Source organism: Azonexus sp., assembly GCF_047638095.1.
Lineage (GTDB): Bacteria > Pseudomonadota > Gammaproteobacteria > Burkholderiales > Rhodocyclaceae > Azonexus.
In genome coordinates this window covers 1-55,543 of the sequence record NZ_JBLJBW010000009.1, presented here as the reverse complement: position 1 = coordinate 55,543, position 55,543 = coordinate 1, and the positions used below count along the sequence as shown (strand labels likewise).

Here is a 55,543-nt window from a genome sequence, read left to right as displayed (position 1 = left end):
CCCGATATAGCTTTGATTTCACCGAACAAAGCAATCAAGGATTGTCGAGCACACTCAACCGTGCAATTACGCGCGCACGCGGGAGCCTGATCGCCCCCTTTGGTTCGGATGACGTGATGCTGCCTGAGCGCATCAGCCTGCAAGTTGCCTACATGCAGGACAAGCCGGAAGTGGGCATCTGCGCCGGCAACATCCAGCTCATCGACAGCCGCGGAGAGGCCATCGGAAAACCTGAGGCCAAACGAGCCCAGTTGTGCCGCTTCGATTTTTCCGACATTTTTCTCGATCGGGTCCCCTTACCCCCAGCCGCAACCATGCTGTTCAGAAAATCCGCTCTGCAGGCGGCGGGTGGATTTAATTCAGAAATTCGACTGGAAGACCTGCAGATCTGGTTAAAAATCACCCATGCGGGTTACACCATTGACAGCCTGCCGCAGGTGCTCGCGCAGTACCGTGTACACCCTACGAACACCTTCAAGAACCACCGCTTCATGATCGACAACGTGCTGCAAAGCTATGCGTTGTTTGCCGAGCATCCTTTGTACGAAGAAGCGCGACAGCACTTTCTCAATGGCATGTTTCTTAAATGCGCCCGCACTGACAAAACACTTGCACGCGAGTTGCTCAAACAGATTCCGTACTCGGCCTGGACGCGCAAAACCCTGCGCGGACTGCTGCGTTTATGGCTGCCGGGAAAACCCTGAACCATGAAACTCCTTTGGTTGAAACGCTACCTCGACCGACGTGAACGTCGCAAAATCAGCAAGCTGCCCAAACTGCAACGCGACCGCGCCAAGTTTTTGCGCCGCTATCCCAATTACCAGATGGGCAGCGGCACTTATGGAATGCCCGTGGTACACGACTGGGATGAGGGTAGCACCCTGAGTATTGGTGCCTACTGCTCAATTGCCACTGGCGTAGAGATTTTTCTGGGCGGCCAGCACCGCAGCGACTGGGTGAGCACCTTTCCCTTCCCGGCAAGAATCGTCGAAGCCAGCCACATCACCGATTACGGCGGCAGCCGAGGCAACGTACAAATCGGTAGCGATGTCTGGATCTGCAGCAATGTGATGATTCTTTCCGGCGTCACTATTGGCCATGGTGCGGTGGTTGCTGCCGGAGCCGTCGTCACCCGCGACGTCCCCGCCTATTGCATTGTCGGTGGCAACCCGGCCAGAACCATCGGTTGGCGCTTTGATGCCGAAACCCGCACCGCGCTCCTTGGCACATCCTGGTGGGATTGGCCGGAAGATGAAATACGCTCAATCAGCCCACTGCTGTGCAGCCCCGACATTGAAAACTTCCTGACATACGCCAGGGAACGAAAATCCGCACAAAAATAACCTCCCTCCGATTCGATCGATGACGCAAAACAATCTATCTTCCGCCGCAGGAGACACCGCTTTCCGCCCCGATCTCAATGGCCTGCGCGCTTGGGCGGTGGCCGCGGTCGTTCTTTATCATTTCGGCATTCCGGGATTTTCCGGCGGGTTTGCCGGAGTTGATGTGTTTTTTGTCATCTCTGGTTTTCTTATGGCCGGCATTGTGGTGGGCGGCCTAGAAAAGGGGCGTTTCACGCTCGTCGGCTTTTATCTGGCGCGAGCGCGGCGCATTGTCCCGGCGCTGTTATTGGTCGTACTCGTCGTACTCGTCGTCGGCGCGCTGATTTTGATGCCTGCCGATTACAAACAAATGGGGCGTCACGCGCGGGACAGCTTGTTCTTCATGTCCAACCTGCGCTACCTGAAGGAATCTGGGTATTTCGATGCAGCCTCGCATGAAAAATGGCTGCTGCATACCTGGTCGTTGGCGGTGGAATGGCAGTTTTATTTACTCTATCCGCTCCTGCTCGCCCTGGTGCACCGTTTCTTTCCGAAACCGCGCCTTCTGCTGCTGCTACACATTTTGGCCCTGCTACTTTCCTTCGGGCTCGCCGTATATTGGGTAAATATCAAACCCGAGCGCGCTTTTTATCTTTTATCGGCACGCGCCTGGGAATTGCTTCTCGGCGGCCTGGTTTTTTTTGCCGGCCGCCTGGCATGGAGCCCCGCGCAACAACGCGCGGCAGAATGGCTGGGACTGGGACTGATTCTGGCCAGCATCACACTCATCAACGCCCAGCACTCCTGGCCCGGCGCGCTCGCCTTACCGGCAACACTGGGTGCGGCCCTGGTCTTGCTGGCCCGGCGCACACAATCTTTAAGCACGGGTAACCCGCTCGCGCAATGGCTGGGTTTACGCTCCTATTCCATTTACCTGTGGCACTGGCCAATCTTCGTGGCGCTGGTGTACTTCGACACACAAAAAGACATGCTCTGGGTGGGCGCGGCGCTGGCGCTGTCCTTATTGCTCAGCGAACTGTCCTATCGCGCTGTGGAAAACCCCGCCCGGCGATGGCTGAACGCGCGCGGCAACCTGCAGGCGCTGGCCTGGCTTCTCCTGGCCATCATCATTCTGAGTGTCTTTGCGCAAGCCGCACGTCGTAATGGCTTACCCAAACGCCTGCCAGAAAAAGTCGCCGCCGTTGCTGCCGAGCGTGACAACACCAACCCGCGTCAGGACGAATGCCTGAACAGCCAGGCCCGCTGCATTTTCGGCGGTCAGGAGATACGCGCCATCGTTGCCGGAGACAGCCACGCCGACTCCATCGTCACCGCTGTGCAAGATAGTTTGCCGGCCCCTGAACGCGATGGGCTGGCGTTTCACGCCGCCGGCGGCTGCCTGTTGATAGAAGGTGCCACATGGGCACAGGGCAAACGTGAGGATTGCCAAGAACTCAACACCGCCATTTTTACTGAGCTGGACAAAACCCGTCCAGGCACCCCGCTGATTCTGATCAATCGCCTGAGCGCCTACCCCCTCGGAGATTCCGCCAGCCACACCCCGGCCCAACCCGGAACGCCCTTGCTGTATTTCTCGAAAAAACCGCAACGCGTCGATGCCGCCTATCTCGAGGAATTCCGCCAACACTATCTGGCCAGCACCTGCAAGCTTGCCCAGACCCGCAAGGTTTACGCCTTGATGCCGGTACCCGAAATGCCTGCCGACGTTCCCAAGGCCATAGGTAAGGCGCTCATGCGTAAGTTGCCGGCAGAATTATCAATTTCGCTGACCGATTACCATACGCGCCATGCTTTCGTGCGCGAGGTCATGGCCGAGGCTGCACAGCGCTGCGGCATCACGCTACTCGACCCGCTCCCCTACCTTTGCGATAACGAGCGCTGTTACGGTGCCCGTGACGGCGTGCCGCTCTATGTCGACGACGACCACCTGAGCATGCGCGGCAATCGTCTGTTGATCCCCTTGTTTGCCCCGATTTTTCAAGCCACTGCGGCGGGTGCCGGAGAAAACCCATGATCTGGTTACGTAACCTGCTCTACAAAAACCGTTTTCAGATTAGCTCCGGCAACCGGCTGCAGCTCCCTTCCTCCAGTGCGCGTTTGCTGAAGAAGGTAAAAATCAAGCTGCGAGGGAAAAACAATCAGCTCCTGATTGGCGAAAACGTTACCCTGACCCACTGCGAAATTCGCCTCTACGGTGACAACAACTGCATTGAAATCGGTGATGATGCACGTTTTTCCAGCGGCAAAATTTATCTCTTTGATACCAGCGGGCAACACATCCGCATCGGCGCACAAACCACGGTGCAAGGGGCTTTTCTGCTCATCGACGAAGCCGCCAGCATCGATATCGGGCGTGACTGCATGTTGTCTACCGACATCATGATCCGCACCGGCGACAAGCATTCCATTCTCGACCTGGAGAGCGGCGCGCGCCTCAACCCCTCAGAAGATATCCGAATCGCCGACCGGGTATGGATAGGACGCAGCGCAACCCTGCTCAAAGGCACGGTGTTGCAGCCAGAAACCATCGTCGCCACGCGCGCCCTGGTCAGCCGGGCGTTTACCGAAGGAAATTGCGTCATTGCCGGTGTCCCGGGGAAAATCGTCAAACGCGGGGTGCGCTGGGACCGCGCTTTACTCTGATCTGCCTTTTTGCAGCGCACAGAGCGGCGCAGGTTTGCGCACCCAAAACAGCTCATGGCGGCGCACTGCTTTGCGTTGAAACTCATCTTCCCCCGCGAGTGGCCAGCGGCGGCGCAATAAAACCCCTTGCAGAACCCGGCGCAAGCGTTTTTTGAAGGGCAGAGGGGTTTGCAAATCGTGCTGCATGCGTAAGGCCATGGCTTTGTCGAGCTGTTGCGCGCGATCCAGAACGTGGCAATACAGGGCATCGGCGGGCAGGTCGATCAGGGCGGGCGGCAGGGCGATACCGGTGCCGGTGGCACCCATGGGCCAGCGGTCATTGTCGGACAGGTGGTTGGCGTAGAGGAAACATTCCTCGGGTTGCCAGCCGTCGGCGCGTGCCAGATGGTGTAGCGCCTCGTTCAGCGCCTGGTCGGTGGCGATGTGATCGGGGTGCGGGTCGAGTTCGGGGTGGGGCAGGAGGATGCGTTGCGGGCGGTAGTGGGTCAGGCAGACAAGCAGATCGGCGACCAGATTGTGCCAGGTGGGCTGACCGTCGGCGTCGCCCGGCAAGCTCAGGGGGTTGCTGCGGCGCACCGGGCGGGTGTCGCTGTCGCCGGATTCGCGTGAGGCAAAGGACGTGGCGGGTGCCGCCTGCATTTCCTTGAGGCGCAGGCAATAATAGCCAAGTTGCACACAGTGCGTGGCCGGCACGCCGCCCCAGAGCGGAATGGCCCGGCTGTCCCAGGCGCGCAGACGGCCTTTGAGGCGCGCCGCCTGCGCCGTATCCAAAGCAAAATCGCGCCCTAAACGGCGAAAATGCTCTGCTTCGATTTCGCCTTGCGTCAAGGTGACGATGCTGACTTCGCTGGTTTGCGCGGCGCTGCTGTACCAACCGAAAGCCGCAAGTTCGGCATCGTCGGCATGCGGGGCGAGGATCATGGTGCGCTCGGGCAGCGGGCGCGCCGGGAAAACATGGAGTTCGGCATGTTCCGGCAGGCGGCAGTAACGTCCGACGATACGCAAATTGCCCGCCTGGAGTGCCTCTCCCTGCCCGCTCAGATTCAGGTAGCGCCAGCCTCGCAGGCCGCGCTCGAAGCTCTGTTCGTCGTCGCCAACGATCACGGCGGGATCGAACCAGCGGCCGAGCAGGCGGCCCTGCAGGCGGATTTTCAGAATGAGCGTGGCCTGGGCGATGTCCGGCACATCGACCCCGGCCGGCAGCAGCAAATGAGCCCCCGTTATCGCACAGGTGAAGCGAGGCGTATCTTCCGGGAAGCGGTAACGGTAATCTTCCTGCGGCGCATAAAAAAGATGGTCGGCAAATGCGGCTTCATGGATGACCCAGGCGAGCAGCACGCCCAGCGGCAGCAGCCACCAGGAAAGCCAGGCAGTGAGGGCCAGCAATCCTGCCAGCACGGCCAACATGCCCAGCCGCTTGTTGCGCCGATAGCGTTTGAGCAGCGTTTGTTTGCGGGAAAGTTCCATCATGCCGACAGCCTCATCCGCTCTCGAAAACCGCCACGCTGCGGCACCAGCGCGCCTTGTAGTCGCGGTCGGCGCGGCCGAAGGAGTAGCGTAGATCCTTGCCCAGCGCCCGCGCTTCCGCCCACGCGCTTTGGGTATTGACGAAGGTCAGCACGCTGCCGGGGCTCAGCGCGTTGAACGCCGGATCGACGCCGCCATTGATGTATTCCGCGCTCAGCCAATGGGGCGCTTCGACGCGATAAACGATCTGGATGGCCGCCGGCTGCCCGCCAATACGGATGAAATGCCCGATCATGAACGGGCGCAATGCCGTAAAAACGCGTGCCAGATAGGCCTTGCCCGGCACCGCAAAACCCCAGCGTTTTTCAAAGAGATTTTCGTAAAGCGCAGCGATTTCCTCGGCTGGAAGATGCTGAACCGGCACGATTTCCCCGCCGCTTTCTTCCAGCAAACGCCGCTCGCGGCGCTGGTTGTAGAGAAATTTTTTGCCGTATTCCTCGGGTGGACGCGCCCGCATCAACTGCTCGCCTTGCGCGCGCAAGCCATTGACCTGGCCTGCGTGGATATCGCCCAGATAGCTCGCCCGATGACGCAGCGTCACCCCCTGGCTTTGCGGCGCAAGGGGCAGCAGGATTTCGGCATTGCCCAGATCGAAAACGCCGCGCTTGCCGGCTTTTTTCAGCACCTGCCGCGATAGCGCGAGATGCCGCCCCCAGGTGGGAATGGCGGCCTGCAATGTGTCGCCCGCAAACCAGCCCCGATAGCTAACCGGGATTTCCGCCAGTGCCGACAAGGAACTGACCACCTCCGGATGCGTGGCCACGCTGCCGCCCCAACGCATCCAGGCGGCGCGATAGTCTTCGGCGGAAATGGCCGTCCATCCGCGTTCGCGCAAGGCGCGTAGGCGATTGCCGCAAAAACCCGTCAATGAAAATGAGGAAAGCCGCACGTCACGCCCTCTTGTTCATCATTCAGGCCGCAGACGCTTTGAAGACGATGGCCGTATCCAGCCATTCGCCTTCCGTTGCCAGCATTTTGCGGATGCCGCGCGCCCGCCGGCGCTGTCCGAGCGAGGCACGATAAAAACGCATGTCGGAAAAGTCGATCAACCCCATTTGCCCTTCCGGCATCACGATCACATTGCCCGTGTGCAGGGAGCGGAAAATCATGCCATGGTCAAACAGATGCGCAACGAGCTGGCTCAACTGGGTACGCCAGGCCTGTTTGCGCTCAGCGGATAAATCCTCGCCCAGCATTGTGCGTAGCGAGTTACCCGGCAACGGCGTATACAACACCGCGTCGCGCTCGATGCTTGGAATGCGCCAGACTTTTTCCACCGCCGGCACCGGCACGCCAATGGCGGCGAGTTTCCGGGCATTGTCGGCAAAGCGCTGGGCGTAGGGATAATAAAGCGCCGAGCTGAAAAAACGTTTGCGCCGAAAGAGCTTGAGAATGCGGCCATCGGCAAGCAGCAGGACTTTTTCGCCAAAGCCGTCTTGCTCCAGCACCTCTGCCCCCGCCCGTAAACGCTGGTAATCCGCTTCGCTCAACTTCTCCAACCGGCGCTCCCATCGACTGCCCAGAAAGGCGGCAGTTTAACGCATTCGCCACGGGCTACCGGCGCGGGAAAATCCGCCGCTGCGGCGCGTGGTAGACTCGGCAATCGCTGAAAACCTTGCGCCACATGCCCAAAACCCAAGCCGCTTCGGCCTCCTCCCTGAAAATCTACCTGCGCCTTTTGGGCTATGTGCGCCCTTACATCGGCTATTTCGCGGTGAGTTTGCTGGGTTATGTGATTTTTGCCTCCTCCGAACCGATGCTGGCGGGCGTATTGAAATATTTCGTCGATGGCATCAATACGCCGGGCCAGGATGCCGTGCACTATCTGCCGCTGTTGGGCGAAGTGCCGCTCATCTGGGGCGTGCCCATCCTCATGGTGATGATCGTCGCCTGGCGCAGCCTGGGCTCTTACCTGGGCAATTACTATCTCGCCAAAGTCTCGCTGGGCCTGGTCAATGATTTGCGCCAGGCGCTGTTCAACAGCCTGTTGCGCCTACCTAACCGCTATTTCGACGAAAACAACTCCGGCCACCTGATTTCGCGCATCACCTATAACGTCACCATGGTTACCGGTGCCGCCACTGACGCGATCAAGGTGGTGGTGCGCGAAGGGCTGACCATCGTTTTTCTCTTCGGCTATCTGCTGTGGATGAACTGGAAGCTGACCCTGGTGATGCTTGCCATTCTGCCCGTCATCGGCGTGCTGGTCGGCAGCGCCAGCCGCAAGTTCAGGAAACAGAGCAAGAAGATTCAGGCATCGATGGGCGAACTGACCCATGTCTCTTCGGAAACCATCCAGAACTACCGCGCCGTGCGCAGTTTTGGCGGCGAAGCCTACGAAACCGAACGCTTCAAGCAGGCCAGCGAAGACAACACCCACAAACAACTGCGCATGGTGCGCACCGGCGCGCTCTTTACGCCGGCCTTGCAGATGGTGTCTTTCTCGGCCATGGCGGTGGTGCTTTTTCTCGTACTTTATCTGCGCGGCGAGGCCACGGCGGGCGATCTGGTGGCCTACATCACCGCCGCCGGCATGCTGCCCAAACCGATCCGCCAACTTTCCGAGGTGAGTTCGACCATACAAAAGGGGCTGGCCGGGGCGGAAAGCATTTTCGCCCAGCTCGACGAAATACCGGAAACCGACCACGGCAGCTATAGCGCCGAACAGATCAACGGCCACCTGGAAGTGCGCTCGCTCAATTTCACCTATCCTGGTGCCGAACAACCGGTGTTGCAGGACATCGAATTCAGCGCCCGGGCGGGGCAGATGATTGCCTTGGTCGGGCGCTCCGGCAGCGGCAAATCGACGCTCGCCAACCTCATCCCACGCTTTTATCCGCACAGCGAAGGCGACATCCTGCTCGACGGGGTGGATGTGCGCGATTACACCCTGAAGAATCTGCGCCAGCACATCGCTCTGGTCAGCCAGCAGATTTCGCTTTTCAACGACAGCATCGCCAACAACATCGCCTACGGCGATCTCGCCGGCACCCCGCGCGAGGCCGTGATTGCTGCGGCCAAAGCCGCCTACGCCGACGAATTCATCAGCCGCCTGCCGCAAGGCTACGACACCCTGGTCGGCGAAAATGGCGTGCTGCTTTCCGGCGGCCAACGGCAACGGCTGGCGATTGCCCGCGCCATCCTGAAAAACGCGCCACTCCTGATTCTCGACGAAGCCACCTCGGCGCTCGACACCGAATCCGAGCGCCACATCCAGGCTGCCCTGGAAACCGCCACCGCCCACCGCACCACGCTGGTCATCGCGCACCGGCTGTCCACCATCGAAAAAGCCGACCTCATTTTGGTCATGGAGGAAGGGCGCATCATTGAACGCGGCACGCACGAAGAGCTGCTCCAACACAACGCTGCCTACGCTCGCCTACACACCCTGCAGTTCAGCGAAAACTGATTTTTTGCCTGCACCAGAGCGCGTTTTGCATAAAGCGATGGACATGCAAATGCAATCATGGTGCAATGCGTACTGCATTGAAGCAGCCGCATCACCTGTGTCAACGGAGCGACCATGGGCATTCTCGACCAACTAAAAAGCCTCTTCGGCAACACGCCGAATCTTCCCCTACAGCCGACCACCACTCAGCCCGACACCCCCGCCAAAGCCGCCGAACGCCGCCATGGCGAGCGTGTTGATGCCTGCATGGGCACCCGTGCCATCATCATTGATGACTCAAAAACCATTTGCACCGTGCTGCGCAAATTTCTGCGTTCGGCCGGTTACGAAACCATCGAATGCCTCGATGCGGAACACGGCCTGCACGCCTTGCAGCAGCACGGTGCCGACGTGGTTTTTCTCGACATCATGCTGCCCGGCATGAACGGTTTTGCCGCCCTGCGCGCCATCCGCCGCGACGTGGCGACGCGCAATATTCCGGTCATCATGATGAGCGGCAACGAGCAGGCTATCGAACAGTTTTTCGGCACCCGCATCGGGGCCGACGATTTCATGAAAAAGCCCTTCTCGCGGCAAGAAGTTTTTTTCCGCATGACCCGCCTGCTCGATGCCACCGGCGTACCGCGCCGGACACTCCTCGCCGCCAATGCGGCATCCGGCACCACCGCCAGCAGCAACGCCGCCCCCCGCCTGATGCGCGCTTCCTGAGTGCCGAGCAAAAACTCAAGCGCTATCCGCTAGCTGCGTCAGCGCAGTTTTTGCCGCGACCCACTGGCGGCGGCTGATCGGCAGCTTTTCCGGCAAACCGCGCAGAAGCGCCCAGCCGTAGGCTTCACTATCGTCCCCGCTGGCTTTTTCCACACCTGCTAACGCCGTGCGCGCCACCAGTACGGCCCGGTGCAGGCGCAAGAAGCGTTCGGCAAACTCTTCCTCCAGCTGCGCCAAACTGTCATCAAGCAAATATTCCCGCGCCAGACTGCGCGCCGCAACATATTTCAGATCGGCGCGCAAATACAACACTTCATCGATCGGCACCAAGAGCAAGCGCCCGCGTTCGTGGCAGGATAAATGGCTGCGCCCACCCGCGCGCAGCTGCTGCCCCAGCTGCGCCAGCTGCTGCGCGTCCAGGGCCGGCTGCGGACGTTTTTGCAAAGCCGCCAGCAAACGCTGCAGGCGCACCGGCTTCATCAGGTAATCCAGGGCGTTCAATTCAAAGGCTTGCACGGCAAAATTATCGTAAGCCGTGGTAAAAATCACCGCCGGGGGCTGCGGCAGGCGCGTCAAGTGCAAGGCCAACTCGATGCCATCCATGCCAGGCATGCGGATATCGCACAACACCACATCCACCGCCTGCTCGCGCAAAAATTCGAGCGCCGCCCGCCCATTGGCCGCCTCACCCACGACCTCGTGCGGGTAGAGCACCGCCAGATCACCCAGCAGCGCACGCAGGCGCTCACGCGCCAAGGGCTCGTCATCGACGATGAAAAGTTTTACGGGTGACGACATGGCAAGACGATGTGGGTGCGGTAATGCTGTTGATCTTCCTGGCTTTCCAGACGCGCTTCCAGGTCGTAGTAAAGGGCCAGGCGCTCGCGGATATTGCTCAAGGCGATGTGATGCCCGCCGCCAGAACCGGCGCACGGCGCCACGGGATTGAGGATTTCGATATGCAACTCGTCGCCACGGCGAAAAATACTGACCGTAATCTCGCCGCCCTCAGTCAGCATTTCGATGCCATGACGCACGGCGTTTTCCAGAAGGGGTTGCAACATCAAGGGCGGTATCGGCATGGCGAGCGGCACGGCGGCGATCTGCCAAACCACGCGCAAGCGCTCGCCCAGGCGCAAAGCTTCCAGCGCCAGATATTGCTGGGCCAATTCAATTTCATCGGCCAGGGAAATTTGCTCCGAGGGGTCGCGCATGGCGGCGCGAAACAAATCTGCCAGCGATTCCAGCGCCTCTTCCGCCACCTGCGGGCGGGAGCGAATCAAGGAAAGCACGGCATTCAAGGCATTAAACAAAAAATGTGGGCGAATGCGCGCATTGAGTGCCGCCAAGCGCGCTTCGCCCTGCGCCGGCGTCAGCGCACGGGCGCGCAGGGCAAAATAATGCAGCAACAACGCCGCCGCCCCCACCGCCAGCAGCATGCCGGCCCATACGCTACCGATCGCCAAACCACCGAAACCGCGTCCGTAAGACAACATCGCTGCCGCCAAAACCGCCACCAGAAGCAAGACCAAGGCCTGCCCTTGGCGCAAAGGCAAGCGCCACAACAGATCACGCAGCGCCGCCAAAACCCCCAGAGTGAGCAGCAACAAGGGTTCGACGAAAGAGGCAGCGGCCACAAAACGCAAACTCCAGTCCGCCAGGTCACGCGCATCGATCAGGCTCGCCAGCACGGCCAGCAAATTGACGCCGAGCAAAACGCGCAGAATGACGCCGAAATTACGCCAGTCGGGCAGGGGATGTGTGGCAGGAAAGTGCCGTATACTTGCCATTTTTGTGGCGGAATCACACCGAATCCGCTCTCTCCTTTCAGCGCATTGTAGACCTAAGTCATGACTTCCAACGCCAATCAATACACTTGGGCCGGCCGTTTCTCCGAGCCTGTCTCCGACCTCGTCAAACGTTACACCGCTTCTGTGGACTTCGATCAGCGCATGTGGCGTCAGGATATTCGCGGTTCTTTGGCGCACGCCAGGATGCTCGCACGGCAAAAAATCATCAGCGCACAAGACTTGGCCGACATCGAACGCGGCATGGCGCAGGTGGGCCAGGAAATCGAAGCCGGCGCGCTCGACTGGTCGATCGACCTGGAAGACGTACACCTCAACATCGAAAAACGCCTGACCGCTCTGATTGGCGATGCAGGTAAGCGCTTGCACACCGGCCGCTCGCGCAACGACCAGGTGGCCACCGACATCCGCCTTTATCTGCGCGATGCCATCGACGACATCCAGATGCTGCTCAAAACCTTCCGCAGCGCCCTGGTCGATCTGGCCGAGAAGGAAGCCGCCACCCCCATGCCCGGTTTCACCCATCTGCAGGTGGCGCAGCCGGTGACCTTTGGTCATCACATCATGGCCTACTTCGAAATGTTCGGGCGCGACAGCGAACGCTTTACCGACACCCGCAAACGCGTCAACCGCCTGCCGCTCGGCGCGGCAGCACTGGCCGGCACCACCTACCCGATCGATCGCGCTTTCGTCGCCGCCGAGCTCGGCTTTGAGGGCATTTGCGAAAACTCGCTGGATGCCGTTTCGGACCGCGATTTCGCCATCGAATTCACCTCTGCCTGCGCGCTTCTCATGATGCACATCAGCCGCCTGTCGGAAGAGTTGGTGCTGTGGATGAGCCCGCGCGTCGGCTTCATCCAGATCGCCGACCGTTTCTGCACCGGCTCCTCCATCATGCCGCAGAAGAAGAACCCCGACGTACCAGAACTGGCGCGCGGCAAAACCGGCCGCGTCTATGGCCAGTTGATGAGCCTGCTCACCCTGATGAAAAGCCAGCCCCTGGCCTACAACAAAGACAACCAGGAAGACAAAGAACCCCTGTTTGACGCCGTCGACACGGTGACCGACACCTTGCGCATTTTTGCCGACATGGCGGGCGGCATCACGGTACGCGCCGACAACCTGCGCACCGCGCTGACGCAAGGTTTTGCCACCGCCACCGACCTCGCCGATTACCTGGTGAAACAAGGCCTGCCCTTTCGCGATGCGCACGAAGCCGTCGGCCTGGCCGTCAAGGCGGCGGAAGCCAAAGGCGTCGACCTGCCGCAACTCACACTAGACGAACTGCGCGCCTTCTGCCCGCAGGTGGCGGACGACGTGTTCGCCGTGCTCACCGTGGAAGGTTCGCTCGCTGCCCGCGACCACATCGGCGGCACCGCCCCGCAACAGGTGCGCGCCGCAATCCAGCGCGCCCGAGAGGCTTTGCGGACGTAAGCCGGCATTTGTGCTTTGCAGCAAAGTTAGAAAAGGCTAATATCTCCGGTTGCTTATAACCTACCCAACGAGAAAACCATGTTCAAAACCGTCATCGATAACAGCCCACTCGTCACCGTCAACAGCGGCAAATTTGTCAGCACCTACGCCCTGGACGGCAGCCTGATGAACCCGCTGGAAGCCTTTTACGCCTGCCTGGCCGCCTGCGCCGGGGTGTTTGCCAAGAAAGCCTGCAAGGAATTGGGCCTGTCGCCAGAAGGCATCAGCATCGACTGCAAACCCTTCGCCGGCGCGGGCGGCCCGCTGACCCTATCGCGCTACCGTACCGAGGTGCACTTTCCGGCGCATTTCACGGCAGAACAGAAGCGAGTCATTATTAACAGCATCAATGCCTGTGCGGTGAAGGAAATCGTAAAAGATGGGCCCAACGTCGAGTTCATCGTCAGCGAAATGTGATTTTCTTTGACCGACAAAAAAACCCGCGGTAGCGCGGGTTTTTTTGTCAGTGCAAAACGGCGGACAGATCAGCGGCGGACAGATCAGGCCGCCAAATCTTTCAGCAAATCTTGCAACTCGCCGTTCTGGTACATCTCGCGCATGATGTCGCAGCCGCCGATGAACTCGCCCTTGACGTAAAGCTGCGGAATGGTCGGCCAGTTGGCGTATTCCTTGATGCCCTGGCGAATGGCTTCGTCGGCCAGCACGTTCACCGTGACGAAATTTTCCACGCCGCAGGCTTTCAGAATCTGCACGGCGGTGCCAGAAAAGCCGCATTGCGGGAAGCGGGCGTCGCCCTTCATGTAAAGCACCACCGGATTTTCAGTAACGGTGGCATGAATTTGCTGTTGCGTATCAGACATAGAAACTCCAGTTTCAAAGCTTGCCGCCGGACACGCGATCCGTGCCGGCGAGGTCGGGGTGGGTAAAAACGTCTTGGAAGCCGGCTGCCTGCAATAAGTTCCGACAGGCCAGACCTTGATCGTAACCATGCTCGAACAACAGCCAGCCGCCCGGCATCAAATGCGCACCAGCCCCGGCGACGATCTGGCGGATACAGGCCAGGCCATCGGCTTTATCGGTCAGCGCCATGGGCGGCTCGAAGGGCAAACCATCGCCGCAAAGATGCGGGTCGTCCGCGGCGATATACGGCGGATTGGCGACGATGAGATCAAAGCGCCGCCCGGCCAGCGGCGCATACCAATCCCCCTGAACCAATGCGACCGAGGCTTTGAGACGGCCCGCATTGTTGCGCGCGACATCGAGCGCGGCAGACGACAAATCGACCGCGCTGACCACACTCCCCGGGCTTTCCAGTGCCAAGGAAATGGCGACGATGCCGGAACCCGTACCCAGATCCAGAATCTGCGCCGACCTCCTCAGAGCGGCGCTTTTCTCCAGCGCCAGTTCGATCAACAACTCGGTTTCCGGGCGCGGCACCAAGACCGCCGGCGACACCTGAAATAGGCGCCCGCGAAACTCGGCTTCGCCCAGCAAATAGGCCAGCGGCTCACCCGCTGCCCGACGTTGCACCCATTCCATGAATTGCGCTTGGGCGGGCGCGATAAGCGGTATTTCCGGGCGCGCCAAAAGATCAGAGTGTGAGCACCCACTCGCGCTTTGTATCAACAAACGCGCATCTAGCCGATCAACATAGGCCCGCGCCCAGAGGAGCGCTTCGCCCAGGGTCACGCGCCGCCCGCCAGTTCGGCCAGCTGGTCGGCCTGATATTCGGCGGCCAGCGCATCGAGCACCTCGTCCAAATCACCTTCCATGATGGCGGCAATCTTGTAAAGGGTGAGGTTGATGCGGTGGTCCGTCACCCGGCCCTGCGGAAAATTGTAGGTGCGGATGCGCTCGGAGCGGTCGCCGGAGCCGATCAGGCTCTTGCGCGTGCTGGCGATGGCGCTCTGCTGGGCGCGCATTTGCTGATCCTTGATGCGCGCTGCCAGCACGCGCAGGGCGGAGGCCTTGTTGGCGTGCTGCGAACGCCCATCCTGGCATTCGGCGATCAACCCGCTCGGCAGGTGGGTGATGCGCACGGCGGAATCGGTTTTGTTGATGTGCTGCCCGCCCGCGCCGGAGGCGCGGAAGGTGTCGATCTTCAGCTCCGCCGGATTGAGGTTCACGTCCTCCACCTCGTCGGCTTCCGGCATCACCGCCACCGTGCAGGCCGAAGTGTGGATGCGTCCCTGGGTTTCGGTTTCCGGCACCCGCTGCACGCGATGCCCGCCGGACTCGAACTTGAGCCGCGAATACGCCCCAGCGCCGTCGATGCGGCAGATGATTTCACGATAGCCGCCCAGCTCCGACTCGTTGGCCGACAGAATCTCCACCGGCCAGCGCCGCCCTTCGGCATAGCGCGCATACATGCGAAACAGGTCGCCGGCAAACAGCGCCGATTCATCGCCCCCCGTGCCGGCGCGGATCTCCAGCAGCACACTGCGCTCGTCGTTGGGGTCGCGCGGCAGGAGCAGCTTCTGCAATTCCAGTTCCAGCACCGGCAGACGTGCCTTGGCGGCGGCGATTTCCTCCTCGGCAAAATCACGCATTTCCGGGTCGTCCCGCAAATTTTCAGCGGCTATCCAATCCTGCTCGCACTGACAAAAAGCCTGATAGCACAAAACGACCGGCTCGACCTCCGCCCGCTCGCGCGTCAAGCGACGAAATTGATCCATCGCCCCCGCCGTTTCCGGCGCAGCCAGCAACAAATCGATTTCGCCCAAACGATCGGTCAGTAACGCCAGTTTCTGGCGGATGCTGTCTTTCATAAACTCGTCCGCACCCAGCAGGGGTGCAATAAAAAGAAAAAGCCGAAAACCTTGCGCGCCTCGGCAAGAAGGCGCAGTTTACCCGGAAAGCAGCGGGAACCCGCAGCGACAACACAGGGTCTCACCCGACATCGCTTGCCATTGCCTGCTTGCCATTTTCTGCTTGTCACCTCCCACTTGCCACCTCCCATCACCATTTCCCACAACGCCACGCCATGCCCACACAATTCCCAGAATTTTTCGCCGCCGCCCCTCGCATCACCCTGTACGATCCGCTGGCTGCCTTCCTCGGCAGCGCTGCTGATGGACTCATCGAATACCGCTACAGCGACGCCGTGCGCCTGGCCGGCCATTCCTGCCCCACCGTCGCCGCGGCCTGGCTCATGACGCTACACGGTCTGCGCGCGCTCTATGGCGAGGCCACACCAGAACGCGGCCAGATCACCGCCCGCCTGCGTGAAACCCGCGACAGCGGCACGACCGGCGTGACCGCAAGCATCGTGCAACTGGTCACCGGTGCCGCCGCCGAAACCGGCTTTCACGGCATCGGCCCCAAACGCCGTTTTTCCCGCTACCAGCTCCTGCAATTCGCCGCCCAGAACCAAACCGCCGCCCTGAGCCTCACCCGCCGCGACACGGAACAAACCGTGCACCTCGACCTCGACACCTCCTGCGTCCCCTGGCCCGCAGAAATGCAAACCCTCATGCCCCGCGCCGTCTCCGGCCAAGCCAGCCCCGCCGAACACCAACGTTTCGCCGAACTCTGGCAGGAGCGCGTACGGCAAATGCTGATCGAACACGCAGAGGATGCGCGACTGATTCACGTCAGCACGGCATAAAAAACCCCGCGCATTGAATACCGCGCGGGGTTTTGGTTGCTGGCCGCCAGCCTTAGCGAGTACGCAACAAACTCTTGACCTGCCGGTTGAGCGGCAAGGTGTAATCGTGCGCAGCAAGTACCAGGCTGCTCGACGGATCGACCAGCTTGAGCGTCACGTGCAACATGTTGGCCCCTTCGGCATAGGTGCCGACGACCACGCCCTGAGCATTATGTGCGGCGGCGACTTCACGAATTTCACGGGTCAGCAAGAATTCGCCTTCGTTACGCTTCATGTAGATGCCGTTACGCACCTTCAACTCGACCACCGGGCGGCCCGATTGGGTCAGCCACGAGGCGATATGCTCCGTCACCAAGCGCCCCAGGGTAGAAGACTGTTCCAGCGCATTCACATTCGCCAGAGTCGCCACGATCAATGCCGAACCGCCGCCATCGCGGTTACTGGCCGAAGCGGGGCGGCCAACTTGCGCCATCAAGGCGGCGGCGGCCTGGTAATTCGCTTCGCGCAATTGATCCTGACGCGCCTCTTCCCAGGTCGGCTCGACCTGACGTGGGCCCTCGGTCGTCTGGCACGCTGCCGTTACCGCCAATAAGGCAGCAATGGAAAAAAGTTTCAACGCGCGCATTTGCTACCCCCTTGGCCACAATCTCCAATAACGGATACGACATTGCCAGCGCTTTGCTTTTTCCAGTACAGACCAACATCTTGATCTGCCGTGTAATAGATACTGGAATGGCGACCTGCAATGCGGCTACCGTCAGCAACGGACACCGTCAATAAAATTTCTGACTGCGGCACCGGACCGGAAGCCAGGCGGCCGCCCCCCATAGCTTCGTTACTCAGCCAAGCAAATCCCTCTACACCCGCGACCGTAGCCAACAGCTTGGAGCCCACATTCACGCCGGTCGCACTTGCCCCGGGGGCTCCAACGACACCGCCGATTGCCCACAAACCCGCCGTCAAAAGCGTCGCTTTGCCGTAAAAGTGCGTCTGTGCCGCCCGCTCCGGCTGGAAGGCATAAATGTTGTAGCGCACATCCGCTACCAGCGCCCCTTTGGGATCGAGCGCGACTGGCGCGCCTTGAGCCACCAAGGCGCTAATCAACAGTTCACGAAAACCTTCGACGAAGGCCTGCTCGCCACCGGGTTGCGGCACATGCAAGGCACGCCCGTTCAACTTGCCATCCAGGCTGCCCAGAATCTGGCTCGCGAAATGGTCGGCAATCAACTGCCAATGCCGGGCTGCCTGGAGTTTTTGCTGTTCCTCGTTGGCAAAGCGCGTCGGTGTCGGCACGTCTGCATAACGCGCGGCACACCCCGTAAAACCAAGGCATGCGGTGAGCGCGGCCAGCGCAAATAATCTTTTTTTCACAATCCTCTCCAAGAAAAGCCACCCGAAACAAGCGGCATCAAAAAATGCAAGCCAAATACTAAGAACTCCTTAGTTCAGGGTCAAGTGAAAACTAAGACTATTTGAGTCTCATGTCGTAATCAGGCCTCAACCCCGCTCAATGGCAGACCCATCGGTTTTCTCCATGCGCTTGAAAGCAGCACGCGTGCGCAAGGGATTGACGCAGATGCAGTTGGGCGTGCTGGCGCAGATCGATGAGTATTCGGCGAGCGCCCGCATTAATCAGTACGAACGCGGCAAACACCAAGCGGATTTCAATACCGCCGAGCGGCTGGCCCAGGTGCTGTCAGTGCCGACGCCTTATCTCTACGCGCGCGACGACCTGCTCGCCGATTTCCTGCTCGACTGGCATGCACTTTCTGCCGCCGCGCGCAGCGCCATTGCCGCCCGGACCAGGGAAATACTGATCGCGGCAGACGAAAAACCCAGTGAAGAAACTGACGGGAAAAACGGCAGGGACGATCCCGCCGCCTAAACCCACACCCGGCCTGCGCCGATGCTGAGCAAGCCGAGCCAGGTGCCGAGCAGGGAGCCAAATAGGTGCAGCGAGGCCAAACCCAGGGCGAGGGCGGGTTGGCCGCCGAGCAGGCGCTCGACGACTTCGGCGGAAAAACTGGAAAAGGTGGTCAGGCCGCCGAGAAAGCCGGTAATGGCAAAAAGTTTGAGATAGGCCGGCAGGTCGGCGTGCAGGTGAAAATAGCCGACGGCGATGCCGACCAGATAGCCGCCGATCAAATTGGCGGCGAGCGTTCCCAGCGGCAAAGCAGGGTAAATCGGGTTGAGGGCAAGACCAAGTAGCCAGCGCGTGACGGCACCGAGCATGCCACCCAAACCTACCGCGAGCACTCCTTGCACTGGCATTTCTGTTTTCCTCAAGCATCGATGCGCGACATGATAGCAAGTCGGAGGCGCTGCGCTGGCGGGGACAAACAAACAAAATGACAACTTTCAATCACTCTATATTATTTCAAGGAATATAGAGATGCTTTGCCGCTGAGTAGAATGCCGCCTGTCACACAACTCATACAGGCCATCCATGTTCGGTGCGCTGATGCCCAAAGAGGGCAAGTATTTCGACTATTTCAATTCGCACGGCGATTTGATCCGTCAAGGCGGCAAGACATTGCGCCAGTTGATCGAAGCGCTGGCCGGCATCGATCCCCACGGTGGCGTGCAGGCGCTGGCCGATGAGGTGGACCGTCTGGAGCGCGAAGCCGACAAGGTAACGCACGAACTGCTCAGTCAGCTGCACAGCGCCTTCATCACGCCGTTTGACCGCGACGATATTCACGCGCTGATCAACAGCATGGATGACATCCTCGACGTGATGCAGGACGTGGCCGAATCGATTTCCCTTTACGACATCCAGCGGGTACCGGCAGAAGCCTGCGCCATGGCGGAAATCACCGAAAAAAGCTGCAACAAAATCGGCGAGCAGGTCAAACTGCTCAACAATATGGATAACGCGCCGCAGATTCTTGCCCTGTGCAAGGAAATCGACGAACTCGAAGGCGAAGTGGATCGCCTGCTGCGTAAATGCATGTCCAAGGCCTTTCGCGAGGAACAGGATGTGCGCGAATTGATGAAGCTGAAAGAAATCTACCAGTTGCTCGAATCTGTCACCGACCGCTGCAAGGACGTGGCCGGCTGCATCGAAGCCATCGTGCTCGAAAACTCCTGAGCGCCCCATGGAAAATCTGACCATCGGCTACGGGGTTCTCGTCACCCTGATCGTCGTGGCCTTGCTGTTCGATTTCATGAACGGCTTTCACGATGCCGCCAACTCCATCGCCACCGTCGTCTCGACGCGGGTGCTCAAGCCGCATCACGCGGTTTTGTGGGCGGCCTCGTTCAATTTTCTGGCCTATTTTTTCTTTCACCTGAAAGTTGCCTCGACCATCGGCAAAGGCACCATCGATCCCAGCATCGTCGACCATTACGTCATCTTCGGCGCGCTGATCGGGGCTATCGCCTGGAACATCATCACCTGGTACTACGGCATTCCATCCTCGTCTTCGCACGCCCTGGTCGGCGGCTTGGTCGGCGCAGCCGTGGTGAAAGCCGGGTTTGGCAGTCTGGTCGCCTCCGGCGTGCTGAAGATCATTGCCTTCATTTTTATTGCACCACTGCTGGGTTTTGTTTTTGGCGGGCTGATGATGGTCATCATTTCCTGGCTCTGTCGCAACACCGCACCGCGTAAGGTGGACAAAACCTTCCGCCGCCTGCAGTTGCTTTCTGCCGCCGCTTACAGCCTGGGCCACGGTGGCAACGATGCGCAAAAAACCATCGGTATCATCTGGCTGATCCTGATTACTGCCGGCCTATCCACCACCGAATCCGAAATTCCCGGCTGGGTCGTGTTCGCCTGCTACACGGCGATGGGCCTGGGCACCATGTTCGGCGGCTGGCGCATCGTCAAAACCATGGGCAACCGCATCACCAAGCTGAACCAGCCGCGCGGCTTTTGCGCCAACAGTGGTGGCGCATTCACTTTGTTCATCGCTTCCGCCTTCGGCATTCCAGTCTCCACCACCCACACCATCACCGGCGCGATTGCCGGCGTCGGCACCACGCGCGGCACCAAGCAGGTGCGCTGGGGCGTGGCGGGCGGCATCGTCTGGGCCTGGATTCTGACCATTCCCTGCAGCGCCATCATGGCCGCGCTCGCCTGGTACATGGGGCAGCTGATCCTGTAAAAGCCGCGCCTTATGCCGGGCAAAATGCCCGTTGCGCGCCTGGCTTGCTAGAATGGCGGCTTTTCATTTGCGCCTATGGCGCGTCCAAGCCCCATGTCCGATACTCCTGCCGCTGCCAATTTCATCCGTAACATCATCGAAGCCGACCTGGCCGCCGGCAAACATGCGCAGCGGCGCTGGGCGGGGCAGCCGGGGCTGGCGGCAGGCCACGCTGGCGCACCGCTCGATGCCGCCAAAATCCGCACCCGCTTTCCGCCGGAACCCAATGGCTACCTGCATTTTGGACACGCCAAATCCATCCTACTCAATTTCGGCCTGGCCCAGGAATTCGGCGGGCGCTGCCACATGCGCTTTGACGACACCAATCCGGAAAAAGAAGAACAGGAATACGTCGATTCCATTCTCGATTCGGTGCGCTGGCTGGGCTGCTCCTGGCAGGATGCCACGGAAAACAACCTCTACTACGCCTCCAATTATTTCGACTGGATGCTGCAATTTGCCGAATACCTGATCCAGACCGGTCACGCCTACGTCGACAGCCAGAGCGCAGAAGACATGCGTGCCCGGCGCGGCACACTGACCCAGGCGGGCGAAAATTCGCCCTACCGCGAGCGCAGCACCGAAGAAAACATGGCGCTGTTCAAGCGCATGCAGGCCGGCGAATTCGCCGACGGCGCGCACGTCCTGCGCGCCAAAATCGACATGGCCTCGCGCAACATCAATATGCGCGACCCGGCCATTTACCGCATCCGCCACGCCACGCACCACAACACTGGCGACAAATGGTGCGTCTATCCGATGTACACCTTCGCCCACCCCATCGAAGACGCGCTGGAGTGCATCACCCATTCGCTGTGCACCCTGGAATTCGAGGATCAGCGCCCCTTCTACGAATGGGTGAACGAGCGCCTCGCCGAAGGCGGCCTGCTGCAGCGCCCGCTGCCGCGCCAGATCGAATTCTCGCGCCTCAACCTCACTTACATCGTGCTCTCCAAGCGCAAGCTGATTCAGTTGGTGGACGAAAAGCACGTCGATGGCTGGGACGATCCGCGCCTGCCGACACTCGCCGGCGCGCGCCGGCGTGGCTACGCGCCAGCAGGTTTTCGCCTCTTTGCCGAGCGCATCGGTGTTTCCAAGGCCGATTCGCTGATCGAATACAGCGTTTTCGAAGACGCCCAGCGCGAAGTAATGAACCAAATGGACGAGCGCCGCGTTGCCGTGCTCGATCCCTTGAAACTCATCATCGACAACTATCCTTCCGGCCAGTTCGAAGACTGCCACGCCCCCAACCACCCGCTCAAACCGGAACTGGGCGAGCGCCCTCTGCCCTTTGGCCGCGAACTGTGGATCGAGGCGGAAGATTTTCAGGAAATCCCGGAAAAAGGTTTCCGCCGCCTCTTTCCCGGCAACAAAGCACGGCTGCGCTACGCCTATGTCGTCGAATGCACCGGCTGCGAGAAGGACGCCAACGGCAAGGTCATTGCCGTGCATTGCACCTATCTGCCCGACACCAAATCCGGCACGCCAGGGGCCGACAGCGTCAAGGTCAAGGGCAATCTGCACTGGGTCGATGCCACACACGCCTACCCTGCCGACATCCGCCTGTTCGAGCGCCTGTTCACCGCCCCCGCCCCCGGCGCACGGCGCGAAGGCGATGCGCCGGAGCTTGAACGCAATTTTCTCGACGATCTCAACCCAAACTCACGGCATCTGATCACGGCACAACTCGAACCCGCGCTCAAAACCGCGCTGCCGGAACAGCGCTTCCAGTTCGAGCGGCACGGCTATTTCATTGCCGATCCAATCGATTCCCGCCCGGGCGCGCCCGTCTTCAACCGCGCCCTGACTCTCAAGGATTCCTCGCACAAAGGAGGCTGACATGGCCGGAAGCTGGGGCTGCCCGCACGAAATCGACGACCGCTGCAGCAAAATCAACAACCTGCCCTGTGACCCCGGCATGAAAGGCTGCGAACTCGCCGGCCGCTTCCGCTTCGTCGACGAAAGCAAGAACGAACGCTATTGGGAGAAAAAGGCGCGGGAGAAAGCCGCAGCGGAACGCAGCGAGGCAGCACCGAAATGATCTATCTAGAGCTTTTTCGCGCGCTGGAAAAATACCAGGTTCGCTACCTGCTGGTCGGCGGCCTCGCCATGAACCTGCACGGCGTGCCGCGCATGACCATGGACGTCGACCTCATTATCGTTATGGATGAGGACAATCTCGACCGTTTCATCGCCTGCGCCGGGGAACTGGGCCTTGCCCCATGCGTACCAGTGCAGCTCGCCGCCCTGAAAGATCCCGCGCAACGCAAGGCTTGGGCCGAAGAAAAACACATGATCGCCTTCGGCCTCGTCAACCCCAAGATCGGCGCGGCCACCCTGGTCGACGTGCTGATCGCTCCCGGCATCGACCTCCCCACCGCCTTCCAGCGCGCCCTCACCCGTAACCTCGACGGCATCCCTGTTACGCTCGCCGCCGTCGACGACATGATCGCCCTCAAACGTGACACCGGACGCGCCCAGGACGCCAGCGACATCGAACATCTGGAGCGTCTACATGACCGCTGAATCCAAAACCCCCATCACCGGCGGCTTCAGCTACTACGTCAGCGACGAGCAGCTCGCCGCCTTCGCCCGCCTCACCGACATGCAGCGCCTGGAATGGGTGGAGGCCGCCCGCCAGTTCACGCTGCTCGCGCAAACCCCGGAAACCCGCGAACGCCACGAACGGCTGCGCCGGGGGCTGCCGATCGTACCTGAAGAAACGGAAAATCATCGGTGAGCGAACGCGACGTCATTACCCTCGGCCAGGTCTTCACACCGCCCAAGGTCGTCGAATTCATGCTCGATTTATGTCAGAACCGGGGGCGAACGCTCGAACCTTCGGCCGGCGACGGCGCTTTTTTTTCGGCGCTGGCGGCGCGCGGTGCCGCCTGTGTCGGCATCGAATTCGACGCACGGGTCGCGCCGCCCGGCGTCCAAGTCATGGATTTTTTCGATTACCCGGACAACGAGCGTTTCGACACCATCATCGGCAATCCGCCCTATGTGCGTTTTCAAGACATCGCCGCCGAGACGCGCTGCAAGCTGAAATTTGAACGCTTCGACAAGCGCAGCAACCTGTTCCTGTTCTTCATCGAAAAATGCATCCGCCACCTGAATCCCGGCGGCGAACTGATTTTCATCGTACCGCGCGAATTCATCAAACTGACCGCCGCCCGCAAGCTGAATGCCTGGTTGTACGCCCAGGGCAGCATCACGCACTTCTACGAAACCGGCGACGTGCGCATCTTTGGCGAACACACCCCGAACTGCGCCATTTTCCGCTTCGAGAAAGGGCGCAGCGAGCGCAAGATGGCCGATGGCCGCAGCTTTACCGAAGTCAGCGGCCAGCTGATGTTCCTGCGTGCGGAACATGGCATCCGCCTGGCCGATCTTTTTTCGGTCAAGGTCGGCGGCGTCTCCGGGGCCGATGAGATCTACACGCATCCGGCGGGCAATCTGGAATTCGTCTGCTCGAAAACCGTCGATACCGGCGAGACGCGCCGCATGCTCTACGACATCGAGCACCCCCATCTGCAAAAGCACAAGGCAGAACTGCTCGCCCGCCGCGTGCGCAGCTTCGACGAAAGCAACTGGTGGCGCTGGGGCCGGCATTTCCCCCGCAATGATTTGCCGCGCATCTACGTCAATGGCCGCACGCGCAAAGCGGCCCCCTTCTTTCTTCACGACTGCCGCAATTTCGACGGCGCGGTGCTCGCCCTGTTTCCCAAACACGAGCAGATTTCCCGCCGTGAGCTGATCACCTGCACGACCATGCTCAACCATGAAGTCGATTGGCAGGAACTCGGTTTCGTCTGCGATGGCCGCTACCTATTCACCCAGCGCAGCCTGCAAACCTGTCTGCTGCCTGACAGCTTCACCCGTTTTTTACCGCCGAATTCACCGCCCCCCGCCAAGGAATCCGCATGACGTTTACCGACCAGCTCGCCGCCGCCCGCCAGAAAAACGATTCCCTGCTCTGTGTCGGCCTCGATCCCGATCCCGGCAAGTTTCCAGCGCATCTAAAAAACCGCAACGAGGCGATTTTCGACTTCTGCGCCGACATCGTCGATGCCACCGCCCACCTGGTCTGCGCCTTCAAGCCGCAGATCGCCTATTTCGCGGCACGCCGCGCTGAAGACCAACTGGAAGCGCTGATCGCCCACATCCATGAAAAACACCCCGGCATTCCCGTGGTGCTCGATGCCAAGCGCGGCGACATCGGCTCCACCGCCGAGCAGTACGCCATTGAAGCCTTCGAGCGTTACCGGGCAGATGCCGTCACCATCAACCCCTACATGGGCCACGATTCGGTGACGCCTTATCTGGCCTATCCCGACAAGGGCGTCTTCCTGCTCTGCCGCACCTCGAATCCGGGCGGCTCCGACCTGCAATTCCTCAACCTGGAGCAGGACAACAGCCGGCAAGATAAGAATGGTGAAAAATTGTATGAACACGTCGCCCGGCTGGCGGCAGAAAAATGGAATTCGACCGGCCAGATCGGCCTGGTGGTCGGTGCCACCTTTCCCGCCGAGATCGCCCGTGTGCGTGCCTTGACGGGCGACATGCCGCTCCTGGTGCCGGGCATCGGGGCGCAGGGCGGCGACATCGAGGCCACTGTAAAAGCCGGTAAAACCGCCGCCGGCGCGGGCTTGCTGATCAATTCCTCGCGTGCCATTCTCTACGCCGGCCAGGACGAGGATTTCGCCAGCGCCGCCCGCCGCGTGGCAGAAGAAACCCGCAAGGCCATCAACCCGCACCGATAAGGAAAAACCGCCATGCGCATGGATGATTACCGTAACAGCGACAACGTCGAAGACCGCCGCGGCGGTGGCGGTGGTGGCGGGCTGCGCCTGGGCGGCGGGCGCATGGGCCTGGGTACCATCGCCATTGCCCTGGTCGCCAGCTATTTCCTCGGCGTCAATCCGCTGACGGTGATCAACATGCTGGCCGGCGGCGGCATGCCGGCGCTGGAGCAGCAAGCACCGGCTAGCGCGCCGCCGGCCAACGATCCCACCGCGCAGTTCGTCTCCAAGGTACTGGCCTCCACCGAGGACACCTGGAATACCGCCTTCCGCGAAATGGGGCGGCAATATCAGGAACCCAAGCTCGTCCTCTTTTCCGGCATGACGCCCACCGCCTGCGGCACCGGCCAGTCGGCGATGGGGCCGTTCTATTGCCCCGGCGACCAGAAGGTGTACATCGACCTGACGTTTTTCCGCGAAATGAAGGAAAAATTCCGCGCGCCCGGCGAATTCGCCCAAGCCTACGTCGTGGCGCACGAAGTCGGCCACCATGTCCAGCACCTGCTCGGCATTTCGGATCAAGTGCAGCGCGCCCGCCAGCAGTCTGGCGAGAAAGAAGCCAACGCCCTCTCCGTGCGTCTGGAATTGCAGGCCGACTGTCTGGCCGGCGTCTGGGGTAAACGCACCGACAGCATGGCCCAGGTGCTGGAACACGGCGATCTGGAAGCCGCCCTCAAGGCCGCCGCCGCCATTGGCGACGACCGCCTGCAGCAGCAGGCGCAGGGCCGCATCGTGCCGGAAAGCTTCACCCACGGCAGCTCCGAGCAACGCATGCGCTGGTTCAAGCGCGGCTTCGACAGCGGCGACTTCAACCAGTGCAACACCTTCAACAGCCGCCAGTTGTGAACCTGGCGCAGTGAACCCCGGCGTCAAAAACTCGCCGCGCTGGCGGCGCTGGCTGTTTGAAATCGCCATTTTCCTCGCTCTGTTTGCCGCTTTCCAGGCCTGGCAACTGCGCGACACCGCCCGCGGGCAGGCACCCGAATTCAACGGTATCCTGCTCGACGGCACGACCTTCAGTTTGCGCGAGTACCGCGCCGCCCACCCCGGCCAGCCGCTCTTGCTGTATTTCTGGGCCGACTGGTGCCCGGTCTGCAAAACCACCGCCGGCAGCGTCAGCAGCATTGCCGCTGACAGGCCGCTACTGACGATCGCCACGCAAAGCGGCGACGCCGCCGCCGTGCAGCGCTTCATGCAGGAAAAGGGCTACCGCTGGCCGACCCTGGCCGATCAGGGCGGCGAGATCATGCAAGACTACCGCCTGCCCGGCACCCCGGGTTTCGTCGTCATCGCGCCGGATGGCGAGATCCGCTTCGTTGCCGTCGGTTACACCAGCGAACTCGGGCTGCGCCTGCGCCTCTGGTGGGCGGGCCGCTGAGCGCCAGCCCACGCAGCAGAATCACATACCCAAGGATTTCAGCAGTTCATCCTGATCTTCCGTATGCAGGCTTGGGGCCAGCGCGGGCGCGGCATCGGCTGCCGCCTGGGCGATCAACAGATCGGGATCGGGCGCTTCATGGGCATCGAATTCGCGCAGCTTGATGAATTCGGTGCCGTCGATCGCCATTTCCAGATAAAAAATATTGTTGCGCGCCGTATAAAAAGTGACGCGCCGCGCCTGCGGGCAATCCAGATTGGTATCCACGCTCAACATCACCTGCTTGTTCAGCACCAGCATTTTCGGCTGATTCTGGGTGATGTGGGTTTGCAATTCGCGGCCGATTTTGCCGGTGAAGTTGCCAACGATCTGATTCATCAACTCGCCCATCACATTGCCGACTTCATCGGCCGTGTGGCTCGAGGCCAGCTCCGATTTCGCCATGCCCATGCTGGTCAGGTAGCTTTCGTACAATTCCATGGCCGCCGCAGCGGAAAAATTGAGCACGACCAGGCCGGTAAAACCGCCGTCGAAGAGCACGAAACAACCGATATCCGGCTTCAGGCAGGTTTTGGTGATGCGCTGCACCATGCCGGAATAGTGCAAAGGGCTTTGCGTGGCAACGTTGAGTACGTCGACCACCGAATTACACAAACTCAACAAAATGTCTTCGGTACCGATGACCAAGCGATTTTCTGAAAGTGACATGAGCAATGCGCCGTAAAATGTGCAAAACGCTCATTTTATGGGGCAAACCCCAAATTTCATATGCCGTCCTCAATTTTTCTGCATCTTGTTGCTGCCGCGCCAGAAAAGCCTCCCGTCGACGCGCCCTGCAATGGCTGCGGCGTGTGCTGCAGCCTGAGCACCTGCCCCCTGGGGCGACTGCGTTTCTGGCAGATTGCGGGGCCCTGTCCGGCACTGCACTGGTCGGCAGACGAGATGCGCTACCACTGTGGTTTACTGCTTCACCCACAAAACCATCTGCCCTTACCGGAACGCTGGGCGGCCAGTTTACGCCCCTTCATTGCCCGCAAAATCGCCGCCGGCGCGGGCTGTGATTGCACGGCGCAGGTAGAAAGCGAATCGGCCTGAACCAGGGAAATAGCAAACCCCCAACATCGTCCCATGCCTTATTTTTGCTGGAAATCAAAGCCTGTTTCAGGCATAATTACTTGCTTACCAGCCGACGGTCAAACCTCTTTTGCAACATGGCGTAAGCACCCGGAGACTGGATTTTTCTTTTGTTTCAGTCACCTGGAGAGAGACACCCCATGACCGTCGCATTGAACACCCCCGATTACGTCAAACACGAAGGCCTGAAGCAGTGGGTCGCTGAGATTGCGGCGCTCACCCAGCCCGATCGCGTCTATTGGGCGGAGGGTTCGCAGGAAGAATATGATCGCCTGTGCGCCGAAATGGTCAAGGCTGGCACCCTGATCAAGCTGAACGAACAAAAACGCCCCAATTCCTACCTCGCCTTCTCCGATCCTTCCGACGTCGCCCGCGTCGAAGACCGCACCTACATCTGCTCGGAAAACAAGGAAGACGCCGGCCCCACCAACAACTGGGAAGACCCGGCCAAAATGCGCAGCACCTTGAACGGCTTGTTCAAGGGCTGCATGAAGGGGCGCACGATGTACGTCATCCCCTTCTCGATGGGCCCGCTCGGTTCGCCGATCGCCCAGCTCGGCGTCGAAATCACCGATTCGCCCTACGTCGTCACCAATATGCGCACCATGACCCGCATGGGCAAGGCCGTCTTCGACGTGCTCGGCAGCGACGGCGAATACGTGCCCTGCGTGCATACCGTCGGCGCGCCGCTCGAAGCTGGCCAGAAAGACGTGGCCTGGCCGTGCAACCCGACCGTCAAGTACATCGTGCACTACCCGGAAACCCGCGAAATCTGGTCTTACGGTTCCGGCTACGGCGGCAACGCCCTGCTCGGCAAGAAGTGCCTGGCGCTGCGCATCGCTTCCAGCATGGCACGCGAACAAGGCTGGCTAGCCGAACACATGCTCATTCTCGGCGTCGAATCGCCGGAAGGTGAAAAAACCTATGTCGCTGCCGCCTTCCCGTCGGCCTGCGGCAAAACCAACTTCGCCATGCTCATTCCGCCGGCCTCGATGAACGGCTGGAAGATCACCACCATCGGCGACGACATCGCCTGGATCAAACCGCGCGTCGATGCTGACGGCGTCACCCGCTTCTACGCCATCAACCCGGAAGCCGGCTTCTTCGGCGTCGCCCCCGGCACCAGCGAAAAAACCAACTACAACGCACTCGCCACGCTGAAGGAAAACATCATCTTCACCAACGTCGCGCTCACCGATGACGGCGACGTGTGGTGGGAAGGCCTGACCAAGGAAGCCCCGGCCCATTTGATCGACTGGCAAGGCAATGACTGGACGCCGGAAGACGGCAAGGCGGGCAAAAAAGCCGCCCACCCGAACTCGCGTTTCACCGCCCCGGCCAGCCAATGTCCGTCGATCGATGCCGCCTGGGAAGACCCCGCCGGCGTGCCGATCTCGGCCTTCATCTTCGGCGGTCGCCGCCCGACCACGGTGCCGCTGGTGTACCAGGCGTTCAACTGGAACTACGGCGTCTACATGGCCGCCACCCTCGGTTCCGAAACCACCGCCGCGGCCTTCGGTCAGCAAGGCGTGGTGCGCCGCGACCCCTTCGCCATGCTGCCCTTCTGCGGCTACCACATGGGCGACTATTTCAACCACTGGCTGCAAATGGGCAAGAACGTCGATGCCACGCCCAAGATTTTCTGCGTGAACTGGTTCCGCATGGATGAAAGCGGCGATTTCATGTGGCCGGGCTTTGGCGACAACATGCGCGTGCTGAAATGGATCGTCGATCGCTGCAAAGGCAAAATTGCCGCCAAGGAAACCGTACTCGGCTGGATGCCGAAGTTCGAGGACATCGACTGGAGCGGCCTGAACATCGACCGCGAAGCCTTCGAAGCGCTCACCACCATCAGCTACGATGCCTGGAAATCCGAGCTGGTCGGCCATAAGGAATGGTTCGACAAAATGGGCGAGAAAATGCCGCGCGAACTGGTCTTGAAGCGCGAACTCTTCGAAATGGGCATCTACCGCGACGAAGAAGCCAACGCCGCCTGAGTTTCAGGCAAGCCGTCACACCGGGCCACCTGCGGGTGGCCTTTTCTTTCCTCAGGATTTTCCATGTGCCCTTCCGCCGAACGCCTTAGCGACATCGCCCCTTTCCACGTCGTCGAACTGCTCACCCGCGCCCGGCAACTGGAAGCCGCAGGCCGCGACATCATCCACATGGAAATCGGCGAACCGGATTTTGCGACCCCCGAACCGATTGCCGACGCGGCCATGGCCGCCATTCGGGCGGGCAAAACCCAGTACACCCAGGCGCTCGGCCTGCCTGAGTTGCGTCAAGCCATCAGCGATTTTTACCGCAGCCGCTACGGCGCAGAGGTTCCAGCCCGGCGTATCGCAGTCACTAACGGCGCTTCCGGCGCACTCAATCTGGCCTTTGCCTGCCTCGCCAATCCCGGCAGCGAGTGGTTACTGACTGACCCCGGCTATCCCTGTAACCGCCACATCCTGCGCTGTTACGAAGGGCATGCCGTGGCCCTGCCGGTTAGGCCGCAAAGCAATTTTCAACCCACCCCGGAACAGGTCGCCGCCGCCTGGAACGAACGCACCGCCGGACTGCTCGTCGCCTCGCCCGCCAACCCCACCGGCACCCTGCTAAGCCACAACGAACTCGCCGCCCTGGCCGAAGTCTGCCGCACTCGCCAAGGGCATTTCCTGGTCGATGAGATCTACCACGGGCTCACTTACGAAACCGATGCCCCCACCGCCTGCACCGTCGGCGATGAACTCTGGGTGATCAACAGTTTTTCGAAGTACTTCCAGATGACCGGCTGGCGTCTGGGCTGGATGGTCGTCCCCGAGGCTTACGTGCGCGACATTGAAAAACTCGCGCAAAACCTCGTGCTCTGCCCATCGACACCGGCGCAATACGGGGCGCTTGCCGCTTTTCATCCGGAAACCATTGCCCTCCTGGAAGCGCGCCGCGCCGAATTTCGTCGTCGCCGCGACTTTCTCGCCCCGGCCCTGGAAAAACTCGGCCTGCGCGTCACCGCCAAACCTGAAGGCGCGTTTTATCTCTACTGCGACAGCTCGGCGCTCGCCCCGGATAGCTTCACGCTCGCCCGCGACCTGCTCGAAAAAACCGGTGTCGCCTGCACGCCAGGGCTGGATTTTGGCGACAACGCCCCGGAAAAACACCTGCGTTTTGCCTACACCACCGACATCGGCCGCCTGAACGAAGCCGTCACCCGGCTGGCGCGCTATTTTGGCCGCTGCAACGCCTGACCAAGCTGCCGCGCAGCGATCCAAGCACAGCAAACTCAGTGCTGATGCTCGCCAAAGCCTGCTTCATGCGCGCTTTCTTCTTCCTCATCGGCCCACAAAACGTGCATATCGAGCAACAAACGATAGCGCGCTTCATTGGCATCCAGCCGAGCGCGGCTGGCTGAAAGGCGCGCCTCGATCGCCTGACGGCGGGTTTGCTGTAATTCGTTGAATTGCCCTTCTCCCAAGCGCCAGGCCTTTTCCAGCAGACGCAAATTTTCATCCAGGCGTTCCGCCACTTCGGCCAGACGCTGCCACTGGGTGTAGCTGCTCAAAGCCCGTTGTATCGTTTGCCGAGCCGTGCTTTCGGCGCGGATCAAGGCCTGCGCTTCACGCGCGCTGGCCGCTTCGGCGGCTGCCTGACCGGCACGCGCATCGGCGGCGCGCCCTGCGCCGGGCAGGGGAATACTCAGTTGAACACCAACTACCCGCTCCGCACCATTGTTTTCGCGCCCGAGCGCCACCCCCAAACTGGGATCTGGCAAACGCTCCGCATCCAGGCGCCCGGCCTGCACGCGGCTTTTGCGGGCGGCACTGCGCGCTACGGCCAATTCATGGTTTTCTTCCAGCATCCGAGCGCGCCAGGCGGCATGTTCAAGGCTATCCACTGGCAAGGCCTGCGGCAGCACGACGACCGGAAGCTGCGGCAAATCGATGCCCGGGAAATTTTGCTGCCATTCGAGTGCCACCTGCGCTGCTTCATTATGCGCGCGGGCCGTTTCCGCTTCGGCCTGAAAGAGCTGCGCCTCGGTTTGCAAAAGCTCCAGCCGGGCCGCCTCGCCCAATTTCACTTTTTTCTCGGCCACCACGCGCTGCGCCCGCAGATTTTCGCCCTGCGCCTGCCAATCGCTGACGGCACTTGCCGCCCGTTGCCAATCGAACCAGCGGGCCAGCAACAAACGCGCCGTTTCGTGACGCGCATCGCCCAGAGCAAAACGCGCTTCGCTAATACCGAGGGCACCGATTTCCGCATCGCGCGCCGCTTTGCCGGGCAAACGAAAACTACGCTCGATGCCGATTTCATGTTCGCGCGTACGCAGTTGCTCATTGCGGTCCTTGCGCCGTGCCGTTGCCGCTGTCACTGTCAATTCATACGGCCCCGCCCGCAGACGATCGCGCACCGCCTCCTGTTCGCGCACCCCGGCCCCGGCGGCAAGCACCGCAGGATGGGCGTGCAACACCGCGGCCACCTGCTCAAGCGGCGGCAGATCTGCCTCAGCCACGCCCAAACCCCGGCCGGCATCGGCCCCGGCGGCCGTACCCAGGACAAAAAAACCACCGAGCAAACCGACGGCAAACACCGTCAATCGATGCGTCACATTCATGCTTTACTTTCCCAACGACGATACAAAATAGGTAGAACCACCAGCGTCAGCAAGGTGGAAGAAAACAAGCCGCCGATCACGACAATCGCCAGCGGGCGCTGAATTTCCGAACCTGGTCCACTGGCAAACAAAAGCGGCAGCAGGCCAAAAGCGGCGATGGAAGCCGTCATCAACACCGGGCGCAAGCGCCGCCTGGCCCCTTCCGCCACCACCTCAGCCAACGCCATACCCTGGCTGCGCAGTTGATTGAAGCAGCTCACCAACACCAGACCGTTTAACACCGCAATCCCCAGCAGGGCGATAAACCCCACCGAGGCCGGCACGGAAAGATACTCGCCACTGAGGAGCAAGGCAAACACGCCGCCAATCAAGGCGAAGGGAATATTGACGAAAACCAGCAGCGCCTGGCGCAACGAACCCAGGGTCGCAAAGAGCAAATAGAAAATCAGGCACAGGGCAACCGGCACCACCAGCGTCAAACGCTGCGCCGCCCGCTGCTGGTTTTCAAATTCACCGCCCCAACTCAGGTGATAACCGGCAGGCAGCTGGATTTCTTTGGCCACCCGCGCCTTGGCCTCTTCGACAAAACCGACCAGGTCACGCCCGCTGACATTGGCCTGCACCAAGACCAGACGCGCACCGTTTTCATGATCGACCTTGACCGGCCCTTGCACCCGCTCCAACTGCGCAATGCTCGACAAGGCCACGCTACCCCCCGCGGGCAAGGCCAGTTGCAACCCGGCAAACACGGCCGGTGCCTGTTGCACATCGGGCGCACCCCGCAACAACAAGGGCGTGCGCCGGTTGCCTTCGAGCACCAAGCCCAGGGGCTCACCTTCGAGCTGGGTGCGCAGCGCCTGCCCCACCTCGGCCACGCTCAAACCCAAACGCCCCGCCGCCAGCCGGTCGATACGCACCGTAAAATACTGCACGCCCTCGTTCTTTACCGTCAGCACATCCTCTGCCCCGGGAAGGGTTTTCAAAAGCGCAGCGATGTCTTCGGCCAAACGGTTCAGCGCCGCCAAATCGTCGCCAAAAATCTTCACCGCCAAATCGCCGCGCGTACCCGTGAGCATTTCGGAGACCCGCATTTCGATGGGTTGCGTAAAAGCAATGTCCATCCCGGGAAAATCCGCCAAGACTTTGCGGATTTCGTCAGTCAACCAGGCCTTGTCTGGTTTACGCCAGGTGGCGCGCGGCGCAAGCACGAGAAAATGATCGCTTTCATTCAAGCCCATCGGGTCCAGGCCCAGTTCGTCGGAGCCGGTACGGGCCACGATGTCACGGATTTCAGGAATTTGTTCACGCAGGGCCTTTTGCACGGCGAGATCGATGCGCGCGCTTTCTTCCAGGCTGATCGAAGGCAGCTTGGCGCTTTGCATCAGGATGTCACCTTCATCGAGCGTCGGCATGAAGGTTTTTCCCAGCAGGAAAAAAGCACCGCCCGCCGCTGCGAGCAAGAGCAAAGCCAGCACGATCACCTGCCGGGCATGTTGCAGGCTCCAGGCCAGCAAGGGGGCGTAAATACGCGCCGCCTGGCGCGGCAGCCAAGGCTGCGCAGAGGCCTCGCCGGGACGAATGAGAAACGAAGCCAGCACCGGAATCACGGTCAAGGAGAGCAGCAAAGAGCCGAGCAGGGCGAACACGATGGTCAGCGCCACCGGCCGAAAGAGCTTGCCTTCCAGCCCCTGCAGGCTGAGAAGCGGCAAAAAAACAATGGCGATGATGAGCATGCCCGACACCACCGGCACGCTCACCTCGCGTACTGCCAATCGCACGGTTTGCAAGCGCGAAACAACGCTCCCGGCCGCATTCCCCCCAGCATGTTCACCGCCCTGCGGGGCGTGCAGATGCTTTTCGATGTTTTCGACCACCACCACCGCCGCATCCACCAAAATCCCGATCGCAATCGCCAAGCCGCCCAGACTCATCAGATTGGCCGACAAACCAAACACTTGCATCAAGACAAAGGTGAGCAGCGCGGCCAAAGGCAGCACGGCAGCGACCACCAGCGCCGCACGCAATTGACCGAGAAAAGCGAGCAGCAAAATCAACACCAACACGATGGCCTCGAGCAAGGCTTTGGCCACCGTGCCGACGGCGCGATCAACGAGCGCCCCACGGTCGTAAAAAACGTGGGTGCTAACGCCCGGCGGCAGGGATTTTTCGATTTCTGCCAGCCGTTTATGCACATTGTCCACCAGCGCATGGGCATTGGCTCCACGCAAACCGAGCACCAAACCTTGCACCGCCTCGCCCTCACCGCCCCGCGTCACGAAACCGTAGCGCGTCAGGCTGCCGATACGCACCTCGGCCACATCGGCCAACAGCACCACCTGTGCGCCCGCCAAGGATTTGACGACGATGGCGCGTAAATCATCGAGTGTTTGCACGCTGCCTTCGATACGCACCAGAAGATTCTCCTCTCCCTCCGTCAAGCGTCCGGCCCCATCGTTGCGGTTGTTGTTCAATAGCGCCTCGCGCAGATCGGCCAGACTCAGGCCGCGCGCCTGCAAAGCGGTGCGATCGGGGACGATTTCGAAGCTGCGCACCGCACCCCCCAGGGCGTTCACATCGGCCACTCCGGGCAGGGTGCGTAATTGCGGACGGATCACCCAATCGAGCAGACTGCGTTTTTCTGCCAGCGACACATCGCCTTCAACGGTGAACATCAGCATCTCGCCCAAAGGCGTCGTCATCGGGGCCAAGGCACCGGAAACGCCGGCCGGAAACTCGGCCATGGCACTTGTCAGACGCTCGCTGACCTGCTGGCGGGCCCAGTAAATGTCCGTGCCGTCGGCAAAATCGAGGGTGATGTCGGCAATCGCGTATTTTGCAACGGCGCGCAGCGCACGTTGCTGCGCAATACCGAGCAGTTCCCGTTCGATCGGCGTGACGATGCGCGCTTCGACTTCTTCCGGCGTCATGCCGGGAGCCTTGACGATGATCTTCACCTGTGTCGAAGAGACATCCGGAAAGGCATCGATCGGCAAGCCGCGAAAGGCCATTACCCCTGCCGCCACCAGAAAAACGCTGAGCAGCAGCACAAAGGCACGCTGCGCCAAGGCAAATTCGGTCAGTTTATGCCACATCGGCGCACCTCACTCCTGTCCCGAGCCCAGGCCCAGCCACTGCCCCTTGAGCGCCGCCACGCCGCGCGTCACGATGCGGGTACCGGCCGGTAAATCTGCCGCAATGCGTGCCTGCCCCGCGGTTTCGGCGAGCACCTCTACCGGTACGGCACGAAAACCCGCCGCCTGGGCCACGAATAACCAGGTTTTTTCTTGCGCACGCGTCAGTGCCGCCAAAGGTACCTGCCATTGTCCGCTGGGCAGCGCCGCCGGTACCAGCTGCGCGCTGACAAACGCCAGAGGCTTAACGCAGCCCCCGGGGTCGGCCAATTCAGCGCGCACCAGCACCGACTGGCTCGCCGCCTGCACTGCCGGTGCCACCAGCGTCACCCGCGCCGGCCTTGGGCAGCCGCTGACTTTGATCTGCGCCCCCAGCGGCACGGCCTCGGCCTGGGCCGCACTCGCCTGCATTTCCAGCCACAGGGGTGAGACTTGCGCGAGCTTGAAAAGCGGCGTCAGCGCATCGACCTGTGTCCCGGGCTCGGCCTGCGCGGCCAGCACGACGCCGGCGAAGGGAGAGCGCAATACGGCCGTGCCTTTCGCCGTGATCCCCGCTGTTTGCACGATTTGGCGTTTTTCGGCCGCCAGCGCCCTGGCCTGGCGCTCTGCCGCGCGACTGGCTGACAGGCGCGACTGGGCGATGATGCCATCGGCCAGCAAGCTTTCATCACGCTGACAATTTTCGCTTGCCAGCGCCGCCTGACTCTGCGCCTGCACATGCGCGCTGTATGCTTCAAGAAACGCTGGCCCCTGCAGTTCCGCCACGATCTGCCCGGCGCGCACGCTTTCCCCATACGCCACATGCACCCGGCCGACCAAGGCCGGCATGGGCGCCGCCAATACCGCGATCTGCGCCGGCGGCACGACGACCTGCGCCGGCAAATGCAAACCTTCCGCCAGCGCCAAGTCAGCCAAATTCTGGGTGACGATGCCCAGCTTTTCGCTTTGCGCCACCGTCATAGCAATCTCTGCCGCCTGAACGCTGCCAACAAAAACAGCGGCAAAACACAACAAAACTTGAGATACACGAGACATCGTCTTTCCTTGTCAATGCGCTTTTCATGCTGATGCGTACATTGTCAGGCAGCCCAGATGAACGTAAGCTGAAAGCCAGCGTTCAGACAAAATTCAGGCTCATTTTGCTACAAAGACGACTCCTTCATCCCCCCCACAGGAATACATCATGGACAAAACCCGTTTTTCCGCCTTGCTACTCGCCGCAGCACTCAGTCTGCCCGCCACGGCGACATTCGCCAGCCACCTGGATCACGACGTTGCCCGGCAGGCACTGGCGGCGGGCCAAATTTTGCCGCTCAAGCGCATCCTCGAACAGGTCGAACGCAATCATCCGGGCGAGCCGCTGGAGATCGAACTCGAGCGTGAAGACAAGCAATGGATTTACGAAATAAAAATCCTCAAAGCCGACGGCACGATCCAGAAACTGATTCTCGATGCAGGCGATGGCCGCCTCTTGCGCAGCAAGGAGCGCGCACCGGAAAACAAACGCTGATGCGCCTTCTGCTGGTCGAAGACGAACCCACCCTCAACCTGCAGATCGCCACGGCTTTGCGGGCCGAGGGTTATCTGGTGGAAACCGTTACCCAAGGGCAAGACGCCCTGCATCTGGGCCTGGAAGAGATGTTTGCCGCCGCCGTACTCGACCTTGGTCTGCCCGGGCTGGATGGGCTCAGTGTGCTGAAACGCTGGCGCGCCCATGAACGCAGCCTGCCGGTGCTGATTCTCACCGCACGCGGCAACTGGCACGAGCGGGTTGCCGGCATCGATGCCGGGGCGGACGACTATCTTGCCAAGCCCTTCCACATGGAAGAATTGTTGGCCCGCCTGCGCGCGCTGATCCGGCGCAGCGCCGGGCAGGCCGACAATTTTTTGCGCTGCGGCGAGTTGCGGCTGAATCTACAAAACCATCAGGTGTTTCTGGCCACCCAGGAAATCACCCTCACCCATCACGAATTTCTGCTGCTCGCCTGCCTCTTGCGCCATCCCGGGCAGGTCGTCACGCGCAGCGTGCTGAATGAACAAATCTACCCGCTCGATAACGAACGCGACTCCAACACCATCGAGGTTTTCATCGGCCGCTTGCGCAAGAAACTACCGGAAGGCTGGATCGAAACCCAGCGCGGTTTTGGCTATCGCCTGCGCGCGCCGAACCTTCCTTCTACCAGTAGTAAAACTCCCTGAAACATGCGCCGCATCGCCGCTTCCCTGCGCCAGCGCCTGCTTTTAGGCACTTTGCTGTGGATGCTGGCCAGCATCGCCGCCACCGGCTGGCTGCTGGAGCGGCTGTTTACCGAGCATCTCGCCCGCCAGTTCGACCGGGAACTGCAACTACACCTGAACCAACTGGCCGCCAATCTGGAATTTGACGCCCAGGACGCGCTACGCATCCAGCCTTTGAGCGACCCACGCCTGCAACAACCCTATTCCGGGCTGTACTGGCAAATCGACCGCATGCCCAGCCCCGCCCAAACGGGTGCCCAGGCCGTGCAGCGCTCGCGCTCCCTGTGGGACAGCGTGTTGCACGTGCCGCAAGATCGCCTGGATGACGGCGAACGCCACACCCATCGCGTACTCGGCCCCAAGGGAGAAATGCTGCGCATGAGCGAGCGCATTTTTCGCTTCGATGAACATCCAGAAGTGCCTTTACGCCTGATCGTCGCCGCCAACGAAAACTGGCTGGAAAAACCTGTACAAGAACTGCGCAAGCCGCTCTTCATCAGCCTCGCGGGGCTGGCCGGCGGCCTGTTGCTGGCGGTGCTCTTCCAGGTTTGGGCGGGCCTCAAGCCACTGACCCGCCTGCGCCGCGAACTGAGTGCGCTGCGCGCCGGCGAACGCAGCACCTTGGGGCAAACACATCCGGCAGAGATTCAACCCCTGGTCGATGAACTCAACGCTGTCTTGCACAACAACAGCGAATTTACCGAACGCGCCCGCCAGCAAGCCGGCAACCTCGCCCACGCAGTCAAAACGCCGCTCGCCGTCATTGCCAATGCCGCCCGCGCCGAATCCAGCGCGCTCGGGCAACTGGTCAGCGCACAAACGGCGCTCGCCAACGCTGAAATCGACCGTCACCTCAACCGCGCCCGCAACGCCGCCCGCGCCCGCCACGGCATTGGGCAATGCGCAGTCAGGCCCTTGGTCGAAGGCATCGTACGCGTCATGCAAAAAGTCCATGGCGAGCGGACGCTTGATTTTGTCATCGCAATTGATGACCGCCTGAGTTGCCGTGTCCAGGCGGAAGACCTGCAGGAAATGCTCGGCAATTTGATCGACAACGCCAGCAAATGGGCCCAGCGGCGCATCCGCATCCACAGCGGCACCGATGCCGGGCGCGACCATATCGACATCGACGACGACGGCCCCGGCATCCCGCAAGAACAGCGCGCCTTCGTCTTGCAGCGCGGCCGCCGGGCCGATGAACACACCCCGGGCAGTGGTCTGGGGCTGGCCATCGTCGACGAGTTGGCCGAGCAGTGCGCCTGCCAGCTGGAATTACTCGACCCTCCGCACGGCGGCTGCCGCGCCCGCCTGTGGCTCACGCCCCCGGCGCAGCGCCAGGCCCGCTAGCTACGGCGCAGCCTCCGCCGTCACCGCAGCGAGCACGCGATACATCAAGGGCAACAGTAAAACTGCGGCAGCGGCCAAGGCCAAGACGGCGGCAAGCCAGAAACCCGCCACGCCAAACGGCGGCGTCCAGCGATAACACAGCCAGGCCCCGCCGCCCAGGGCAATACCCCAAAAACAAAACAGCTGGATCAGCATCGGCACGAAAGTCACTTTGCAGGCGCGCAAAACATGCCCGGCAATCGTCTGCAAGGCATCGACGAATTGATACACCGCGACATAAGCAATCAGCGCCAACGCTACCGCCTGCACCGCCGGATCGTCGGTATACGCCGCGATCACCGGACGCGCGGCAAGCCAGAGGAGCAAACCCGTGCCCACCGAACTCAGGCTCGCCAGCCACAAACCGGCGCGCACCAGCATGCGCGCCTGCGCCCAGGCGCGCGCGCCCAAGGCCTGCCCCACCGCCGCCATGCTGGCAATCCCCAAGGACAAGGGCAACATGTACGCCAGCGCCGACACATTGGCGATGATGCGGTGCCCGCCCACCACGGCCGCGCCCAATGCGGCGACGAACAGACTGACCAAGGTGAACGCGGTAATCTCGATCAAATTGGACAAGCCCATCGGCAAGCCTAGGCGCAAGAGTTCGCGCCAGCGCCGCCAGGACGGTTTGGCCCAATGACGAAACGGCTGGTAGCGCGCCCCGAGCGGCCCCAGATGCAACCACAGTGCGGCGCACAGGCATTCCAGCCAGACCACCGCCACATTGGACAGGGCGCAACCCACCACCCCCAGCGGCTCACCCAGCCAGCCCGCCTGCGCCAGCCCCCAGGCCAGCACGGCATGCACCAGCAAACCAAGCAGGCCGATACCCATCAGCACGCGCGGGCGTCCCAGCGCGCTGCAAAAAGCATAAAAGGTGCGATAAAACAAGGAGGCCGGCAAATACCAGGCCAGCAAATTCAAGTACTGCACCACCTTGCCGCTCACCACGGCATCCAGACCGAAAGGGGCGAGCATGAATTGCGGAAAAGACAAGAGCGCCATGCCCGGCAAGGCCAGCGCTGCCGCCAACCAGAAACCCTGCTGCAAGACCCCGGCAATTTCGTTTTCTTGCTGCGCACCGTACAGATGCGCCACCACCGGAGCCACCGCCTGGACGATGCCGACCAGCGCGAACACCAGTGAAATCACGATGCCGCTGCCGATTGCCACCGCCGCCAGATCCTCCGGGCTGACGTGGCCCAAGACCACGGTATCGACCAGCATCATGCCGATCGAAGCCAGCTGCGCCACCAGAATCGGCGTCGCCTGCGCCAGCAGACGGCGCATCGCCGCCGGCAGGGTCAACATGGAGGCCGCCACCTCAGACGATGCGGGCATGCAGCTGTGGCAAATCCACCACCCCGGCGCGCAGCACATCGCCGCGCTGCAAAGCCGCCACACCGGCGGGGGTGCCGGTATAGATCAAATCGCCGGGGGCCAGACGCACCCAGCTCGACAATTCAGCGACGATCCGCGCCACCGACCAGCCCATCTGCGCCAGATCGCCCTCCTGACGCAGCGCGCCGTTGATCTCCAGCCAGATTCGCCCCTGCCCCAGATGCCCGCATTCGCTCGCCAGACGCAAGGGCGCGCACGCCGCTGAGTGATCGAAACCCTTGCTCATATCCCAGGGATGCCCTTTTTCTTTCGCCCGCGCCTGCACGTCGCGCCGCGTCAGATCGAGGCCGACACCATAGGCCAGCACGCAAGCCAGCGCGTCGTGCACGGCAATATCGGCCCCGCCCTGCCCCAGCGCCGCCACCAGTTCGATTTCGTGGTGCAGATTCGCCGTTTGCGGCGGATAGTGCACCGCAAGCTCCCCGCAGCCGCTGACCAGGGCATCGGCCGGTTTGCTGAAGAAAAAGGGCGGCTCCAGCCCGGCCGCCTGATCGTGCGCGCCCATCTCGCGGGCATGCTCGGCATAGTTGCGGCCGACACAAAAAATACGCCGCACCGGAAAGGCGGCACTCAGCCCGGCGACCGGCACGGTGACCGGAGCGGGCGGCGGAAAAAGGCAAGAAGTCGTCATCGGCAGAATTATCGAGGCCCGGGATGAAAAAAGAAACCCGCCTCCGCCTTGCCCCCCTCACACCTCCATCACGCCGGGTTGTCGAAATCGACGAAATGCGCCGCCAGTCCGAACCGGGCCGCCAGATGCGCGGCCAGCGCCTGCACCCCATAGCGCTCGGTGGCGTGATGCCCGGCAGCCAGATACGCGACACCGCTTTCCTCGGCCAGATGCAAGCAGGGTTCCGAAATTTCGCCGGTAAGATAAACGTCCGCCCCCGTGGCAATGGCCTGCTCGAAATACCCCTGCGCACCGCCGCTGCACCAGGCAATGCGCGCCACCTGCCGGGTCGGATCGCCAATGGCCAGCGGCGCACGACCGAGCACGGCAGCCACATCCGACATCAGACGCGCAAGCGGCACAGCCTCCGGCAGACGGCCATGCCAGCCGATCTCCTGCTCGCCGAAACGCCCTTCCGGCAGCCAGCCGCAACGGGCCGCCAACTGGGCGTTGTTACCCAGTTCCGGGTGGGCATCGAGCGGCAGATGGTAGGCGATCAGGCTGATGTCGTTGGCGAGCAGGGTGGCCAGGCGTTTCTTGCGCATACCGGTGATGCGCGCTTCCTCGCCTTTCCAGAAATAACCGTGATGCACCAGTACCGCGTCGGCCCCCTCGGCTACGGCAAAATCCAGCAGTTTCTGGCTGGCGGTGACACCGGCGACGATTTTTCTGACCTCGGCGCGTCCTTCCACTTGCAAGCCGTTTGGGCAATAATCACGCAGTTTTTCAGGTGTCAGCAGGCTATCCAGATACTGCACCAATAATTCCAGTTTCATTAACATTTGCTCCGCTCATAACCCGCGCGCCAGCTGAAATACGCTGTATTTGACCGACCCGGGCGGTGGATAAAAACATGCACAGATTGTGGTTGATTTTTGCACAAACCGTCACCGTTGCGCTGGCGGTTTTCTTTACGCTCAACACCCTGAAACCGCAATGGCTGGGACAGCCCGCTCCCGCCGCGCCAGCGCAACTCACGCTCAACAGCGCACCGCGTAGCGACGGCGAAGGCCCGCCCCCCGCCGGCTCTTACCGCGAAGCCGCCCGCGCTGCACTGCCCGCGGTGGTGCATATCTATACCACACAGGCCGTGCGCGGCCAGCGTCACCCCTTGTTTGACGACCCCATCTTCCGCCACTTCTTCGGCGAACGCCCGGAAGGCCGCAAAGAGCGCAATTCCGGCTTAGGCTCTGGTGTCATCGTCAGCGCCGACGGCTACATCCTGACCAATTTCCACGTCATCGAAAGCGCCGATGACATCCAGGTTTCCCTGAACGACGGCAAAACCTACAAGGCCACCACCGTCGGCACCGACCCCGAATCCGATCTCGCCGTTCTGCGCATTACCGCACAAGACCTGCCGGCCATCACTTTCGGCCATATGGAAAACCTGCGCGTCGGCGATGTCGTGCTGGCCATCGGCAATCCTTTCGGCGTCGGCCAGACGGTGACCATGGGCATCGTCTCGGCGCTGGGCCGCTCGCACCTGGGCATCAACACCTTCGAAAACTTCATCCAGACCGATGCCGCCATCAACCCGGGCAATTCCGGCGGGGCCCTGGTCGATGTCGCCGGCAACCTGATCGGCATCAACACCGCCATCTACTCGCGTACCGGCGGCAACCACGGCATCGGCTTTGCCATTCCGGTATCGAGCGCGCGCAGCATCATGGAGCAGATCATTACCTCCGGTGCCGTCACCCGTGGCTGGATTGGCGTCGAGGCGCAGGAAATCACCAGCGAACTGGCCGATTCCTTCAACCTGCCCGACACCGCCGGCGCTCTGATCGCCGGTGTGGTGCGCGCCAGCCCGGCCGATCGCGCCGGCATCCGCCCCGGCGACGTGCTCTTGTCGATCAACGGCACCACCATCACCGACCCGCAAGTCATGCTCGACCTGATCGCCGGCCTGGCCCCCGAATCCGAAGCGCGTTTTCGCCTGCGCCGCGACACCAGCATCCAGGAACTGCCGGTCCGCATCGGCAAACGCCCCACCCTGCAAGCCGGAGAGTAAGCCGATGTGTGAGCTCCTGGGCATGAACTGCAATGTCCCCACCGACATCTGCTTTTCCTTCACCGGCTTTCAGGCACGCGGCGGCGCGACCGGCGTGCATTCCGACGGCTGGGGCATCGCCTTTTTCGAAGACCACGGCTGCCGCATCTTTCTCGATCCGCAACCCTCCGCCGCATCGCCCATCGCCGAACTGGTCAGCCGTTACCCGATCCGCTCGAAGAACGTCATTGCCCACATCCGCAAGGCAACGCAAGGCTCGGTACGGCTGGAAAACACCCATCCCTTCATGCGTGAACTGTGGGGCCGTTACTGGATTTTTGCCCACAACGGCAATCTCATCGATTTCTCCCCCTCGCTCGATGGCCCCTACCAACCGGTCGGCAATACCGACAGCGAACGCGCCTTCTGCTGGCTGCTGCAGGAATTACGCCAGGCGTTCGGCGAGCAGCTGCCCGGCACCGCTGAACTCTTCCAGAAACTGCATCAGCTGACGCTCAAGATCAGCGAATACGGCGAATTCAATTTCCTGCTCTCCAACGGTGACGCCCTGTTCGCGCATGCGTCCACCCGCCTGCACTCTATCGTGCGCCAGGCACCGTTTGCCGAGGCGCACCTGATGGATCAAGACGTCAATATCGATTTTCGCGAAGTCACCGGTGCCAACGACCGCGTCGCCGTCATCGCCACCCTGCCGCTGACCGACAACGAGGCCTGGACGCCGCTCCCCGCCGGCACCCTGTGCTGCTTCACCGAGGGTGCCATCGTGCACCAGGCCCCCACCCGCCCCGGCCCCCCGCGCACCTAGCCCGCCCCGTTAATTCAACAAACCGATTTCACGCGCCGTTGCTGAACCAATCAGCGTATCGGCCAAACGCGGCGGAATTTCTGCCCGATCCACCGCCAGCGCGATGCGCCCCGCCATGATTTCCGCCTGACGCTGCGGATACAGCGGCGTACGCTGCGGATCCGCCAGCCCATCCGGGGCAATCGGCTGCAAGGTACTCAAGTTGTATTTGTCCGTCGCACCAAAGGTGTGCAGCATTTCGTGGGCAATCACCACCGCATTCTGGCGATGCTGCTGGCGTGCGGCATACGCATGGATGATGCCGATCTGGCCACGCTCCAGGCCGGTCGAATGCGGCACCTTCGGCGTACGCGCGGGATCGTGGTAGAGCACATAGAGCCGCACCATGGGCTTGGGCCCGGCAATGGCATCGTTCTGGCTGGCCCACCAGCGCAATTTCAAGCTCCACAAAATATTGTCCAGCCCGCTACCGCGCACCGGAATCGCCGGCGGCAACTCCCGCAAAGGTGCCGCCACGCGGATCACCACCGGCTGCAACACCGTTTTACCGTAGCGCCCCACCTGCGCCGCCACCCACTCGCCGATTTCCTCGAAACTTTCCTGATTCAGACTGGCAACATAACGCTGCGTCTCCGGCGAATCGTCCGCCGCCACCGGATACAGCGCCACATGTACGGTGTGCTGCCAGGCAGTCAGGCGGCTACTGGCACGCCAACTGGCCAACCCCACCGTGGCCAGCACGACAAGAAGCAGGAGAATGCGAAACTTGCGGAACATAATCGAATGCCAAGAGGATGAAAACCTGAATTCTAGGCGGGAATTTGCTGCCATCACATGCGCGCGGCAGAAATTTTCTGCCCTCCCTGTTGCTCGCCACTCTCATCGCTCCCGTCCGGATTCATGCCAGGCTTGCTGGCATACGAAATCAGCCAGCGGCCCGGCCAACGTTCGAGTTTGTCAGCGAGCATTTGTTTGGACATAGTTGTACAATAAGTCTGTCCAATTAAAAGGAGGTCGCCATGACCATCGAAACCACCTACAGCCAAGCCCGTGAGCAGTTCAAGTCACTTATGGATCGTGCGGTGGATGACCGTGAAGTAGTTCTGGTGCGCCGTCGCTCCGGGGAAGCTGTGGCCATGATTGCCGCCGACGAGTTGCAGAGCCTGATGGAAACGGCGCATCTCTTGCGCTCACCGAAAAACGCCGAGCGCCTGCTGGCCGCCTTAGCACGGGCACGGACCGGCGATGTCGCCCCGACTGCGGTCGATGCCCTTGAGAAGCACTATGGCCTCCAAGCCTGAGGCCAAACGCGTCGCAGTGTTTCAGCCCGAGTTTCTGGAAGACCTGAGTTACTGGGTGGAAACGGAACGCCGCACGGCCAAACGCTTGCTGGAACTGGTCAAGGCGATACTGCGCGATCCCTTCAAGGGTATCGGCAACCCCGAGCCGCTGAAGTACCTGGGCTCGGATGTCTGGTCACGCCGCATCACGCAAGAGCACCGCTGCGTCTATCTGGTGCAAGCCGATCAAATCGAATTTCTGCAGGGGCGTTACCACTACTGACCGCCGTTCGATCCATAACATTTACCTTTACCGCCACCTACCGCTACCCAAAACGCAAGAAGCCCATGCGTTCGGGCATGGGCTTCGGGTGCTGCAACCCCGGCGCACCTGGCTGGGGCAAACGGCTTACGCCGTATCGAGGGTAGAGCTCGGTAATCTCAAGAAAAAATTCCTACGGCAACAAGGGAAGCAACCATAGATTCTCCTCAAGCGCAGCATGATGCGGCGGCCTCTGGTGGCCCACCGATGCCGGAGCTGCTGCATTTCCGACATGAGGCACAGCTTAGCACCGCCAGAGAAAAAAACCAGCCGTTTTATTTCCGCGCGCAATCAGTAACAATGTCAGCTTTTGTGCTGAATTCTTGTGCCATTGGACACCGCGCATGGATAACCTGATCAAGGACACCGCGACGCTGGAACTGTTTTCCTGGCTCGATCCCGGCACCGAGCTGCCGGGCTGGGATATTCTCAACGGCAGCCCTTTCGGCTCCAGCCTGGCAGCACCGCAGGGCGGGCCGCCAGAAGCCGGCGACCAGCTGATGTCGGTGCAAAATTACTTTGCCGAATATCATCTGGAATATTTTCGCCAACGCCGCTACAGCCACTTTCCCAGCCGCCTGCACGCGCTGTCGCAATTTGCCACGCGCACCGACGCGATGACCTTTCGCCACAAACATCCGAGCCGGGTGTTCGGCAAAAACCTCTCTTGCTCGCGCACCCAGGGGGCCTACATTTGCTCTTTTCACGATGCTAGCTGGCTCGACTACCTGCGCCTGCCGCACAGCCTGTCGCTGAGCGCGCTGGATGAGGTGGCCGATTACTATTGGTCGGGCAAAACCGTGGAGGAAGTCGGCCTCTCCTTCATGGACGAACCCTGGCGCGAACCGCCGGTGATCGAAGCGCTCTACCAGGGCGTGTTGACGCCGCAGCAGCGGCACGAACAAAGCGGCTGGCTGCCGGGTTTTCGCTGAAGCGAAGCGGGCGCTGCGTGCTACAGTCACACCCTGTTTTACTTCCATAACATCACCCAGGAGTCCAGCATGACCTATTACATCGATCAACTGCAGCCGGGCATGTCGGCCAGCACCTCGAAAACCGTGACCGAGACCGACATCATCCTTTTCGCCGGCATCTCCACCGACGTGAACCCCGCACACCTGGACGAGGAATACTGCAAGGGCACGATGTTCGGCACCCGTATCGCACACGGCATGCTCTCCGCCGGCTTCATTTCCGCCACCCTGGCCAACAAGCTGCCGGGGCCGGGTACCATCTACCTGTCACAGACGCTGAAATTCAAAGCCCCGGTGAAGCCGGGCGACACCGTCACCGCCACCGTCACCGTGCGCGAAGTCAATGTCGAGAAAAACCGCGTCATTCTCGACACGGTGTGCACCGTCGCCGGCAAAACCGTGATCGACGGCGAGTGCCTGATGATGCCGCCGGTTCGCCCCGCCGCCTGACCGGCTCAAACTGCCCGGAACACACCGGGCAGCCCCCCCACTACAGGCACTGCACGCACTAAAACATAGATCACGATGAGCGGCCCGACCACAGCCATTTTCGGCCTCGACCCGGTCAGCATTTTGCTTGCCGCAGCGGCCCTGCAAGCCACCCAAGCCGTTCGGGAAGGCTACCAAAACGCCGCCAACACGCGCGAAAACCAGGCGGATCAACGTTTTGCCGCACAACAGCAACAAAGCGAGGCCGCAGCCGCCGGGCAAGCCGCCCTGGCCGAGCGCATTGCCAGCGCACAAGCAGAGCACCAGCAACTTTGCCTCGCTGCCGCCCCCTATGGGGCGAGCGCCGCGCTGCAGCACAGCAAACCGGCCGCTCCCGCCGACATTTCGCAGGCGGCGCAAGCGCATTACCTGGAACAACTGCTCGCCTTAAACCGCAGTCTGAGCCGGCTTTTGCAGCAAACCGCCGCCGATACGCCGACTGAGTTGTCACTCGGTTTATCTGCCGACATGCTGCAAACAGCGCCCGAGCGCATCGCTGACACGACGGCAAACGAAGCCACCCGCAGCGCCCGCCGGGCGGCGCGCCTCACCGCGCGCCTGAGCGAAATTTTGGGCGGCGTACACAGCTTGCCGCCCGAAATTCTCGCCCTGGAAGCCGAATGGGCTGCCGCCCCCAGCCTGGAGCGGCGTGAGTTGCTGGAAATCGAACTGCGCCGCGCCATTCAGTTGTACCAACAACAGGCCGCCGAAAAAGCCAGCGCCCGCATTCTCGAACACAGCCTGCACGAGCTGGGTTATCAGGTGGAAGCCATTCGCGACACCTTATTCGTCGAAGGCGGCGTCGTGCATTTTCGCCGTGCCGGCTGGGGCGATTATCAGGTGCGCCTGCGCCTGAATGCCGCCAGCAAAACGGTCAATTTCAACGTCGTGCGGGCGGTGGATACCGGCAACAACGAACGTTCGGCACTCGATCACATCGCCGAAGACCGCTGGTGCGCCGAGTTCCCCGCTCTCCTGAACGCCCTGGCCGCACGCGGCGTGCAGCTCACGGTCAGCCGCCGCCTCGAGGCCGGTGAATTACCGGTACAACTCGTCGAACGCCATCAGTTACCGCAGTTTACTGATGCCGAAGAAACCCGCCCGCAGGCCGCGCCGCTTGCCCGAGAACGCCGATGAACACGCTTTTTCCCCGCTGGCTACTCGACCTCGAGCGCCTTTTGCCCATCCGCTCGCAATTTGTCATTTCCGGCAACATCCGCGATAGCGTTCTGGTACCACTCGCTGGCCGCCCCGCCTTGGTACCGCTGCTGCGCGCCAGCTGGGAGCAACTGCAGCGCCAGGGCTACCGCTGCCTCCTGGTCTATGACCCTTGCGACGGCGTACGCGTTTACCCCGATGACGCGGCGCACCGCGAACTGGCCGAGCGCCTGTTTGACCTGAAGCTCGCCAGCGGCAGCCAGATGATCAGCCTGGAAAGCCTGGGAAAACTGATGCAGGCCGTCAGCAGCACGCGCGAAATACGCTGCGCCCTGCTGATTGATTTTGCCTCCCGGCTCGCCCGGCAACCGGATCATCTCAATGAAAACGAGCAACGTTTTTTCGTTGCCGCCGAGAAACTTTCGCTGACTGCCGCCCCCATCGTGCCGCGCCCGCCCGCCCCGGAAGAAAACGCGCCTGCCGCGCCCGGCAAGCCCCTGTTCAACCCCGTGCTGTGGCTGCTCAACCGGCCGCAAGACCTGCCCTCCTGGCTGACGCTGGACAGCGAACGGGTCGCCAGCCTCACCGTTGGCCGTCCCGATTACGAAACCCGCCAAGCTGCCGCCCGCCAGCTGGCACCGCTCTTTGCCGGTCACGCCGAGGCCAGCGAAGCGGCCCGCGAACAATTCATCAAGAGCTTTGCCAACGGCACCGAAGGCATGGGCCTGACCGCCCTGGCCGACATCACCGAACTTGCCAACCACCAACAGCTCGGTCTGACCGCCATCGACGATGCCGTGCGCTGTTACAAGGTCGGCGCGCTCGACAACCCCTGGCGCAAGGATTACCTGCGCCAGCGCATCCGCGACGCCGGCAGTTTCATCGAACAACGGGTCAAAGGCCAGCCGCAGGCAGTAGTGAAGGCACTCGACATTCTCAAGCGTTCGGTAATGAATCTCACCGGTGCGCAAGCGCGCAGCGGCGGCAGCCGGCCGCGCGGCGTGCTCTTCTTTGCCGGCCCGACCGGGGTGGGCAAAACCGAATTGGCCAAAACGCTGACCGAACTGGTTTTTGGCGATGAACGCGCCTACATCCGCTTCGACATGAGCGAGTTTGCCGAGGAACACACCGGTGCTCGCCTATTGGGCGCACCGCCCGGTTACATCGGCTTCGACGCCGGCGGCGAACTGACCAACGCGGTACGCGAAAAACCTTTTTCCGTCGTGCTCTTCGATGAAATCGAAAAAGCCCACCCGCGCATTCTCGACAAATTCCTGCAGATTCTCGAAGACGGCCGCCTCACCGACGGGCGCGGCGACACCGCCTGGTTCTCCGAAACCATCCTCATCTTCACCTCCAACCTCGGTATTTACGTCGAAGATGAACATGGCCGCCGACAACAAAACGTGCGCCCGGACGATCCTTACGAAGTCGTCGAGGAACGGGTGCGCGGCGCTATCGGCGACTACTTCAAATACCGTCTGGCACGCCCGGAAATTTTGAACCGCATCGGCGACAACATCGTCGTCTTCAATTTCATCGCGGCAGAGGTCGGCAAACAAATCCTTGCCGGCATGTTGAACAACGTCGCGCGCCGTCTGCGTGAAGAATTCAAACTCCAGCTTGCACTTTCCCAAGCCGCGCAAGAAGCACTCGTCAAACGCTGTCTGACGGATTTAAGTAACGGCGGGCGCGGCATCGGCAACCGCCTGGAAGCCGATTTCATCAACCCTTTATCGCGCGCCCTGTTCCTGGAAGATCTGAGCGGCCACCAGCGCGTCACCGTCACCGCCCTCAGCGAAACAGACAAGGTGGTGCACCTGGAGCTCGCACTGAGCTAAACCGCCACCGTGCTCATCGCTATCAACAAAGCCCATTTCCCGGTCACCGTGCTTGGCCCAGGGCAGCGCATCGGCATCTGGTTTCAGGGCTGCCGTATCCACTGTCCGGGCTGCGTGTCGCAAGACACCTGGGCCAATGATGCCAGCAAGAACATGCCTCTCCACGACTTGCTTGCCTGGTGCCGCCAGGTCGCCAGCGAGGGTTTGGACGGCATCACCTTGAGCGGCGGCGAGCCTTTCGACCAGCCGCACGCCCTTTTGGCGCTACTCGAGGCCGTGCACACCTGGCGCAACGAGCGCGCGCTGGATTTCGACATCCTCTGCTACAGCGGCTACCCGCTCAAACGCCTGCGTGAGCGCCACGCCCCCATCCTGAAAAAACTCGACGCCCTGATTCCCGAACCCTATATCGACAAGCTGCCCCTGGACAAACTCTGGCGCGGCTCGCAGAACCAGCCGCTGGTGCCGCTCTCGGCACGCGGCCACACACGTTACGACAAATTTCTGGACAGCCCCGCCGCCACCTTCGGCAAACGCCTGCAAATCAACGTGGACGACCAGCGTTTATGGAGCATCGGCCTACCCGCACGCGGTGATCTCGAACAGCTGGAAAACCTGGCAACCCAGCGCGGCCTAAGCTTCGCGCAGGTTTCCTGGAAACCCTGAATCCCCCGCCCATGTCCCAGCAAATCCGCCGCTGCCCCACCTGTGCCGAGGAAAACCCGCCCGAGCAGATGCGCTGCACCTGCGGCGCGCTGCTCTTTGGCATCGACCTCAGTCCCCCTGCCGCACCAAGGCCAGAGCCCCCCAGCACCGACAGCGCGGTGCCCGCTGCCGCCGACACCGCAGCCTCCGCCGTGCCGGACAAGCTGCGCTGCCCGCACGCCGACTGCGCCCAGGAGAACCCGCCCGACAGCCTGCGCTGCCTCTATTGCGACCGACCGCTCACCAGCAAGGACGCCACCGAAGAAAACGCTGACACCCCGCGCACCGGCGGCCTTTCCGGGCCTCAGCCCGGCACGCCGACCCTGATCAACCTACCCAGCGCCCTACGCACGCGCTACCGCATCCTGCGCGCCCTGCCGGCCGCCGGTTCGGAAGCCGAATTACTCATCGTCGTCCCACAAACGCCCGAACCGGACAACGCGGCAAACGAATACGTCGCCAAAATTTATCGCCACGGCATCCACCCGGACGCCGAAGTCCAAGCACGCATCGCCGCAATCGACCCGCAACACTGCGTGCGCCTGATCGAACGCGGCCTGTCCGACGGCTTTGCCTTCGAGCTGATGGAATACTGCCGGGCCGGCTCCCTGCGCGACTGGCTGCGCGACCACGCTCCGCTCAACCCAGTGCAATGGCGCGGCTGCCTGCAAGAATTGAGCGCAGCACTCAGCGCAGTACACGCCGAACAACTCATCCACCGCGACCTAAAACCAGAAAACGTACTCCTACGCAGCGCCGCACCGCTTGATCTCGTACTCACCGATTTCAGCGGGGCCTCTCTCACCAACGCCACCTTGCATTTCACCGGCATGGCGCGCACGCTTTCTTACAGCGCACCGGAAGCGCTCTCCGGCGTGCTCGACGCCAAAGCCGACTGGTGGGCGCTGGGCATGATCCTGCTGGAAGCCGCGCTGGGCCGTCACCCCTTCGCCGGCCTCTCGGATGCGGTCATGCTGCACCACCTGACCACCCGCTCCATCGACCTGAGCGCCATCAGCGACCCGGCGCAACACATGCTGCTGCGCGGCTTGCTGCTGCGCGACCCGAAAGCGCGCTGGGGCGAGAACGAAATCAAACGCTGGCTGGCCGGCGAACAAAACCTCACCCTCGCACGCGATGAGCACGCGCCCGCCGCCATTCGCCCCTACCAGATCGGCGAGGCCCTTTGCCACACCCCGGAACAACTCGGTGCCGCGCTCGCCCGCCATTGGGACAAGGCCCGTGCCGATCTCGACAACGGCCTGCTCATGCACTGGCTGCGCAACGATCTGCAAGACATGAACCGGGTGCGTTTCCTGATCGATCTGAACTTCGACAGTGGTCTGCCGCCGGATCGCCGCCTGCTGCGCTTCATCCTCGATCTGGCACCGGGCCTGCCCCCCGTCTGGCGCGGGCAACGCATCGGGCTGCGCGAACTCCTGGGCATCGTCGATCACGCCCTGAAAAACGACGACCCGGCCCTCGACTTTCTGCTCGATCTGGCGCAACAACGCGTACTCGATATCTACGCCGCAGCCGGTAACGCCGAAATGACCGATATCGCCAGTCGCTGGCGCAGCGCAGAAGAAAGCTTCAATCGCGTCTGGCAAAGCACGCTCTCCGCCCTGAAAGCCCAGCGCCCCGCCGGCGAAAACCCTGATTTCCACGAATTGATGTTCGGCCAGGGCGGCCCCAAACACCCCGGCGCACGCACCCTGCACCCACGCCTTTTGGCACTCGCCTACGACGAAGGCTGGCGCGAAAAACTGCGACAACATCTCGCACAGCAGCTCGCAAGCCTACGCCCGCACTGCCCTTGGCTGCCCACGCCAGAAGTATTGGCCCACGCAGCGGCCGGGGATTTACTGGTTTTCGAAGCCCTGCTCCCGGAAGCCCAGCGCCAGGCGAAAAAAAACCTCAGCCGCCAAGAAAACGCCGCACGCGAGCGCCAGGAAACCACCCAACGCCTACAGCGGGAAACCCGCCAAGCCGCCGCCTACCTTGCGCTGTTCGGGCAAAAAGGGCTCTGGCGGCAAAACACGCTCGATGAACTCGACAGCGCACTCGACCAACTCGCCGCCGTCACCGCACAGGTGCGCGCCCACGACGACAGCAGCCCGGCCTACCAAAACCTGCGCGCCGAAGTTCTGCGCCTAGAACCCATCACCAAACGCATTCGCCCCCTGCTCGAAGAAAACTACCAACAGCGCATGATCCGCCGTGGCTGGTTCAACGAACGCAGCCTACGCTTTTACGGCATCGCTCTCTTCGCCACCCCTATCTTCCTCGGCCCACGTTTCTTTTTCCCCATACTACTGGGCGGCGGCGGCATCGTACTGTGGCGCTTTGGCGTGGAATTTCTGGTGCTTAAACGGATCAAAGACTGGCTGGAAAAACTACCCGTAAATTGACATCGACACGAAAGGGCTCACGATGAACAGCACCCCCTCCAACTTGCGCCGGCGCATGCTTGGCCTATTCGTCGGCACCCTTACGCTTGCCGGCTGTGGGGCCGAAATTCGCCCAGGCCGCCCCGACCCCTTGCGCGCTGAAGTACAAGATCTGGTCAACGAACTCGAACGCAGTTTGCGCTTTGGTGGCTGGAGTGCGGTCGAACCCTATTTTTCTCCTGATTACCGCGGCTACCTGAACGACTTGCGTGAACATTTCGACAACCAGCGCCGCCACAAACTGGCTTTTGACGTGCAACTCCTGATCAACCGCATCCTGCAACAAGAAAACCTGGTCAATGTTTCCGTCAGTTGGTGGCAACGCTGGAACGACCTAAAGGGCAAACCCCAGAAAGCCAACGGCACGAGTGAGCTGATCCTGCGTCGTGAAAACGGCAAGTTGCGAATCATCGACATACGCCGCCCGTTTTTCTCCGGGAATCCGTAGCACGACTGGGGCTGTCAGACCTTCTTATTCATGCTCATTGCGTCACTCGCCCGGCAGCGCCTCCTGTCGCAAACGGCGCAGGCTTTCCAGACCGTAGTGAACGAAGGCCAGCGCTGCCAGGGCAGGTGCCAGCAAGCCAAGCAACGGCACGTGCGCGAGCAAGGCCATGAAAAAACCCAGCAACAGCAACGGCGCTTTGTGGCGCGCCGACAACATCTGCCATTCCTCCTCGCTGGCGTGTGCCGACAAAGCATCGTAAGCAAAGGTGCACCGGTTGAGCCAAGCCATCAGCAGCAGAGGCACCACCAACGATAGGCCAGGAATCAGCCATAAGGGAATCGTCAGCACCCACAGCAGCACAAACAACAGCGCCGCTCCCAGGCTGTTCATGCTGGCCGCAACAAAACTATCGGCACCGAGCTGCGCCAAATCACGGTATTCGGTCGCTGCCAGATGCCGTAGCAGCAAGGGCATCACAAGCAGCGCCGCCAGTAGCAACGCAGCCAGATAGGCCAGCGCAAAAATAGCCATCCAGCCGCCCAACCAGGCCAATGCAGTAGCCAACCACGGCACCCCCCAGGCAACAAGCAGACTCAGTGGCGGCAAAACCAGCAACTCAGCGACTGAGCTTCCCTCGGTTTTTCGTCTGCCAAAGGATGGGTTTCATGCTACCAGTTTTTCCTGATCTTGGCGGCTGATCCAGTTCGCCAAGAACTGCACAGGCGATTGGTAGCCGAGGGTTGAATGTTGCCTTTTTCGGTTGTAAAAAACCTCGATGTACTCAAAGCTGGCGGCTTTCATGTCGGCATGCGTGGCATAGCGCATGCCATGCACCCGCTCGTTCTTGAAGCTGTTGAACCAGCTCTCCGTCGGTGCGTTATCCCAACAATTCCCCTTTCGGCTCATCGAGCAGGTCATGCCGTATTCCTTGAGCTTGTCCTGAAACGCATGGCTGGCGTATTGGCTGCCTCGGTCGGAGTGGTGCAACACGCCGGGTGCGGGTTTTTTACGGAACCAAGCCATGCTCAACGCATCCGTCACAATCTCCGCCGTCATGCGCGGTTTCAGCGACCAGCCGACGACTTCACGGTTGAACAGGTCGAGCACGATGGCCAAATACAGCCAACCTTCAGCGGTCCACAGGTAAGTGATGTCCGAGGCCCACACTTGATTCGGCGCTGTTGGCGTGAAATTTCTGGCGAGCAGATTCTCTGCGACGGGCAGGTTGTGCTTCGAGTCCGTCGTCACCTTGTAGCGCCGCTTGTGGCGGGCATGGATGGCGTTCTCGCGCATCAATCGTTCCACCCGTTCCTTGCTCGCCGAGAAGCCTCTGATTCGCAGCTCACGCACCATGCGCGGGCTGCCGTAGGCACCTTTGAGTTCAGCATGAATGGCCTGGATCAGCGCCAACATCTGGCTGTCAGTCAGACGCTTGCGATCCGGCGTGCCGCCTCGCTTCCAGGCCCGATAACCACTGATGCTGATGTCAAGAACCGCGCACATTTCGGCCAAGGTAAATGCATTGCCCTGCTCGGTAATCCAGGCGTACTTCACAGAACATCCCTTGCGAAGTACGCCGTCGCTTTTTTTAGGATTTCAAGCTCCCGCTTGAGCCGCAGATTCTCGGCGCGCAGACACAGACTTTTTCACTGGCCATGGCTTTCCCGGAGGATCCGCAAGCGCGCAGCGCGGG

Annotated in this window: 58 protein-coding genes and 1 pseudogene (1 of these 59 cut by a window edge); 37 read left to right on the top strand and 22 right to left on the bottom strand. The window is 61.3% G+C overall.

All coding sequences use genetic code 11. The features are described from left to right. The 4 genes in view from ACM62Q_RS03840 to ACM62Q_RS03825 are tightly spaced (at most 19 nt apart) and all read left to right on the top strand, a layout consistent with a single transcriptional unit that may run on beyond the window. On the top strand, positions 1-704 hold the 3' portion of the coding sequence (locus ACM62Q_RS03840; protein ID WP_415033765.1) for a glycosyltransferase. It extends 178 nt beyond the left edge of the window; 704 of the gene's 882 nt are visible here — the last part of the coding sequence; the start codon falls outside the window, past its left edge; it ends in the stop codon at positions 702-704. Positions 705-707: 3 nt separating this feature from the next. Next, positions 708-1,343 (top strand): CatB-related O-acetyltransferase, encoded by a 636-nt coding sequence (locus ACM62Q_RS03835; RefSeq protein WP_415033763.1) that lies wholly within the window; start codon positions 708-710, stop codon positions 1,341-1,343. Between the two features lie 19 nt (positions 1,344-1,362). Next, complete coding sequence (locus tag ACM62Q_RS03830) at positions 1,363-3,357, top strand: acyltransferase family protein (RefSeq protein WP_415033761.1); 1,995 nt, start codon at positions 1,363-1,365, stop codon at positions 3,355-3,357. Further along, positions 3,354-3,986, top strand: a complete 633-nt coding sequence (locus tag ACM62Q_RS03825; protein WP_415033759.1) for an acyltransferase — start codon at positions 3,354-3,356, stop codon at positions 3,984-3,986. The genes ACM62Q_RS03830 and ACM62Q_RS03825 overlap by 4 nt, the downstream gene beginning before the upstream one ends. On the opposite strand, the gene ACM62Q_RS03820 is transcribed toward ACM62Q_RS03825, so the two are convergent. The 3 genes from ACM62Q_RS03820 to ACM62Q_RS03810 are packed head-to-tail and all read right to left on the bottom strand — an operon-like array spanning position 3,978 to position 7,012. After that, a complete protein-coding gene (locus ACM62Q_RS03820) occupies positions 3,978-5,456 on the bottom strand; it encodes a PIG-L deacetylase family protein (RefSeq protein WP_415033757.1) in 1,479 nt (492 codons plus the stop codon). The genes ACM62Q_RS03825 and ACM62Q_RS03820 overlap by 9 nt on opposite strands. Before the next feature lie 10 nt (positions 5,457-5,466). Beyond that, on the bottom strand, positions 5,467-6,402 hold the full coding sequence (locus ACM62Q_RS03815) for a GNAT family N-acetyltransferase (protein WP_415033755.1): 936 nt from the start codon (positions 6,400-6,402) through the stop codon (positions 5,467-5,469). Positions 6,403-6,424: 22 nt separating this feature from the next. Next, on the bottom strand, positions 6,425-7,012 hold the full coding sequence (locus tag ACM62Q_RS03810) for a toluene tolerance protein (protein WP_415033753.1): 588 nt from the start codon (positions 7,010-7,012) through the stop codon (positions 6,425-6,427). A gap of 125 nt (positions 7,013-7,137) precedes the next feature. On the opposite strand from ACM62Q_RS03810, the gene msbA reads away from it, so the two are divergent. Together msbA and ACM62Q_RS03800 are read left to right on the top strand one after the other, a co-directional pair. After that, positions 7,138-8,922: a lipid A export permease/ATP-binding protein MsbA gene (gene msbA / locus ACM62Q_RS03805; protein ID WP_415033751.1), complete on the top strand. Its 1,785-nt coding sequence runs from the start codon at positions 7,138-7,140 to the stop codon at positions 8,920-8,922. Positions 8,923-9,036: 114 nt separating this feature from the next. Next, positions 9,037-9,630: a response regulator gene (locus tag ACM62Q_RS03800; RefSeq protein ID WP_415033749.1), complete on the top strand. Its 594-nt coding sequence runs from the start codon at positions 9,037-9,039 to the stop codon at positions 9,628-9,630. A 15-nt stretch (positions 9,631-9,645) separates the two neighbouring features. Here the strand turns inward: ACM62Q_RS03800 and ACM62Q_RS03795 are convergent, their stop codons facing one another. Together ACM62Q_RS03795 and ACM62Q_RS03790 are read right to left on the bottom strand one after the other, a co-directional pair. Next, on the bottom strand, positions 9,646-10,428 hold the full coding sequence (locus ACM62Q_RS03795; RefSeq protein WP_415033747.1) for a LytR/AlgR family response regulator transcription factor: 783 nt from the start codon (positions 10,426-10,428) through the stop codon (positions 9,646-9,648). After that, positions 10,413-11,420 (bottom strand): sensor histidine kinase, encoded by a 1,008-nt coding sequence (locus ACM62Q_RS03790; RefSeq protein ID WP_415033745.1) that lies wholly within the window; start codon positions 11,418-11,420, stop codon positions 10,413-10,415. Before ACM62Q_RS03790 ends, ACM62Q_RS03795 begins: the two co-directional genes overlap by 16 nt. 60 nt (positions 11,421-11,480) lie before the next feature. Between ACM62Q_RS03790 and argH the strand changes: the two genes are divergently transcribed. Continuing rightward, positions 11,481-12,872: an argininosuccinate lyase gene (argH, locus tag ACM62Q_RS03785; protein WP_415033743.1), complete on the top strand. Its 1,392-nt coding sequence runs from the start codon at positions 11,481-11,483 to the stop codon at positions 12,870-12,872. Positions 12,873-12,950: 78 nt separating this feature from the next. Further along, the gene (locus ACM62Q_RS03780; RefSeq protein ID WP_415033741.1) at positions 12,951-13,328 is read left to right on the top strand and encodes an OsmC family protein; all 378 of its coding nucleotides are present in this window, start codon (positions 12,951-12,953) and stop codon (positions 13,326-13,328) included. Between the two features lie 83 nt (positions 13,329-13,411). Here the strand turns inward: ACM62Q_RS03780 and grxD are convergent, their stop codons facing one another. The 3 genes from grxD to prfA are packed head-to-tail and all read right to left on the bottom strand — an operon-like array spanning position 13,412 to position 15,640. Further along, on the bottom strand, positions 13,412-13,732 hold the full coding sequence (gene grxD, locus ACM62Q_RS03775) for a Grx4 family monothiol glutaredoxin (RefSeq protein ID WP_415033739.1): 321 nt from the start codon (positions 13,730-13,732) through the stop codon (positions 13,412-13,414). A gap of 13 nt (positions 13,733-13,745) precedes the next feature. Then, positions 13,746-14,561 (bottom strand): peptide chain release factor N(5)-glutamine methyltransferase, encoded by an 816-nt coding sequence (gene prmC, locus ACM62Q_RS03770; RefSeq protein WP_415033737.1) that lies wholly within the window; start codon positions 14,559-14,561, stop codon positions 13,746-13,748. Beyond that, positions 14,558-15,640 carry a peptide chain release factor 1 gene (gene prfA / locus ACM62Q_RS03765; protein ID WP_415033735.1) on the bottom strand — a complete coding sequence of 361 codons (1,083 nt, stop codon included), beginning with the start codon at positions 15,638-15,640 and terminating at the stop codon, positions 14,558-14,560. Before prfA ends, prmC begins: the two co-directional genes overlap by 4 nt. 215 nt (positions 15,641-15,855) lie before the next feature. Between prfA and ACM62Q_RS03760 the strand changes: the two genes are divergently transcribed. Next, positions 15,856-16,479, top strand: coding sequence for an FmdE family protein (locus ACM62Q_RS03760; RefSeq protein ID WP_415033733.1), 624 nt, complete (start codon positions 15,856-15,858; stop codon positions 16,477-16,479). Positions 16,480-16,531: 52 nt separating this feature from the next. On the opposite strand, the gene ACM62Q_RS03755 is transcribed toward ACM62Q_RS03760, so the two are convergent. After that, the gene (locus ACM62Q_RS03755; protein WP_415033731.1) at positions 16,532-17,104 is read right to left on the bottom strand and encodes a FlgO family outer membrane protein; all 573 of its coding nucleotides are present in this window, start codon (positions 17,102-17,104) and stop codon (positions 16,532-16,534) included. Then, positions 17,092-17,850 (bottom strand): hypothetical protein, encoded by a 759-nt coding sequence (locus ACM62Q_RS03750; RefSeq protein WP_415033729.1) that lies wholly within the window; start codon positions 17,848-17,850, stop codon positions 17,092-17,094. Before ACM62Q_RS03750 ends, ACM62Q_RS03755 begins: the two co-directional genes overlap by 13 nt. Before the next feature lie 163 nt (positions 17,851-18,013). Between ACM62Q_RS03750 and ACM62Q_RS03745 the strand changes: the two genes are divergently transcribed. After that, positions 18,014-18,364, top strand: coding sequence for a helix-turn-helix domain-containing protein (locus tag ACM62Q_RS03745; protein WP_415033727.1), 351 nt, complete (start codon positions 18,014-18,016; stop codon positions 18,362-18,364). Here the strand turns inward: ACM62Q_RS03745 and crcB are convergent. Further along, entirely contained in the window at positions 18,361-18,750 is a 390-nt protein-coding gene (gene crcB / locus ACM62Q_RS03740) for a fluoride efflux transporter CrcB (protein ID WP_415033725.1), read from the bottom strand. The two genes, ACM62Q_RS03745 and crcB, sit on opposite strands and share 4 nt — an antisense overlap. A gap of 175 nt (positions 18,751-18,925) precedes the next feature. Here crcB and ACM62Q_RS03735 point away from each other — a divergent pair, with 175 nt between their 5' ends. The 10 genes from ACM62Q_RS03735 to ACM62Q_RS03690 all read left to right on the top strand — a co-directional run bounded on the left by ACM62Q_RS03735 (position 18,926) and on the right by ACM62Q_RS03690 (position 26,807). Then, positions 18,926-19,570 (top strand): DUF47 domain-containing protein, encoded by a 645-nt coding sequence (locus ACM62Q_RS03735; protein ID WP_415033723.1) that lies wholly within the window; start codon positions 18,926-18,928, stop codon positions 19,568-19,570. 7 nt (positions 19,571-19,577) lie between these two features. Continuing rightward, entirely contained in the window at positions 19,578-20,585 is a 1,008-nt protein-coding gene (locus ACM62Q_RS03730; protein WP_415033721.1) for an inorganic phosphate transporter, read from the top strand. A 93-nt stretch (positions 20,586-20,678) separates the two neighbouring features. Next, positions 20,679-22,463 (top strand): glutamine--tRNA ligase/YqeY domain fusion protein, encoded by a 1,785-nt coding sequence (locus tag ACM62Q_RS03725; protein WP_415033719.1) that lies wholly within the window; start codon positions 20,679-20,681, stop codon positions 22,461-22,463. Between the two features lies 1 nt (position 22,464). After that, positions 22,465-22,665 carry a hypothetical protein gene (locus ACM62Q_RS03720; RefSeq protein ID WP_415033717.1) on the top strand — a complete coding sequence of 67 codons (201 nt, stop codon included), beginning with the start codon at positions 22,465-22,467 and terminating at the stop codon, positions 22,663-22,665. Next, positions 22,662-23,150, top strand: coding sequence for a nucleotidyl transferase AbiEii/AbiGii toxin family protein (locus ACM62Q_RS03715; protein WP_415033715.1), 489 nt, complete (start codon positions 22,662-22,664; stop codon positions 23,148-23,150). Before ACM62Q_RS03720 ends, ACM62Q_RS03715 begins: the two co-directional genes overlap by 4 nt. Then, a complete protein-coding gene (locus tag ACM62Q_RS03710; RefSeq protein WP_415033713.1) occupies positions 23,140-23,364 on the top strand; it encodes a hypothetical protein in 225 nt (74 codons plus the stop codon). The genes ACM62Q_RS03715 and ACM62Q_RS03710 overlap by 11 nt, the downstream gene beginning before the upstream one ends. A 59-nt stretch (positions 23,365-23,423) precedes the next feature. After that, entirely contained in the window at positions 23,424-24,554 is a 1,131-nt protein-coding gene (locus ACM62Q_RS03705; protein WP_415033793.1) for an Eco57I restriction-modification methylase domain-containing protein, read from the top strand. Beyond that, on the top strand, positions 24,551-25,390 hold the full coding sequence (gene pyrF / locus ACM62Q_RS03700; protein ID WP_415033711.1) for an orotidine-5'-phosphate decarboxylase: 840 nt from the start codon (positions 24,551-24,553) through the stop codon (positions 25,388-25,390). The genes ACM62Q_RS03705 and pyrF overlap by 4 nt, the downstream gene beginning before the upstream one ends. Before the next feature lie 12 nt (positions 25,391-25,402). Further along, complete coding sequence (locus ACM62Q_RS03695; RefSeq protein ID WP_415033709.1) at positions 25,403-26,275, top strand: neutral zinc metallopeptidase; 873 nt, start codon at positions 25,403-25,405, stop codon at positions 26,273-26,275. A 10-nt stretch (positions 26,276-26,285) separates the two neighbouring features. Next, positions 26,286-26,807, top strand: a complete 522-nt coding sequence (locus tag ACM62Q_RS03690; protein ID WP_415033707.1) for a protein disulfide oxidoreductase — start codon at positions 26,286-26,288, stop codon at positions 26,805-26,807. Between the two features lie 21 nt (positions 26,808-26,828). Here ACM62Q_RS03690 and ACM62Q_RS03685 read toward each other — a convergent pair whose 3' ends face one another. After that, positions 26,829-27,515 (bottom strand): DUF3334 family protein, encoded by a 687-nt coding sequence (locus ACM62Q_RS03685; RefSeq protein ID WP_415033705.1) that lies wholly within the window; start codon positions 27,513-27,515, stop codon positions 26,829-26,831. A 60-nt stretch (positions 27,516-27,575) separates the two neighbouring features. Between ACM62Q_RS03685 and ACM62Q_RS03680 the strand changes: the two genes are divergently transcribed. The 3 genes from ACM62Q_RS03680 to ACM62Q_RS03670 all read left to right on the top strand — a co-directional run bounded on the left by ACM62Q_RS03680 (position 27,576) and on the right by ACM62Q_RS03670 (position 31,171). Further along, on the top strand, positions 27,576-27,902 hold the full coding sequence (locus ACM62Q_RS03680; protein ID WP_415033703.1) for a hypothetical protein: 327 nt from the start codon (positions 27,576-27,578) through the stop codon (positions 27,900-27,902). Between the two features lie 179 nt (positions 27,903-28,081). After that, complete coding sequence (locus ACM62Q_RS03675; RefSeq protein WP_415033701.1) at positions 28,082-29,938, top strand: phosphoenolpyruvate carboxykinase (GTP); 1,857 nt, start codon at positions 28,082-28,084, stop codon at positions 29,936-29,938. A gap of 63 nt (positions 29,939-30,001) precedes the next feature. Next, entirely contained in the window at positions 30,002-31,171 is a 1,170-nt protein-coding gene (locus tag ACM62Q_RS03670; protein WP_415033699.1) for a pyridoxal phosphate-dependent aminotransferase, read from the top strand. Between the two features lie 35 nt (positions 31,172-31,206). Here the strand turns inward: ACM62Q_RS03670 and ACM62Q_RS03665 are convergent, their stop codons facing one another. The 3 genes from ACM62Q_RS03665 to ACM62Q_RS03655 are packed head-to-tail and all read right to left on the bottom strand — an operon-like array spanning position 31,207 to position 36,701. After that, positions 31,207-32,535: a TolC family protein gene (locus ACM62Q_RS03665; protein ID WP_415033697.1), complete on the bottom strand. Its 1,329-nt coding sequence runs from the start codon at positions 32,533-32,535 to the stop codon at positions 31,207-31,209. Continuing rightward, the gene (locus tag ACM62Q_RS03660) at positions 32,532-35,627 is read right to left on the bottom strand and encodes an efflux RND transporter permease subunit (RefSeq protein ID WP_415033695.1); all 3,096 of its coding nucleotides are present in this window, start codon (positions 35,625-35,627) and stop codon (positions 32,532-32,534) included. The genes ACM62Q_RS03665 and ACM62Q_RS03660 overlap by 4 nt, the downstream gene beginning before the upstream one ends. Positions 35,628-35,636: 9 nt before the next feature. Beyond that, complete coding sequence (locus ACM62Q_RS03655) at positions 35,637-36,701, bottom strand: efflux RND transporter periplasmic adaptor subunit (protein WP_415033693.1); 1,065 nt, start codon at positions 36,699-36,701, stop codon at positions 35,637-35,639. A gap of 148 nt (positions 36,702-36,849) precedes the next feature. Between ACM62Q_RS03655 and ACM62Q_RS03650 the strand changes: the two genes are divergently transcribed. From ACM62Q_RS03650 to ACM62Q_RS03640, 3 genes are read left to right on the top strand one after another with little or no spacing between them, the layout of a single operon-like run. Continuing rightward, a complete protein-coding gene (locus tag ACM62Q_RS03650; RefSeq protein WP_415033691.1) occupies positions 36,850-37,176 on the top strand; it encodes a PepSY domain-containing protein in 327 nt (108 codons plus the stop codon). After that, positions 37,176-37,865 (top strand): response regulator, encoded by a 690-nt coding sequence (locus tag ACM62Q_RS03645; RefSeq protein ID WP_415033689.1) that lies wholly within the window; start codon positions 37,176-37,178, stop codon positions 37,863-37,865. The genes ACM62Q_RS03650 and ACM62Q_RS03645 overlap by 1 nt, the downstream gene beginning before the upstream one ends. Before the next feature lie 3 nt (positions 37,866-37,868). Continuing rightward, the gene (locus tag ACM62Q_RS03640; RefSeq protein WP_415033687.1) at positions 37,869-39,251 is read left to right on the top strand and encodes an ATP-binding protein; all 1,383 of its coding nucleotides are present in this window, start codon (positions 37,869-37,871) and stop codon (positions 39,249-39,251) included. On the opposite strand, the gene ACM62Q_RS03635 is transcribed toward ACM62Q_RS03640, so the two are convergent. The 3 genes from ACM62Q_RS03635 to ACM62Q_RS03625 all read right to left on the bottom strand — a co-directional run bounded on the left by ACM62Q_RS03635 (position 39,252) and on the right by ACM62Q_RS03625 (position 42,140). Next, a complete protein-coding gene (locus ACM62Q_RS03635) occupies positions 39,252-40,634 on the bottom strand; it encodes an MATE family efflux transporter (RefSeq protein ID WP_415033685.1) in 1,383 nt (460 codons plus the stop codon). After that, entirely contained in the window at positions 40,618-41,325 is a 708-nt protein-coding gene (locus tag ACM62Q_RS03630; protein ID WP_415033683.1) for a fumarylacetoacetate hydrolase family protein, read from the bottom strand. The genes ACM62Q_RS03635 and ACM62Q_RS03630 overlap by 17 nt, the downstream gene beginning before the upstream one ends. Before the next feature lie 68 nt (positions 41,326-41,393). After that, complete coding sequence (locus tag ACM62Q_RS03625) at positions 41,394-42,140, bottom strand: Nif3-like dinuclear metal center hexameric protein (RefSeq protein WP_415033681.1); 747 nt, start codon at positions 42,138-42,140, stop codon at positions 41,394-41,396. A gap of 77 nt (positions 42,141-42,217) precedes the next feature. On the opposite strand from ACM62Q_RS03625, the gene ACM62Q_RS03620 reads away from it, so the two are divergent. Together ACM62Q_RS03620 and ACM62Q_RS03615 are read left to right on the top strand one after the other, a co-directional pair. After that, positions 42,218-43,378 carry a Do family serine endopeptidase gene (locus ACM62Q_RS03620; protein ID WP_415033679.1) on the top strand — a complete coding sequence of 387 codons (1,161 nt, stop codon included), beginning with the start codon at positions 42,218-42,220 and terminating at the stop codon, positions 43,376-43,378. A gap of 4 nt (positions 43,379-43,382) precedes the next feature. Next, entirely contained in the window at positions 43,383-44,183 is an 801-nt protein-coding gene (locus ACM62Q_RS03615; RefSeq protein ID WP_415033677.1) for a class II glutamine amidotransferase, read from the top strand. Between the two features lie 9 nt (positions 44,184-44,192). On the opposite strand, the gene ACM62Q_RS03610 is transcribed toward ACM62Q_RS03615, so the two are convergent. Further along, positions 44,193-44,960 (bottom strand): hypothetical protein, encoded by a 768-nt coding sequence (locus ACM62Q_RS03610; protein ID WP_415033675.1) that lies wholly within the window; start codon positions 44,958-44,960, stop codon positions 44,193-44,195. A 53-nt stretch (positions 44,961-45,013) separates the two neighbouring features. Beyond that, a complete protein-coding gene (locus ACM62Q_RS03605) occupies positions 45,014-45,163 on the bottom strand; it encodes a hypothetical protein (RefSeq protein ID WP_415033673.1) in 150 nt (49 codons plus the stop codon). A gap of 39 nt (positions 45,164-45,202) precedes the next feature. Between ACM62Q_RS03605 and ACM62Q_RS03600 the strand changes: the two genes are divergently transcribed. The 9 genes from ACM62Q_RS03600 (at position 45,203) to ACM62Q_RS03560 (ending at position 53,850) form a co-directional block, all read left to right on the top strand. Beyond that, on the top strand, positions 45,203-45,484 hold the full coding sequence (locus tag ACM62Q_RS03600; RefSeq protein WP_415033671.1) for a type II toxin-antitoxin system Phd/YefM family antitoxin: 282 nt from the start codon (positions 45,203-45,205) through the stop codon (positions 45,482-45,484). Next, on the top strand, positions 45,468-45,746 hold the full coding sequence (locus tag ACM62Q_RS03595) for a Txe/YoeB family addiction module toxin (protein ID WP_415033669.1): 279 nt from the start codon (positions 45,468-45,470) through the stop codon (positions 45,744-45,746). Before ACM62Q_RS03600 ends, ACM62Q_RS03595 begins: the two co-directional genes overlap by 17 nt. Positions 45,747-46,129: 383 nt before the next feature. Further along, the gene (locus tag ACM62Q_RS03590; protein WP_415033667.1) at positions 46,130-46,717 is read left to right on the top strand and encodes a hypothetical protein; all 588 of its coding nucleotides are present in this window, start codon (positions 46,130-46,132) and stop codon (positions 46,715-46,717) included. A 69-nt stretch (positions 46,718-46,786) separates the two neighbouring features. Further along, entirely contained in the window at positions 46,787-47,209 is a 423-nt protein-coding gene (locus ACM62Q_RS03585; protein WP_205201855.1) for a MaoC family dehydratase, read from the top strand. A gap of 75 nt (positions 47,210-47,284) precedes the next feature. Then, positions 47,285-48,385, top strand: coding sequence for a hypothetical protein (locus ACM62Q_RS03580; protein WP_415033665.1), 1,101 nt, complete (start codon positions 47,285-47,287; stop codon positions 48,383-48,385). Beyond that, positions 48,382-50,247, top strand: a complete 1,866-nt coding sequence (locus tag ACM62Q_RS03575) for an AAA family ATPase (RefSeq protein WP_415033663.1) — start codon at positions 48,382-48,384, stop codon at positions 50,245-50,247. The genes ACM62Q_RS03580 and ACM62Q_RS03575 overlap by 4 nt, the downstream gene beginning before the upstream one ends. A 9-nt stretch (positions 50,248-50,256) precedes the next feature. Further along, entirely contained in the window at positions 50,257-50,913 is a 657-nt protein-coding gene (locus tag ACM62Q_RS03570) for a 4Fe-4S single cluster domain-containing protein (protein WP_415033661.1), read from the top strand. Positions 50,914-50,924: 11 nt separating this feature from the next. Continuing rightward, positions 50,925-53,363 (top strand): serine/threonine protein kinase, encoded by a 2,439-nt coding sequence (locus ACM62Q_RS03565; protein WP_415033659.1) that lies wholly within the window; start codon positions 50,925-50,927, stop codon positions 53,361-53,363. A 22-nt stretch (positions 53,364-53,385) separates the two neighbouring features. Beyond that, positions 53,386-53,850: a hypothetical protein gene (locus ACM62Q_RS03560; protein WP_415033657.1), complete on the top strand. Its 465-nt coding sequence runs from the start codon at positions 53,386-53,388 to the stop codon at positions 53,848-53,850. A gap of 42 nt (positions 53,851-53,892) precedes the next feature. On the opposite strand, the gene ACM62Q_RS03555 is transcribed toward ACM62Q_RS03560, so the two are convergent. Further along, on the bottom strand, positions 53,893-54,456 hold the full coding sequence (locus tag ACM62Q_RS03555; RefSeq protein ID WP_415033655.1) for an EI24 domain-containing protein: 564 nt from the start codon (positions 54,454-54,456) through the stop codon (positions 53,893-53,895). A 57-nt stretch (positions 54,457-54,513) separates the two neighbouring features. Continuing rightward, a pseudogene (locus tag ACM62Q_RS03550) lies at positions 54,514-55,484 on the bottom strand (IS3 family transposase); the annotation flags it as partial. Between the last annotated feature and the right edge of the window lie 59 nt (positions 55,485-55,543).

Bases quoted from the DNA above. Each gene is read 5' to 3' on its own strand.
- ACM62Q_RS03835 (WP_415033763.1), top strand. From the start codon at position 708: ATGAAACTCCTTTGGTTGAAACGCTACCTCGACCGACGTGAACGTCGC.
- ACM62Q_RS03830 (WP_415033761.1), top strand. From the start codon at position 1,363: ATGACGCAAAACAATCTATCTTCCGCCGCAGGAGACACCGCTTTCCGC.
- ACM62Q_RS03825 (WP_415033759.1), top strand. From the start codon at position 3,354: ATGATCTGGTTACGTAACCTGCTCTACAAAAACCGTTTTCAGATTAGC.
- ACM62Q_RS03820 (WP_415033757.1), bottom strand. From the start codon at position 5,456: ATGATGGAACTTTCCCGCAAACAAACGCTGCTCAAACGCTATCGGCGC.
- msbA (WP_415033751.1), top strand. From the start codon at position 7,138: ATGCCCAAAACCCAAGCCGCTTCGGCCTCCTCCCTGAAAATCTACCTG.
- ACM62Q_RS03800 (WP_415033749.1), top strand. From the start codon at position 9,037: ATGGGCATTCTCGACCAACTAAAAAGCCTCTTCGGCAACACGCCGAAT.
- ACM62Q_RS03795 (WP_415033747.1), bottom strand. From the start codon at position 10,428: ATGTCGTCACCCGTAAAACTTTTCATCGTCGATGACGAGCCCTTGGCG.
- ACM62Q_RS03790 (WP_415033745.1), bottom strand. From the start codon at position 11,420: ATGGCAAGTATACGGCACTTTCCTGCCACACATCCCCTGCCCGACTGG.
- argH (WP_415033743.1), top strand. From the start codon at position 11,481: ATGACTTCCAACGCCAATCAATACACTTGGGCCGGCCGTTTCTCCGAG.
- ACM62Q_RS03780 (WP_415033741.1), top strand. From the start codon at position 12,951: ATGTTCAAAACCGTCATCGATAACAGCCCACTCGTCACCGTCAACAGC.
- grxD (WP_415033739.1), bottom strand. From the start codon at position 13,732: ATGTCTGATACGCAACAGCAAATTCATGCCACCGTTACTGAAAATCCG.
- prfA (WP_415033735.1), bottom strand. From the start codon at position 15,640: ATGAAAGACAGCATCCGCCAGAAACTGGCGTTACTGACCGATCGTTTG.
- ACM62Q_RS03760 (WP_415033733.1), top strand. From the start codon at position 15,856: ATGCCCACACAATTCCCAGAATTTTTCGCCGCCGCCCCTCGCATCACC.
- ACM62Q_RS03755 (WP_415033731.1), bottom strand. From the start codon at position 17,104: ATGCGCGCGTTGAAACTTTTTTCCATTGCTGCCTTATTGGCGGTAACG.
- ACM62Q_RS03745 (WP_415033727.1), top strand. From the start codon at position 18,014: ATGCGCTTGAAAGCAGCACGCGTGCGCAAGGGATTGACGCAGATGCAG.
- crcB (WP_415033725.1), bottom strand. From the start codon at position 18,750: ATGCCAGTGCAAGGAGTGCTCGCGGTAGGTTTGGGTGGCATGCTCGGT.
- ACM62Q_RS03735 (WP_415033723.1), top strand. From the start codon at position 18,926: ATGTTCGGTGCGCTGATGCCCAAAGAGGGCAAGTATTTCGACTATTTC.
- ACM62Q_RS03730 (WP_415033721.1), top strand. From the start codon at position 19,578: ATGGAAAATCTGACCATCGGCTACGGGGTTCTCGTCACCCTGATCGTC.
- ACM62Q_RS03725 (WP_415033719.1), top strand. From the start codon at position 20,679: ATGTCCGATACTCCTGCCGCTGCCAATTTCATCCGTAACATCATCGAA.
- ACM62Q_RS03720 (WP_415033717.1), top strand. From the start codon at position 22,465: ATGGCCGGAAGCTGGGGCTGCCCGCACGAAATCGACGACCGCTGCAGC.
- ACM62Q_RS03715 (WP_415033715.1), top strand. From the start codon at position 22,662: ATGATCTATCTAGAGCTTTTTCGCGCGCTGGAAAAATACCAGGTTCGC.
- ACM62Q_RS03710 (WP_415033713.1), top strand. From the start codon at position 23,140: ATGACCGCTGAATCCAAAACCCCCATCACCGGCGGCTTCAGCTACTAC.
- ACM62Q_RS03705 (WP_415033793.1), top strand. From the start codon at position 23,424: ATGCTCGATTTATGTCAGAACCGGGGGCGAACGCTCGAACCTTCGGCC.
- pyrF (WP_415033711.1), top strand. From the start codon at position 24,551: ATGACGTTTACCGACCAGCTCGCCGCCGCCCGCCAGAAAAACGATTCC.
- ACM62Q_RS03695 (WP_415033709.1), top strand. From the start codon at position 25,403: ATGCGCATGGATGATTACCGTAACAGCGACAACGTCGAAGACCGCCGC.
- ACM62Q_RS03685 (WP_415033705.1), bottom strand. From the start codon at position 27,515: ATGTCACTTTCAGAAAATCGCTTGGTCATCGGTACCGAAGACATTTTG.
- ACM62Q_RS03680 (WP_415033703.1), top strand. From the start codon at position 27,576: ATGCCGTCCTCAATTTTTCTGCATCTTGTTGCTGCCGCGCCAGAAAAG.
- ACM62Q_RS03675 (WP_415033701.1), top strand. From the start codon at position 28,082: ATGACCGTCGCATTGAACACCCCCGATTACGTCAAACACGAAGGCCTG.
- ACM62Q_RS03670 (WP_415033699.1), top strand. From the start codon at position 30,002: ATGTGCCCTTCCGCCGAACGCCTTAGCGACATCGCCCCTTTCCACGTC.
- ACM62Q_RS03665 (WP_415033697.1), bottom strand. From the start codon at position 32,535: ATGAATGTGACGCATCGATTGACGGTGTTTGCCGTCGGTTTGCTCGGT.
- ACM62Q_RS03660 (WP_415033695.1), bottom strand. From the start codon at position 35,627: ATGTGGCATAAACTGACCGAATTTGCCTTGGCGCAGCGTGCCTTTGTG.
- ACM62Q_RS03655 (WP_415033693.1), bottom strand. From the start codon at position 36,701: ATGTCTCGTGTATCTCAAGTTTTGTTGTGTTTTGCCGCTGTTTTTGTT.
- ACM62Q_RS03650 (WP_415033691.1), top strand. From the start codon at position 36,850: ATGGACAAAACCCGTTTTTCCGCCTTGCTACTCGCCGCAGCACTCAGT.
- ACM62Q_RS03645 (WP_415033689.1), top strand. From the start codon at position 37,176: ATGCGCCTTCTGCTGGTCGAAGACGAACCCACCCTCAACCTGCAGATC.
- ACM62Q_RS03640 (WP_415033687.1), top strand. From the start codon at position 37,869: ATGCGCCGCATCGCCGCTTCCCTGCGCCAGCGCCTGCTTTTAGGCACT.
- ACM62Q_RS03635 (WP_415033685.1), bottom strand. From the start codon at position 40,634: ATGCCCGCATCGTCTGAGGTGGCGGCCTCCATGTTGACCCTGCCGGCG.
- ACM62Q_RS03630 (WP_415033683.1), bottom strand. From the start codon at position 41,325: ATGACGACTTCTTGCCTTTTTCCGCCGCCCGCTCCGGTCACCGTGCCG.
- ACM62Q_RS03625 (WP_415033681.1), bottom strand. From the start codon at position 42,140: ATGAAACTGGAATTATTGGTGCAGTATCTGGATAGCCTGCTGACACCT.
- ACM62Q_RS03620 (WP_415033679.1), top strand. From the start codon at position 42,218: ATGCACAGATTGTGGTTGATTTTTGCACAAACCGTCACCGTTGCGCTG.
- ACM62Q_RS03615 (WP_415033677.1), top strand. From the start codon at position 43,383: ATGTGTGAGCTCCTGGGCATGAACTGCAATGTCCCCACCGACATCTGC.
- ACM62Q_RS03610 (WP_415033675.1), bottom strand. From the start codon at position 44,960: ATGTTCCGCAAGTTTCGCATTCTCCTGCTTCTTGTCGTGCTGGCCACG.
- ACM62Q_RS03605 (WP_415033673.1), bottom strand. From the start codon at position 45,163: ATGTCCAAACAAATGCTCGCTGACAAACTCGAACGTTGGCCGGGCCGC.
- ACM62Q_RS03600 (WP_415033671.1), top strand. From the start codon at position 45,203: ATGACCATCGAAACCACCTACAGCCAAGCCCGTGAGCAGTTCAAGTCA.
- ACM62Q_RS03595 (WP_415033669.1), top strand. From the start codon at position 45,468: ATGGCCTCCAAGCCTGAGGCCAAACGCGTCGCAGTGTTTCAGCCCGAG.
- ACM62Q_RS03590 (WP_415033667.1), top strand. From the start codon at position 46,130: ATGGATAACCTGATCAAGGACACCGCGACGCTGGAACTGTTTTCCTGG.
- ACM62Q_RS03585 (WP_205201855.1), top strand. From the start codon at position 46,787: ATGACCTATTACATCGATCAACTGCAGCCGGGCATGTCGGCCAGCACC.
- ACM62Q_RS03580 (WP_415033665.1), top strand. From the start codon at position 47,285: ATGAGCGGCCCGACCACAGCCATTTTCGGCCTCGACCCGGTCAGCATT.
- ACM62Q_RS03575 (WP_415033663.1), top strand. From the start codon at position 48,382: ATGAACACGCTTTTTCCCCGCTGGCTACTCGACCTCGAGCGCCTTTTG.
- ACM62Q_RS03565 (WP_415033659.1), top strand. From the start codon at position 50,925: ATGTCCCAGCAAATCCGCCGCTGCCCCACCTGTGCCGAGGAAAACCCG.
- ACM62Q_RS03560 (WP_415033657.1), top strand. From the start codon at position 53,386: ATGAACAGCACCCCCTCCAACTTGCGCCGGCGCATGCTTGGCCTATTC.